Here is a 55,956-nt window from a genome sequence, read left to right on the forward strand (position 1 = left end):
TGACCCAATTTTGACCCACTAAAGTTTCGGTGGTATTTCTGAAACTTAGGGCTTAGAAAAAACCTTTCAATGAATGTATAAAAGTATAGCACATTTAAATCTGGATAAAATTTGTAATGTTATATCATTTCATATATTGCAAATTATTTTTAATGTATTATTGCTTATAAATGAGAACTCTAGGACAGAGGTAATGTTTGAAATTATTGATGATTTGAAAGCTAAATTAGATCAGCATCGCCCTCTTTCCACTTCTATTGTCAAAAACTTACAAGAGGATCTTATTGTTCGATGGACTTACCATTCCAATGCTATTGAAGGTAATACGCTCACTCTATTAGAAACCAAAGTAGTCTTAGAAGGAATTACTGTTGGTGGAAAAGCATTAAGAGAACACTTCGAAGCCATTAATCATAGAAATGCTATTTTTTATGTTGAAGACATCATTCGAAAAGAAGAACCATTTTCTGAATGGCAAATTAGAAATATTCATCAGCTCATTTTAAAAAATATTGACGATGACAATGCTGGTCGATATCGCCAACAGAATGTCTTAATCTCTGGTGCTACAACTATGCCACCTGATTACACTCTATTAAATGACAAGATGACTCATTTAGTTGATTGGTATAATAGTGCCGCCCATACATTTCATCCCATTGAACGTGCAGCCAAAGTTCATGCTGATTTCGTTGGTATTCATCCCTTTATTGATGGTAATGGCCGTACATCACGTCTACTCATGAACTTGGAACTAATGAAAGCTGGTTATCCACCATGCGTGATTACAGTAGAGAATCGTTTGGCTTACTATGAAGCATTGGATCAATGGATGGCTTATGAAAAGACAGAGCCTTTTATTCAGCTAGTTTCTGATGCAGTGCTAGAAGGATTTAAGCCTTATCAGATAGTTTTAGGAATTTAGAGTTACTCCAAATTTACATTTTTCTTGCCGCGGGTGACCGCATCGGGCTTCTGGCCGTCGCCCTCGATGCTGATGGCGTCCTCGGCGTAGAGCTCCTGTTGCGCCTGGTCGTACTGACCGGTGCGGCAGAGTTCGACGAGGCGTTGTGCGACCTGAGCGATGTCATTGGTCTTCGTGTCCATGCGTTGTTCCTTGTGTTGGGACCGCCAGCTTGGACCGCAGTGACTGACAGCGTGCTGTCAGCAGCGTGACCTAGCACCGATAGCGTAAGCTCGGCGGAGCCGCGGGGGCGGCATGCATGGGGATCCAATGGATGAGACGAATCCATACCGAAGCCCGGCCGTAGCGCCGCTCGACGCAGCGATTGCCGAACCGGGCGCCCGGCTGTACCGGGTCTCGGGTATCGTGCTCGGCACCTTCATGGGCACGCCGCTGGCCGCCGGCTGGCTGATGTCGCGCAACTACCGCGCGCTGGGCGACCACGCTCGTGCGCGGCAGGCGGTGGCCTCGGGTGCGCTTGCTACCGTGCTCGTCTTCGCGCTGGTGTTCACGCTGCCCGAGAGCGTGCCGGCAATCGCCTTCACGCTTCCGCAGCTCTTTGCTGCGTCGTACCTCGCCAAGCACCTGCAGGGCGAGCGCATCGACGAGTACTGCGCAAGCGGCCGCACCTACTCGAACTGGCGTGCCTTCGGCGTCGGGCTGCTTTGCTGCGTCGTCGCGTTCGTCGTGATGCTGCCGGTCGTCGTCGCTCTCGTGATGACCGGAGTGATCGCGTGAGTCACTCCCACGTCCGCCGCAGCGGATGCGCTTCCGTAGTCAGCACGACCTTTGCCGGGTCCAGCGTTGCGGTGGTGCGAACAGCAGGTAGAAGTACTTGAGCGTCTCGGCCAGCACGAAGCTTTCCATATCGTCGGCCTTCTCCTTGGTCACCACGTTCTTCAGCGTGGCGAAGCCGGAATCGGTGCGCGTGTAGCGAACGAAGTCGTCGAGCATCTGCTCACCCATCGCGCGGTACTGCGCATCGCCGGTCAGGCGGTGCAAGTACCACGCCGATTCGATGATCTCCGGCCGCAGCGGATAGCCGGGCGAGGTGACTTCACGCTTGCGGTAGTCGTAGGCCTCCGGCTCGAGGCCGTGCTGCTTCCACATGGCGTACGACGACTCCTGCAGGCGGCGCGCCTGCGCGATGTCGCCCGACAGCGCCAGCAGCCCGGGCCAGAACGCATGGAGTGCACCGTAGCGGCTGGCCAGGCGCTTGCCGGTGTGCATGTCCACGTGGCCGACCCACAACGCGCCGTCCACTTCCTCGGGGTAGTACCGGTTGGCCGCGGCGATGCTGTCCTGCCACATCGCGCGGCAGTCCTCGTCGCCGAACAGCGTCCAGCACTTCCACAGGTATTCGTAATACGAGTCGATGCGCGCGCCGACGTGGCTGCGTGTCTGCGTCCACTGGCCGGTGGTGACGTCGAAGCGCTCGCCGACCAGGCCGATCTTCGAGCGGCGCTTGTAGGTCTCGGTCAGCGCGCGCTTGGCCTCCTGGTAGAACACCGGGTTGCCGGTCAGCTTGCTCAGCGTGCCGTACTCGAGCAGCAACGTGCCGGCTTCGGCGGGATTGCTCTCGTTCCCGCGCGCCTTGCCGGTGCGCAGGTTCACGTACACGTATGGCAGGCCCGTGGGCGAATCGAACGCCGGCAGCAACCGCGTGCCCAGGTCCTTCGCCAGATCCAGCAGGCGCTGGTCGCCGGTGAGCTGGTAACCGGACAGCAATCCGCCGAGCAGGCGGATGACGATCTCGAAGTGCTTCACGTCGATGTCGCGATCGAACGACAGCTGCGTGGCGATCAACTCGCGTGCATCGCGTGCCTCCTCGTTCAGCCCCATCAGGATCAGCGTGTCGAGTGCATCGACCGGCGTCATCAGCAACGACTGGCCGTACCAATCGTGCGCGGTGTTGCTCAATGGCTTGAGTGCGTCGTGGCCCCACGCATGGCGACGGTAGCCGCGCCAGGCATGCAGGAATTCCGCCTTCACCCGTTCCGCAGCGCGTGCGGCCTGCGCATCGGTGTAGACGATCGACGTCGCGGCTTCTACTTCATGGGGAGGTTTGGCCGCGACGCCGATCGTGGGGACTAATAGCAGGCAGGCGAGCAAGGAGGAACGAAGAAGGTCCGATCGCATCTCAACGTTCTCCCTTCGCGCGCGTGCGCAACACGTGCAGGACGTCATGGCATGCGCCCATGGTGTGGTAGTCGGTCTTGCCGGCGGGGCTCTTCTCGTCGCCGTACTTGCGGTTGCGCCGGTCGAGAATGCGGTACCACGCGCCGTAGCGGTGGTCGACGAAGTGCCGCCATGCGTAGTCCCAAAGGCGGTCGTACCAGTCCCAGTACGCGTCGTCTCCGGTCGCTTCGGCCAGCCGAGCGGCGGCGGCGAGCGACTCCGCCTGCACCCAGAAGTATTTGTCGTCGTCGCAGACTGCGTAATCCGGCGCCGGTGCGAAGCCGTACTGGAGGCCGCCGAATTCGTCGTCCCACGCGCGCGCAACCGCGGTGTCGAACAGATGCCGCGCCGTGTCGCGCAGCCACGGCTGTGGCGTGCCGCAATCGCGGAGATGGCCATCGAGGATCAGCAACAGCTTCGCCCATTCGGTCTGGTGGCCCGGCTGGAAGCCCCATGGACGGAACAGGTGTTTGGGATCGTCGCGATGATAGTCCCAGTCGATGTTCCAGTCCTGGTCGTAGTGCTCCCACACCAGGCCGCCGGCCTGCGCTGCCTGGCGGCGTGTCATGTGGTCGGCCAGCGTGAGGGCACGCTCCAGGTAACGTGGCTGCGCGCTCGCCTCGTACGCGGCCAGCATCGCCTCGCACATGTGCATGTTGGCGTTCTGGCCGCGGTAACTGGAGAAGTTCCACTCCGCGTCGGCTTCGTCGCGATATAGGCCAGCGCCGGGGTCCCAGAAGCGCAGTTCCAGTAAGTCCCAGGTTTCGTCGAGCCAAGGCGCGGCCTCGTCGATGCCGGCCTTCATCGCCGTGGCGTACGCCAGCAGAACGAACGCCACGCCGTAGCAATGGTTGGTGCGGTCTTCCGCGACGCCGTCGCGAATCGTCCAGGCGTAACCGCCGCTTTGCGCATCGCGATGCACGTCGCGCAGGTAGCGCAGGCCGTGCCGCGCGAAGCCGACGTACTCGGCGTTGCCGAACTCGCGCGCCGCCATCGCGTAGTTGAAGACGAAGCGCGTGCTGCTCACCAGATGCCGGTGCGATGCGTCGTAAACGCTGCCGTCATCCAGGAAGTAGTGGAAGAAGCCACCCGCCGGGTCGATCGCCCGCGGATGGTAGAAGGCCATCGTGTCGGTGATGTGCGCGCGCAGGAACGCCTCGCTGCGGAAATCGGGATTGCCGGCCTGGCTCATGCTTGCGTGCTCAGCAGGGTGTGGATCTCGTCGCGCGTCGGCATCGCCGCGAACGCGCCATGACGCGTGGCAGCGAGCGCGCCGCCCGCCGCGGCATGGCGCACCGTATCGACGATCGCCGCCTCGTCCGACAGCCACGCAGGCAGCGTTCCGGCCGTGATGTCGCGCTCGACCAGGCGCGTGAGCAGCGCACCGACGAACGCATCGCCCGCCGCGGTGGTATCGATCGCATCGATGCGGAACGCGGGCACTTCGCCGCTTGCTTCGCGGGTGAACCAGCGGATCGGACTGCCGCCGTCGGTGATGAACACGCAGCGCACCTGGCCCTGCCAGAGCCGGCGCAGCATGGCGTCGTGCCCGCCCGCGCGGCGGATGAGGAAGTCGGCCTCGCTGCGGCACAGCTTCACCACGTCCGCGTGCGTCAGCGCATCCCACAGCCGTGGCGCCGGGTCGACGCCTTCGGGCCACAGCGATGGACGCAGGTTGAGGTCCATGCTCACCATCGCGCCGCGCTCGCGCGCCAGGCGCATGCCGGCCAACGTGGTATCGGCGATCTCCGTCTCGGTCAGGCTGTTGGAACACACGTGCAGCACGGCGGCGTCGTCGAAACACCGCGGGTCGAAGTGCTCCTCGCGGAACAGCAGGTCGGCCGCGGGTGGCCGGTAGAAGCTGAAGCTGCGCTCGCCGTCGTCCTCGAGCGAAACGAACGCCAGTGCCGTGCGCGCCTCGGAGGTATGCACCGTGTAGCGCGTATCGACGCCGAAGCTGCGCAGTTGCGACATCAGGAACTCGCCGAACATGTCACGGCCCAGCATGCCGACGAAGCGCGCTTGCCCGCCCAGTCGCGCGACCGCGGCACTCACGTTGGCCGGCGCGCCGCCGGCGAACTCGACGAAGTGGCGCGGCTGGCCCGGTTCCGGCGGCAACGCGAGGAAGTCGATCAATGCCTCGCCGAAACAGACGATGGCCGTGTGTGCGGAAGTGGCGGTCACGACTGCACCACCGACGGGACGGCGGCATCGGCCCGTTCGCGCCGCGCGCCGCGGAAGCCGTACCAGGCGATGTAGCCATAGCAGAGTAGGGGCAGCACGAAGGCCATCTGCACGCCGATGCGATCGGCCAGCAGTCCTTGCGCCAGCGGCACGACCGCGCCGCCGACGATGGCCATCACCAGCAGGCTCGAGGCCTTGCTGGTCAGCGGGCCCAGCCTGTCGATGCCCAGGGTGAAGATGGTCGGGAACATGATGGAGTTGAACAGGCCCACAGCAATCACGCTCCACATCGCGACCGGGCCGGCGCTGGACATCGTGATCGCCAGCAGCGCGATGGCGAAAAGTGCGAACGCACCCAGCAGCACGCGCGGCTCGATGCGGCGCAGCAGGAATGAACCGATGAAGCGACCGACCATCGCCGCGCCCCAGTAATACGAAACGTAGCGGGCGGCGTCGGCCTCGCTCATGGCGCCGATGCGCGCGTCGGCGATGTAGTTGATCAGGAAGCTGCCGATGGCCACTTCCGCGCCGACGTACAGGAAGATCGCCAGCACGCCCAGGCGCAGGCGGCGATGACGCAGCGCTTCGCCGAAGGTGTGGCGCTGCTGGTCGGCCTGTTCGGTCGCTTCGGTCAGCGCGGGCAGCCGGAACCTCACCACGAACATCGCCAGCACGAACAGTCCCAGCGCGATGCCGAGGTACGGCAGTTGCACCGACTCCGCCTGCGCGATGCGATACGCCACCTGCTGCGCCTGCGGCAGTTGGGCCAGCTCGGCGCTGCCGATTACCGCCACTGACAGGATCAGCGGACCGATCAGCGCCGGGGCGATGGTATGGCCGAAGGAGTTGAGCGCCTGCGCCAGCGTCAGCCGGCTCGACGCGCTCTGCGGATCGCCCAGCAACGCGATGTACGGATTGGCCGACACCTGCAGCAGCGTGATGCCGCTGGCCAGCACGTACAACGCGAACAGGAACAGCGGATACGAAGGAATGCGTGCGGCCGGAAAGAACAGCAGCGCGCCGATGCCGGCCACGCACAGGCCGATGACGATGCTGCGCTTGTAGCCGTGCCGCGCCACCACCTTGCCGGCCGGCAGCGACATCAGCAGGTAGGTGCTGAAGAAGGTGAACTGGATCAGCATCGTCTGCGCGTAGTTCATTTCGAACACGGCTTTCAGATGCGGGATCAGCACGTCGTTGAGGCTGGTCAGCGCGCCCCAGGTGAAGAAGATGGTCGTCAGCACCGCGATGGCCGCGGTGGTCGAAAGCGTGCTGCGACTCATGCGCTGGCTCCGTCGGGCACGACCTGGCTGCTGGCGCGCACCAGCAGGCGCGCGGGCGGAATGGTCAACATGGCAGGCGATTGCGGATCGCGCAGCCGCTGCAGGATCAGCTCCGCCGCCTGCCGGCCGCGGGCGCGCGGTTCCACCGCGACGGTGGTGAGCGGCGGCGCGCTGACGGCCGCTTCGGGAATGTCGTCGAAACCGGTGACGGCGAAGTCCTGGCCGGCGCGACGTCCGCGCGTGGCGAGCCCGGCCATCAGGCCCAGCGCGACCGCGTCGTTGTAACAGACCGCCGCGGTCGGCGCGGGATCGCGCACGAACAGCGCGCCCGTCTGCCGCGCCGCTTCCAGTCGCGTGGGCGCGCACTCCACCAGCCATTGCGGTTGCGGCGCGATGCTGGCGTCGTGCAGCGCTGCGCGATAACCTTCGCGTCGCTGCCGGCACGAGCTGGAATCCTGATGTCCACCGAAGAACGCGATGCGTCGGTGGCCCTGCGCGATCAGGTGTTCGGTTGCCAGCCGCGCCCCACGCACGTTGTCCAGCGCCAGGTAATCCCATTCGCCGCCGAGCTCGCGGTTGAACACCAGCATCGGCGTGCGCGTGCCGAGCAGGTTGCGCACGCGCGCGGCATCGCTGCCTTCCGCCGGCGAGAGGATGATGCCGGCCGGGTCGTGCTCCAGCAGCGAGGACAGCACCGCCTGCTGGCGCTCGGCCGACTCGCCCGTGCTGCCGAGCAGGGTCACGTAGCCCGCGTCCGCCAGCGCCTCGTCGACGCCGGCGGCGAACTCGGCGAAGAACGGATTGGACAGGTCATTGATGACCAGCGCCACGGCCGACGATACCTTGCGCCGCAGGTTGGCCGCGCCGCGGTGATAGACGTAGCCCTGCCGCTTGAGTTCGGCCTCCACGCGCGCGCGCGTTTCGGCATTCACCAGCGGGCTGCCCCGCAGCACCAGCGAGATCGTCGCGCGCGACAGGTCGCAGGCGCGTGCGATGTCGGTCAGCGTCACGCGGCCGCGGGAAGCCGGCATGGGAGCGCTCATGGCAGGAAGGCCGGGTTGGCGCGCATGGATTTGGATCGTTCTAAATTGCCGCATCCTGCGACTTCGCTGACGGGGTCGCAACCTTGCGCCGCAACATGAGACCCGCCGGACTGCGTGCTAGGGTGCGCCGTTTAGAACGATCTAAATTCCGGCCGGTGCGCCGCCAGGACCAGGAGCCTCCATGTCCCCTCATGCCTGTTCTTCTCCGTTGCGCCGGCTCGGCGCGGTCCTGTGCCTGTGGGCGGCCGCTGGCGTCGCGTCGGCAGCGACGGCGACGGCGACGGCGACGGCGACGGACGCCGGCAGCCGCGCCTACGCCGCGGTCGATCCCTTCATCGGCACGGGCGGCGAAGGGCACACCTTCCCGGGCGCGACGGTTCCCTTCGGCATGGTGCAGCTGAGCCCGGACACCCAGATCAAGTCGCGCAAGGAGGGCTACGACTGGGCCGCCGGCTACCGCTACGACGACCAGACCATCGTCGGCTTCTCGCATACCCATTTCTCCGGCACCGGACACTCGGATCTGGGGGACGTGCTGGTCATGCCGATCGCAGGCGAGGTGAAGCTGGAGCGCGGCGACGTATCGAAGCCCGGCAGCGGCTACACCTCCCGCTTCAGCCACGAGGGCGAGACCGCCGAACCGGGCTACTACGCCGTGACGCTGCAGGATTACGGCATCCGCGCCGAACTCACTGCCAGCGCGCGCGTCGGCGTGCACCGCTACCGCTTCCCCAAGGGCAAGCCCGCGCATGTGCTGGTGGACCTGCGCACCAGCATGTACGACTACCCTGGCAAGGTGCAGTGGTCGCGCCTGCGCCTTCGTCCCGACGGCACGGTCACCGGCTTCCGCGAAACGCGCGGCTGGGCACCCGGCCGGCAGTTGTATTTCGCGATGCGGTTCTCGCGACCGGTGAGTGGCCACCAGTTGCACGACACCGAGCAGGACGTGGTTTACAAGGGCTTTCCGCCTCCGGGCGAGAAGGACCCGCGCCAGCGTGCGCAGATCGAGGGACGGCAACTCGTCGGCGCGTTCGACTTCGCCGATGCCGCCGGGCAGACGATGATCGTCAAGGTCGCGATCTCGCCGGTGAGCGAAGACAACGCCATCGCCAACCTCGATGCCGAGATGCCGGGGTGGGATTTCGATACCGTGCGCCGCGACGCCAAGATGCAATGGACGCAGGCGCTGGCTGCGGTGGACATCGATGCGCCGGAAGCGATGAAGCGCAGCTTCTACACCGCGCTGTACCACACGCTGATGGGCCCCAGCCTCTTCATGGACAGCGACGGCCGCTATCGCGGGCCCGACAACGCGGTGCACCAGGCCGAGGGCTTCACCCATTACTCGACCTTCTCGCTGTGGGACACGTACCGCGCGCTGCATCCGCTGCTGACGCTGGTGCAGCCGGAGCAGCGCAATGCCGACTTCATCAACTCGCTGCTTGCCTCGCATCGCCACAGCCCGTACGGCGTGCTGCCCGTGTGGTCGTTCCATGGGCAGGAGACGTGGTGCATGATCGGCTACCACGCGGTGCCGGTGATCGCGGATGCCTACATGAAAGGCATCCGTGGCTTCGATGCGGACCATGCGCTGCAGGCGATGGTCGACAGCGCCAGTTACGGCCCCTACGACGGCATCGCGCAGTACATGCAGCTGGGCTACGTGCCCATCGACGAAGAAGGCGAGGCGGCGTCGAAGACGCTCGAATACGCGTTCGACGATTGGACCATCGCGCGCATGGCGCAGGCCATGGGTCGCAACGACGTCGCCGCGCAGTTCGAGAAGCGCGCGGCCAACTGGCGCAACGCGTTCGATCCGGGCACCGGCTTCATGCGTGCGCGCAAGCGCGACGGCAGTTTCCGCGAACCGTTCGATCCCACCGCCAGCGGCTACGGCACCGACTACACCGAAGGCAATGCGTGGCAGTACTCGTGGTACGTGCCGCACGACATCGCCGGTCTCGCCGCCGCACATGGCGGAGAAGCGCAGCTGCTCGCGCGCATCGACCAGGTGTTCGATGCCAAGGTCGATCCGAAGATCTTCGAACACATGGAAGACATCACCGGCCTGATTGGCTGGTACGCGCATGGCAACGAACCCAGCCACCATGTCGCCTACCTGTACGCGTATGCGGGCCAGCCGTGGCGTACGCAGGCGCGACTGGGCCACATCATGTCCACGCAGTACGCACCGCGCCCCGACGGGCTGGCAGGCAACGACGACCTCGGCCAGATGTCGGCTTGGTACGTGTTCACCGCGCTGGGCTTCTACCCGGTCGCGCCGGGCAGCAACCAGTACGTCATCGGCCGCCCATTCCTGCCGCGCGCCACGCTCAACCTGCCCAACGGCAAGCGCTTCACCGTCATCGCCGAAGGCCTGGACGAGGCGCACCACTACATCGGCAGCGCCACGCTCAACGGCAAACCGCTGGAGCGCGCGTACATCAGCCACGAGGAAATCCTGGCCGGCGGCGAACTGCGCTTCGTCATGCAGGCCCAGCCCAACAAGACTTGGGGCACCGCCACGGACCAGCGCCCATATTCCATGTCGGCCCGCTGAGCGGAGCCATGGAGAGCGCCCGCGTAACCCGCGGGCGCGCATCGGCACCCTGCTAAACTGCGCAGCCCACGGGCCTATAGCTCAACGGTTAGAGCAGGGGACTCATAATCCCTTGGTTGCAGGTTCGAATCCTGCTGGGCCCACCATGCTTGGGAACAAGTTGTTCGCTGCTGCTGCTCGCTCGTTCTTCTTCGCCTCCACTGGGTCGGTGGAGCACGACTGAAGTAGGGCGGCACGAGTTGAACGTGCTCGCGGAGACGTGTGGTGAGATCAATCAGTCGCAGACCACGGCGCAATACTGTTGCGCCCTACGTTCTGATCTCGATTCCGCTTGCTTGAGTTGAAAGAAGCGAAGGCAGCGAGGATGTCTGGGGGCGCTCTAACGGCAGCGCTCATATCGAACTGGCAATGTGTTCGCGCAACCATTGGTGCCCTGGATCGCGATGGACTCGCTCGGGCCAGAGCATGAACATCTCGAAACCCGGAACGTCGAGCGGCGGCTCGACCACCTGCAGCGCGGCATTGCCGCGCACCAACCGCGACGGCACCATCGCCACCAGATCGGTGCTCGCCAACACTGCGCCCAGAAACAGGAAGTGCGGCACGGACAGCGCGACCTGGCGTGTCATGCCCCGCTCCGCCAGCGCGGTATCCGTCACGCCATGGAATCCGCCACCGTCGGGCGACACGATCGCATGGCCGAGCTTGCAGAACTGCGCCAGGGTCGGACGGCGTTTCAGACCGGGATGCCCAGCGCGACCAGCCAACACATAGCGCTCGGTGAACATCAGTCGGCGGCGCAGGTCCGACGGCGCTTCGGCACCGGTGAGGAACGCCAGGTCGATGTCTCCTTGCTCCGCCTTCCTTGCCACTTGAGAGGGAGCGCTTTGTACGACGGCCACGCGTGTCGCCGGCGCAGCTGCGCGCAGTGCTGTCAGGGCGGGCAGCAGGATGGTGAACTCGCTGTAATCGAATGCACCAATGCGCCAGGTCTGCCTGGCCTGGGCGGGATCGAAAGGCTGCGACGGGGCCACCGCGTGCTCCAGGGCAGCCAGCGCTTGTCGCAGCGGTTCACGCAACTCGTCGGCACGCGCGGTCGGACGCATGCCGCGAGGACCGGGCAACAGCAACGGATCGCCGAAGAATTCCCGCAGCCTGGCGAGCTGCAAGCTTACGGTGGGCTGCGAAAGGTGCAGGCGCTCGGCCGCGCGGGTCACGTTGTGCTCGATCAGCAAGGCGTCGAGCGTGACCAGCAGATTCAGATCGACGCGCCTCAGGGAATTTGTCATTCCAATACCAGGAATCCGTCAAATTCATTTCTACTATAGCGAACACAGGCCTAACGTACCTCCATTCGCCGATGGAGCACCGTTGATGAAGGTTCTTCTTGTCCACGCCCACCCCGAACGGACGTCCGTGACGCATCAACTCGTCGAGACCGCCATCGAGGTGCTGAAGGCCCAAGGTCATGACGTCATGGAGTCAGACCTGTACGCCATGGGATGGAAGGCGGTGTTCGACGATCAGGATTTTCCAGAGCGCGCCAATCAGGATCGCCTGTCCTTCATCGAGGAATCGGGACACGCATTCGCCAACGGTTGCCAGACGCCCGATGTCGAGGAGGAACAGCGAAAGGTCCTGGCCGCCGATGCAGTGATCCTGCTGTTCCCTCTTTGGTGGTTCGGCATGCCGGCCATCATGAAGGGATGGGTGGACCGGGTATGGGCCTATGGCCTGGCCTATGGATATCGAGATGCAGGCAACACCTATCGCTACGGCCAAGGCGGCTTGGCGGGGAAACGTGCGCTGCTTGCCGTGTCCGTCGGCGGTCCGGCGATCGACTACTCGTCTCGTGGCATCAACGGACCGCTGGAACAACTGCTCTTTCCCATAACGCATGGCACGCTGTTCTTCCCCGGCATGCAGGTATTGCCCACCTTCGCGGTCTATGGAGCTGCAGGTCTCGATGCAAAGGGCATGGCCGAAGCCGCCGCTGCCTGGCGAGGTCGGGTGGAACGGCTGTTCGAGGAAGAACCCATTGCCTTCCGCCCCCAGAACGGCGGCGACTATCCGGACCGCCACGTACTGGCCGACCATGTCGCGCCGAATCAGGCCGGCTTGATGGTTCACATAGCCGATGGTTCCTGGTCTGCCGCCGGCGTGCAGAAGGATCGTTGCATTTCCTCCGCCAACCTGGAGGAGCGAGGTGACGATGTTCGTGATTGCGGCGTCGAGACAGGAAGTCTGGTTATGCCTTGAACCTCAAGCGGACTCGCCGGCCAAACGTCCGCCATCGCAAAAGAACGCAGATGCTTGCGGCAGGCCCAGCGTCAAACATGTTGACGCGCCGGCGCGGTCGCCCCGGGCCTGATCGTAATGCTGACCACCTGCACTTGGGCCACGCCGCAGAAAATGCGCTGGCAAATACGTCGTTGCCGAAAGTGCGATCCGCATGGTTCAGTCGGCTAGCGCCGCGACTAGCACATCGGTAAGCCCGCGGCCGGCGCTGCCATCCTCGTCGAGGGCGGGATTATAGATTGCCACTTCAAGTCCCGCTGCCTTGCCGCTCTCAAGCGCTACCTGCAGCACTATCCTTAGCTGATTCCAGGACAGCCCGCCGGGCACGCGGAAGTCGACCGCTGGCATGATGGCATCGTCGAGCACATCGGCATCGAGATGGACGAAGAAGCCGTCGAGCCCGGGGCGGGTCAGATGCTCGACGGCTACGCGCGCGGCCGCTTCGACGCCCATCGCGCGGATCGCGGGAAGGTCAAACGCCTTGAGTTCGGATGGCAGCATTTGGCTGCCGGCACTCTTCTGATCCTCATGGTCACGGTAGCCGAAGGCAACCGTATCCTCCGCCCGGACCAGAGGCGTGCGCCCCTCGATATTTGTTAGCAGGCCAGGCCCATGACCCGTCACCCACGCGAGGTCCATCGACGCGCCTTCGCCTTTGGGCTCCGCCTCGGGCTGAAAGAAATCGGCGTTCCCATCAATGAAAAGAAGGCCGTAGCGCCCGCGCCGGCGGAGAGCGAGCATAGGGCCTAGCAGGATCGTGCAGTCGCCGCCGAGCACCACTGGAAACTCATTCGCTTCCAACACCGCTTCCACGGCATTGGCAAGTTGCGGCGACCAGGCAGCAATGGCCGGAGCATTGAGCACACCAGTTTCCGGGTCGCGTTCAGCACTCGGTGCGGGGACGGAGAGTTGCCCGGCGAGACGTGCGCCGATGCGTTCGGCGAGACCGAGCTCCAGCAATCGGCCAGGCAGCCGCTCAACCCCTTCAGTGGCAAGGCCAAGCGAAGACGGCGCCTCGATGATCGCGTAGTTTCGCAGGAAGTTCGGCATGACGGGCCTTCCGGCAACGGTCGTTTTACCTTATCAGAGCCACTAGCCACGTCCTCACGCTATCGGCGAGCCGCCGACGTGGCGGGCCTGACGCTGAAGCGGATCATGTCCTGCGTTGCGGCGCGGACGCGGTCCATTCGAGGCGATTCGTCGAGGCGATCGTAGCGATGGTTGTAGACGGGAAATCCGCCGAAGGGCGAGAACAGCGTGATGCGGTCCGGTTCGTAGATGCCGACGTCGTTGTAGTCCACCACGACGAGGAAGTCGCGGCGGTCCTGCGTCTGCCGCAGGGGCAGGCCGAGGCTGTAGGCCGACGCGGGCGTGGAGCATCCGAGTGCATCGGTGAGGATGGTGGGTGCCAGATCGTTGTGCGTGGTCATGTACGTCGCCGTGCCGCGCGGCCAGCCCGGTCCACGCACGAGCAGCGGCACACGTACCTGGTACGGGCTGAAATTGCCGTTGTGCCCCCAGTAGTTCTTGTCGGTGTCGTTGAACTCTTCGCCGTGGTCGCTGGTGACGATGAGCAGCGTGTCGTCGGCCAGGCCGCTTCGCTGCAGCGCGTCCAGCACCTTTCCGACTTCCGCGTCGGCAAAGTGCAGCGCGTTGCGATAGCGGTTGAGGAACGGAGTGGCGTCGAAGTCGGGACCCAGCGCCATGTGGTTGACCTCGTCCCACGATGGCTGGAAATGCAGCGGATATTCCGGCGGGATGGCATAGGAGTGCACCGAGTTCAGCCAGAGAAAGCCGAAGAATGGCTTCTGCGCACGCGCCGGCTCGGAGAGGAAGCCGACCATGTCGGCGACCACGCGCCGATCGCGCTCATAAGGGGTGCTCCCGGGCGTCTTCAGCCGCAGGCCTTCGATGCCGGAGAAGATGGTGCGATCGAACTCCGGATGCACCAGCGGCGAACTGGCGAGGATCTTGAGGTCGTAATCCTGTCGTTGCAGCTCCGTCATGAGCACTGGCGGCGTCTGGTGCGCCAGTACAGGCCACCAGTAGTTACCGGACAGACCGTAGAAGATCGAGAAGAGGCCGAACCGCGTGACGTTGCCGCCGCTCACATGGTGCTCGAATCGCAGCGATTCCGGCACCAGCGCGGAGATGTTGGGCGTGTACTGCGGCGCGAGGTGATCGGCGCGCCACGCGTCGATGACGATCAGCAGCACGTTCGGCCGGCGCTTTGGCGCGCACTCGAGCGGCTGCCGCGGATAGAACAGTGCGCCGCGATCGTGGACGGGCGATGCGCGCGGCTGCTCGACTTCGGTCACGCCCAGCCGGCGCAGCAGGCGCTTGCTGGTCAGCGGCCGGTAGAAAGGGAAGTGGCCGCTCTCCTGCGTGATGTTGACCTGGTAGTGCGCGTCGGCCCAGGCATACCAGAGGTTGGAACCTGCGAACAACGCGATCCAGGCGATCCACAACGGGCGCGCGAGTGGACGCAGGCGTCCCTCGGCGACGCGTACGCACAAGGCGAACAGCGCCCCTTCGGCAACGACGATCAGTGCAGCCGCGGCGCCGAGCAGCCATGGCAGTTTCCTGGAGAACACCAGGAAGGTCTCCTCCCCCGCGCCGCCCGCAAGCAGGCCCCAGACATATGGCCCCAGATGCATCCGGTAATGCGAGAACACCACGGCATCCACGATCATCACGCACGCGGCGATGCCACCGCTCAACCCCGCGACGATCGACGGCGCCCACATGAGCGATCGCCACCGCGGAAACAGCACGATGGCAAGTGCCGTCGGCAGGCCGATCATGAGCATCGCCAACAGCGGCCAGTGCACCAGGGTATTCAGTACGCGGTAGGCCGCTGCCGGCGCGTCCGCGGGCGATTCGACCACCGGCTGCCAGAACCACGCCGTGATCAGCGCGAAGCACAGGGCATTGGCCAGTACGAACCAGCCGAGCGCGCGGAAGAGGGAGGTTCGGGTATGCATCGCGCCGGAGCATACGGGGGCGGGTGCATGCGGGCTGCAAAGGGTTTGTCTAGTGACCGGACCTTTACGTGTTGCCCAATGTTGCCTGGCCGGAGTGTGTGCCGTCGCAGTGCATATCCGCGCCTACCCGACGGCGCAGCATCGATCATTGGGCATGTGCGGCGCCAGCACGACGGTCGAACAGGCGCGATCACCTTCATGTCGCGCACGCCGGATTCTTTGCCGAATCAGCTCGAATTGAAGCGCAAGAATGCGGACGATACGCTTCGCCCGGACGCATGAGCTTCTCACTGGGTGATATATGGATCGTACCGAAGGTGGTCGGACACAACGGGCCAACAGTCTGCTCTTTGCAGGCGTAAGCAGCGGAAAGGTGATTGGCGCGAGCTTCGCGCTGTATCCGGTGCTCACGCTGATCATGTGCGTGGCGATCGATGTGCTGGATCGCATCGGCGATCTGGGCTTCATGCTCGTCCTCATCGGTGTCGGTCTTCCACTCGCGGGCATCGTTGCCGCGGCAGCCACGGTGATGGGGCTCATCGCGGCCTGGCAGCGCAGCGTGTTCATGAGCGTGCTTGGCGGCTTTGTCGTGGGCGGTTTCGTGTCGGTGCCCATCGGCATGGCGATCCTGTTTCCGTCGTAGCACTTCGCATCGGCTGCTGCCGTGCGCACTCTTCAACGTACTCATCGGTCTGATGCAACTGCATGTCCCTACTGCACGCGGTTCTGTTCGTAATCACCTGGATCTTCGTACCGCTGCTCGCGGGTCTCGCGATGCATCAGTTCGGGCGGCTGATCAATCGCTTGCTGGGCACACGCCGCGAGCACAGGAACAATGCCCGCAGGTCGCGTCAAACTGCATCGGCCGAACCACACCGAGGCCGCACGTTCGCGTCCCTTTGGCGCTGGGTGACGATTGCGGCGATGGCCGCAACGACGGTGCTCGTGCCGCTGTCGTTTCCGGACGAATCGCACTTGCAGCGCCATCTGGCTTCCGTCTTCGGGTATCGGGCGACCCGGCTGTCCGTGCACCTCACGCGCGACACGCCCGCTGATCGTGCCGCCATGCTGTCGGCGTTGGCACCGGTGTTGCGCGACGGCGGGCGAACCTTCACTTACCGGTCGGGCAACCGGCGTGGAAACTCGCATTCGAACCACTCGGTGATGCCGGCACGATACCGGTTCGAAGGCCGGAGGCTGGACGTCGTGATGGGCGGGATCCTGCCCAACGACCATCTGGTTCCGATCCACGCCGCGCTTGTGGCCGCAACGAATCCCTTGCCCGATGGCATCGGTCAGAGCATTCCTGCGGTACTGGCGGTGCGCGAGCGGATGCTGCCCGTGAAGCTGCTGCCTCGCACGGCCCGCTTGCATGGGCTGGCCTGGTTCGACGCTGCACGGCAGGTCGGCCGAAACGACTGCCGCTTGCTCGTGGACGTCGAAGCACCGCGAACCGCGGTATCCGACCTGATGGTTGTCGACGCGTCTGGCCGCGCATCTCAACGCATCGGCTTGACGCTCGGCAGCAACACAGGTGCGAACTTCCAGGTAAAGCGCATCTCGCCCATGCGGGCAGTGAGCCGTTCGCCTGATGCGGTGTTGCTGGCGCTCGAGGCCGTGCCGGATTCATTCGAGGCGGATTCGGAATCCTGCGCGCTCGACTTCGTGCCGAACATCGACGCCCGGCTGGTCGCAGCGGCCGCCCTGAACGCCATGCCGGGTCTGCAAGGCCGCATCGCGTCCGTCGAAGTACTGCCAATCAGAACCTTCCGCCCATGGCTCGAACGCGGCTTCGAGCCGTACGACGACAGCGGGCGTGGCGCGTCTGTCCCGGCAATGTGCTCGTACGAAGACGGCGAATGGCAACAGGCCAATCTCGAGTTCGCAAGGAACGACTGCGCGCGGAACACGGCCGCGAAAGAGTGCGTTGCCGCCGCGGCGCGCCGATCGTCATGGGCTTCGCATCGCTCGCGATGCCTAAGCCAGTAAGGGAAGGCCGAACTCGTTCGCGGCGGGTACGTCGGAGGCTGCCTGGAGCAGTGCGTCCCCAGCTCCACGTCATTCAATCACCTGCGCATCAAGTCCGGCGATCGCCCGTTCCAATACCTGCGTTGGCGAACCACTGACGTCCACGGCCACGACGTCTCGTTCGGCGCAAGGCGGTTGCAACGCGTCTAACTGGGATGTGAGCAGCGTGGCCGGCATGAAGTGGTCGCCGCGCATCGCGAGTCGCGCGGCGATCACGTCCGGCGGCGCATGCAGGAACACGAAACGCATCGGCACGCCGCTGTCACGCAGGCGCTGCCGATGCGCCGCGCGCAGGCCCGAGAACGCCAGCACCGAAGAGTGTCCCTGCCGCGCAAGGCGCTGGAGTTCGCGCGCCAGCGCTTCGACCCATGGCTCGCGCAGTGCATCGTCGAGCGGCACGCCGGCGCCCATCAGCGCCTTGGCTTCAGGGGAGTGGAAGTCGTCGGCATCGAGGTATACATGGCCGTAGTGCGCGGCCAGCGCGCGCGCCAGCGTGGTCTTGCCGCTGCCGGAAACCCCGGTGACGATGATGGCGTGCGGTTGTGCCGGCATCTGGCTGTTGTGGACAGGGGAAGTACGACGACTCGGCAGCGTAGCGCGACACCCGCATGTCCCGGGTCGTGGCTTGAGAGGTATATATGAATCATATATGATTTGTATATACCTCCCTCAGGCCATTCCATGGGCATCGTCAACATCGATGAAGAACTGCACGACCAGTTGCGGCGCGCGTGCACCGTCTCGCACCGGTCCATCAACGCGCAGGCCAACTTCTGGATCAAGGTCGGCATGCTGTGCGAGATGAACCCGGAGCTCAGTTTCCAGGACATCGTCGCCAGTGAGTTGCGCGCAGCGGGCGTACAGCCGCAGCCGTTGCGATCCGGGCGCGCGTGATCAAGAGCGCCGCCGAGATCGAACTGATGGCGCAGTCCGGCTCGCTGCTGGCCGACGTGTTCGACGCGCTCGGCGGGCTGCGGCTGGAAGGAATGAGCACGCTGCAGGTCAACGACTTCGTCGAACGGGTGATCGTTGATGAACTGCAGGCGCGACCGGCCAGCAAGGGTCAGTACGGTTTTCCGCACGTACTCAACGCGTCCATCGACAACGTCGTCTGCCACGGCATGCCGACCGCCGACGACGTTCTGCGCAGCGGCCAGATCGTCAACCTCGACATCACGCTGGAGAAGAACGGCTACATCGCCGACTCCAGCACCACGTACCTGGTGGGCGAGGTGGCGTATCCGGCACGCCGGCTGGTATCAACCGCGTACGAGGCGATGTGGAAGGGCATCGCAGCGGTGCGCCCTGGCGCACGGCTGGGCGACATCGGCCATGCGATCGAGCGCCACGCGCGCGCCAACGGCTACAGCGTGGTGAAGGAATATTGCGGGCACGGCATCGGTCGGCAGATGCACGAGGAGCCGCAGGTCCTGCACTACGGTCGGCCCGGCACGGGACTCGAACTGAAGGAAGGCATGGTGTTCACCATCGAGCCCATGCTGAACGAGGGCAAGGCGGCCATCCGCTCGCATCCGGATGAGTGGCCGGTGTACACGCGCGACGGCAAGCTGTCGGCGCAGTTCGAACACACGGTCGCCGTCACACGGACGGGCGTGCGCGTGCTGACGTTGCGGCGCGGTGAGACGCCGCGGTGCAGAATCGGCTGACCCTCGCGCTCGTCGCGCGCTCTTCGAGGTCAACGCCATGACCGATCGCTTCGCTTCATGCAGTTGCGGGAAGCTCACCGTCACCACGCGTGGTGAGCCGGTCCGCATCTCCGTCTGCCATTGCCTGGCCTGCCAGAAGCGCACCGGCAGTGCGTTCGGCGTGCAGGCGCGGTTCCCGGCGAAGGACGTGGTCATCTCCGGCGAAAGCACGGAATACACCCGCGTCGGCGACGAGGGCACGTCGGCGCGGTTCCACTTCTGTCCGGAATGCGGCGCCATCGTCTTCTACTGGCTCGACGCCGTGCCGGGCATGCTCGCCATCCCGGTCGGAGCATTCGCCGACCCGCAGTTTCCTCCGCCGCGCGTGTCGGTCTACGAGGTGCGGCAGCATCCGTGGGTACGCCTTCCCGACGACATGGAGCATATGGATTGAGGCCCGGCGGCGCCTTGGTCAGAAATTAGTGTTGACTAATTCATCAGTGATGGCTAATGTGTATCCATGACCGAAGCTGCCGACATCACCGCCGTCATGCGTGCCCTGGCCGATCCGACACGTCGTGCCGTGTTCGAACGGGTCGTGGGAGCCGACGAGATCACTGTCGCCGACCTCACCCGCGGGAGCGGGGTGACGCAGGGCGCGATCTCGCAACACCTGAAGTCGCTGAAGCAGGCGGGTCTGGTCATCGAGCGTCCCGAAGGGCGCAACGTCTACTACCGGGCGCAACCCGACGGCCTCGCACCGCTGGTCGACTGGATGAGCCATTACGGCGTGTTCTGGCGCGAACGCTTCGCCGACCTGCACACGCTACTCAAGGACATCGACCCATGAACGATTCCGCGTTGCAGACCGGCTCCCAGGCCATCGTGGTCGACGAGGTCTTCCCGCATGCGCCTGCGACCGTGTGGAAGGCGCTGACTACGGGCAACCTGATCGCGCGCTGGATGATGGCGCCGCGCAGCTTCGAGCCGGTGCCTGGCAACCGCTTCACCTTCCAGACGACGCCCGCAGGCGAGTGGGACGGCGTCATCCATTGCCAGGTGCTGGAAGTGGTGCCGTGCGAACGCTTCGTCTACGGCTGGCGCGGTGGCCACGAAAGCAACGAAGGCTATGGTGCGCCGCTCGACACCGTGGTGACGTGGACGCTCACGCCGGCCGGGAATGGCACGCGCGTGCGACTGGTGCACTCGGGCTTCGTGCTGCCGAAGAACGGCACCGCCTACCGCAACATGAGCGAAGGCTGGAAGAAGGTGCTGCGGAACCTCGACGACGTATCCGCGGACATGGATGCGGCGTCCGCATCGTCACGAACGAACATCCACTGATCCTTCGCGTACGCATCGCTGCGCGCGACAACATTCCGGGTGAACACCATGAGGCAGGCCTATGCCGGCGGCTGCGCCTGCGGCGCGATCCGCTACACGATCGACGGCGAACCCGTCTTCATGAACGACTGCCAGTGCCGCGACTGCCAACGCAAAAGCGGCACCGGCCACGGTTCGTACCTGACGTTCCTGCGCGATGGCGTGACGCTGGAAGGCAAGGCAACGCACTGGGACATCGTCGCCGACAACGGCAACGTCAAGACGCGCGCCTTCTGCCCGACGTGCGGCTCGCCGGTGTACATGACCTTCGCCGCAAACCCCGGCGTGTTCACCGTCCACGCGGCAAGCCTGGACGACCCGTCACGCTATCGTCCGCAGGCCATCACGTATGCGATGCGCGGCCACGCCTGGGATCACCTGGACCCGTCAATCGCGCGGTTCCAGGGAATGCCGACGGGCTGAGTGTCGTCGCCACGCGGCGATCATCCTGTTCGCGCCGCGTACGCCGGCGGGTGCTTGAAGGCCGGTCGGATCTTCACGGACCAACCAGTCGCTTCTCCCACGACTCCACCGTTGCGGTTGCCAGGCGGTGGCCCAGGATCTTCTGCCACGACGGAGGCAGCGGCAACGCCGATGCTGCCTGCAACTGGTCGCGGTCCAGCGTGCGGTTGAAGAGCAGGTCGGCGAGGCGTCGCACCGTCCATGCGGGATGCGGACGTTCGACGATCTCCAGCGTGTCGCCGGCCTGCACGGCGCCCTCCTGCAGCACGCGGTAATACCAGCCGGTGCGGCCGCTATGCTGCATCGTCCGCGCGACGTGGGGCTGGCCGAAGCGGTCGTTGAGTTTCCAGCACGGCTGCCGGCCTTGCGACACCTGCAGCAGCGCGGTGCCGGCACGCACGACATCGCCCAGGCACACGTCGTCCTCGGTCCAGCCGCTTGAGCTGAAGTTCTCGCCGAAGGCGCCCGGTGATTGCAGCAGCGGGTGCTCGCCGAGTTCGTCGCGCCACCACGCGTAATGATCGAACGGGTAGTGATGCACGGCCTTGTCGGGGCCACCGTGTACGCGCGTGTCGCCCTGCTCGTCGCCTTCGATGCCGAGCGCGGCGACGCGCACGCTACCCGCGGTCGGCTGCTTGGCGATGGCGCTGAACGTCTCCGGTCGTGCGTACGGTACGGCACGAGCCGTCAGCACCGTATGCAACGTGGACGGCTGCGCGACGCTCATGCCGGCTGCGCGTCCACCGGACATCCATCCGGCGTACAGCCCTGCGTCGGGACCGTGTCATCGGCGGTCACGGCGGGCTCCGCCAGCAGTCCGGCGATCTGCGCGCCCAGCACCAGGTCGCTCACCTGTCCGAAGTGCTGGTGGCGGATGCGGCCGTTGCGGTCGATCAGCGTCAATGTCGGCGTGCCGCGCATTGCATAGGCCGCCATGGTCTGCGGTATGCGCCCGTCCGGCCCGGCGCGATCCACGCCGACGGGGAAGGGGATGCGGTACTCGTGGAGAAACGCCTGCAGCGCGGTCGGCATCATCGCTTCGTGATGTTCGAAGACGGTATGCAGGCCGATCACGGCGACCTGCTCGCGCGCGAACGTGGAGTGCACGCGCGCTGCCTGCGGGAGGCCATGGGATGCGCAGCCGGGACAGAGCATCTGGAAGGCTTCCAGCACGACCACCGTGCCGCGCAGCGATTCCAGCGTGATCGCGTCGTGGGTGTTGAACCAGCGGTCCACCTGCCAGGCGGGCGCCCGCGTGTGAGTGGTGACGTTCATGCGCATTCTCCGAAAGCCCGCACCGTCATGGTGCGGGCGCTTGCATCAGCGGTTGGGTTTGCCGGGCAGGCTGAGGTCGCCCGACGCCACCTTGAACACGTCGACCACGCACAGCAGCGGCGCGTGCACCGATGCGTTCACGCGCAGGCCGGACGTGACGCCGTCGAAGCTGCCGGCGGTGACGATGCCGATGTCGTCGAACGGCACCTTCACCTCCACCGTCTTCGCATCGAGCGTCGGGCTCCAGCCGGGGCTGTCCAGCAGCAGCGGCAGGCCCGGCCAGGTCTTCGGCAGGCGCGGCTTCTGTCCCGCCGGAATATCGACCACGCCCAGCGCGCCCGGTCCACAGGCTTCGTTGGGTTTGAGCACCACCCAATGGCTGTGCCACAGGTCGCCGTCGTTGTCGCGGCGACCGTCGCCGTTCTCGTCGTACAGCGGCGTGTCGTCGAAATCCGGATGCGCGGTGACCGCCATCGCGAGGATGCCGGCGCCGCGCTCGAATCCGACTTCGTACGGATCGATCGAGGTCGGCCACACGTACGAGAACACGTCGCTGCCGGCCAGCTTGCCCGTCGCGGCGGGCGTGGTGCGCCCGGCCTTGCCGGACACGGCCATGTGGAAGGTTGCGACGTTGCCGTCGGTGGTGATCCTGGTGTGCACGATGTCGAAGTCGGCACGCACCGCGGAGTTCGCTTTCGACTGGATGCCGCCCTTGTGCGGGGACGCATCGTGCGCGTGTGCGGAAGCGGCGCCCAAGGCCAGCGCCAGGGCGAGTGTCAGCGTTTTCATGGCGTTGACCTCAGCGCACGTCGGCGATGGAAGCGCCGAAGTTGATGTGCAAAGGCAACCCGCCGAGCACCAGCGCAGGCACGGACTTCACGCCAGCGGCCTCGGCTTCGGCGATGCGATCCTTGCGCTCCGCGAGATGAACGATTTCCACGTCGAAACGCGTGGGATCCAGCGACGCGGCGAGCTGGCGCTCGGCATCGACGCACACCGGGCAACCGGCGTGATAGAAAACGGCTTTCTGGCGCATACTTGAATCTCCTCTTGCTTGCTCTTGCAGGGTGGGTGGAGGAACCGGGCGGCGATCGATGGCAGTCGGTCGTCGCCCACTTTTTTCCGCCTAGGGCGGAGACCGGAGCCGGAACCGCTCGCGGTTCGCGGCCATGAGTTCATCGTCGGCCGGCAGTTGCTCGGCGCAGTCGGCACGCAGTTCCGCGTCGCCGAAAGGCGCGTTGACGAACGCGCAGAAGTGCGGCCGGTCGGCATCGGCGCTGGTGTAGGGCTGGAAGAAGCGGCAGCCCAGGCACGTGCGCAATCCCGTCGCCAGACCTTGCTGTTGCGCCTGGCCGACCAGCAGCTGGGTGACGCGCAGCAACGCGCCGACATCATCGGCATCCAGATCCTGCATCAGCGCGGCCATGCCGCGGTTGGGATGATTGAGCCGGGTCACCAGTGCGCGTCCCTGACGCGTCAACTGCACGATGGAAGCGCGGCGGTCGATCTCGTCCACGTCGCGCCGGATCCACTCCTTCGCTTCCATCGCCTTGAGCGAATCGCTGAGGCTGGCCGGCGAGACGCCGATGCGTTGGGCGATCTCGCGTGCGCGCAGTCCTTCCTTCGTGCCGGCCAGCATGCGCAGCACCGATGCCTGCGTGGGCGGAAGCGCGGGCACGCCGTCGCTGCGCCAGGCCTGGGCGCGGACCAGCGAGGCGAGTTGCTCCAACCCGGCGGCAGCCTGTTCGCGTTGGCGGTCCTGCTTCGTCATGGCGATAAAGTAGGAGTCCTAACTATATTCGTCAATGACCGTTCGTCGGCGGACCGGCGTCCTTCCGGGAAGCCATAGGCTCAGGCGATCAGCAGGCGATTGGACCGACGGCGCTGCGTGGCTTCCGGCGCATGTGCAGGCCAGGCCCGCGCGATCCGCGTCACCGCTTCGACCAGCTGGTCTTCCGGCTTGGCGTAGGGAATGCGGAGCCAGTTGTCGGCTCCGCCCTCGACGCTGAAGACCGGGCCCGGCGCGAGTTGGACGCCTGCCGGTTCCACGTCGGCTGCCAGTTGCGTCGCACTGCCGTGCGGCAGCTGCAACCACAACGTCAGGCCGCCCTGCGGGACGCGGAACCGCCAACCGGGGAGTCGCTCGCGGACCGCATCGGCGAGCGCATCGCGGCGACGGCGCAGCTGCTCCCTGCGCAGGTCGGCGATCGCGCTGTCCGCCATCAGCTCGGCGACCACCAGCTGGTCGAACAGTGATGTGCCCAGGTCCAGCTGCACGCGCGTGCCGACGATGCGGCGGACCAGATCGTGCGGTGCGCGGATCCATCCCACGCGCAGCCCGCCTCAGAACAGTTTCGATGCGCTACCGATGGTGATCGCATCGGTTGCGTGTGCGGCGAACGGGGCGGGCATGGCGGCGTCTGACAATGCGATTGATTGCAGCGCCTCGTCGACGATCGCGACGGCGCGCGTGGCGCGCAGCGCAGCGGCGTATCGCGCGCGGTCGGCGTCGCCCATCAGGAAGCCGGTCGGGTTCTGGAAGTCCGGAATCAGGTACGCCAGGTGCGGCGAGGTCTGGCGCAGCATCGCCTCGATGCCGTCCAGATCCCAGCCTTCCTCGCCCAGTGGATCGCCCAGGGGCGAGGCGACCAGACGCGCACCGCCCAGGCGCAGTGCCTCGATCGCGTTCGAATACACCGGCGTCTCGATCATCGTGCGGTCGGCCGGTCGCGAGAGCGCGCGCGCGACGATCGCGACGCCGGCGAGCGCGCCGGAGGTGATCACGATCTGCTCCGGCGTGGTCGGCAATCCGCGTCGCACGTAGGTCTCGGCGATCAGCGCCTGCAGCACCGGCAGGCCGGACGGCAGGTACCCGTCGGTGCCCAGGTACGAAGGCAGTTTCGCCAGCGCGCTCGTACGCGGCGGCAACGCCCGGCGTAGCCGCGCTTGCCGCGCAGTTGAGGTCGATCGTGCCCTCGGCGGACGCAGCGCCGGCGAGCGAGTGAAGCGCGTGGTCGTGCGCGCGGCGGCGCTCCACCGGAACCGCAGCGAAGGTGCCGGAGCCTTGGCGCGCGGTGGCGAATCCGGCCGCGATGAGGTCGGCATACGCGCGCGTGACGGTGTTGCGCGAGACGCCCAGCACCTGCGTGACGGCGCGCTCGCTGGGCAGGCGCGTGCCCAGCGGAATGCGACCGTCGCCGATCAGTTCCTGCAGGGCCACGCGCAGGCCGCGGTAGGCCGGGGCGCGGCTGAAATTGCCGACCAGGGCGGCCAGGCGATCCGGGGCCAGGGAGCGGTTCATGAGGCCACTATCGCACGATTGGCTCTATTCGAAAGAGCCAATTGCCGCGATGGTGGCTCCATGAAACCCGATCTCCCTTCTTTCGGCTTGGCCAATCTCGGGCCGATCGCCCAACTTCGCGCGGGCCGTTTGCCCGAGCGCCTGCTGCGCCTGATGCTCGGCTTGTGGCTGTATGGCGTCGCCATCGCGCTGATGATCGAAGGCGCGCTGGGCGCGTCGCCGTGGGATGTCTTCCACTTGGGCGTCTCGCTGCACGCGCCGATGTCGCTGGGCACGGTGATGGTCATTACGGCGATTGCGGTGCTGCTGGCGTGGATTCCGCTGCGGCAGATGCCGGGCGTGGGCACCATTGCGAACACGCTGTTGCTGGGACCGTTCGCCGACCTGAACCTGATGCTGTTCGACACGCCGCAGACGCTGCCGCTGCGCATCGCGTACATGCTGGGCGGCGTGGTCGCATGTGCGTTCGCCACGGCGCTGTACGTCGGCGCGCAACTCGGGCCCGGACCGCGCGACGGCCTGATGACCGGCCTTGCACGCCGCACCGGCTGGTCGATCCGCCGCGTGCGCACCGCCATCGAAATCACCGTGCTTGCGGTCGGCGTGATCCTCGGCGGGACCGTCGGTGTCGGCACGGTATTGTTCGCGCTGGGCGTGGGACCGCTGACGCAGTTCTTCCTGCGCTATCTGGTCGTGCGCCTGGACGCGCCCAACGCCGCACTGTCCGGAGAAACGACTTGAACGCTAACGTCCTGCGCTACAGCGCATTCACCAGCGATCCACAAGGCGGCAATCCCGCCGGCGTGGTGCTGGACGCGCGCGAGCTTCACGAGGCCGATATGCAGCGCATCGCGGCCGAGGTCGGATATTCCGAGACGGCCTTCCTGTCGCCGCGCGACGACGGTTCCTTCGACGTGCGCTACTTCAGCCCGAAGGCGGAAGTGAGCTTCTGCGGACACGCGACGATTGCGGCGACGGTCGCGCACGCGCAGCGCCACGGTCCGGGCGAACGCGTGCTGCATACGCGTGCCGGCCCGGTACGGGTAGACGTGGATGCGGATCTCACCGCGACATTGCGTAGCGTCGAGCCCCGCGTGGCGGCGCTGGAAGCGGACGATCTGGCCGCGATCCTCCACGCGCTGGACTGGCGTGCCGAAGAACTCGATCCCGCATTGCCGCCAGCGGTCGCGTATGCAGGCGCATGGCATCCGGTCATCGCGGTATCGACGCGCGAGCGCCTGTCGCGTCTGGATTACGACTTCGAGGCGCTGGCCGCGCTGATGGCGCGCCGCGACTGGACCACCATCAACCTCGTCTGGCGCGAGGACGTCGCGACCTTCCACGCACGCAATCCGTTTCCGCCGGGCGGCGTGGTCGAAGATCCCGCCACGGGCGCGGCCGCCGCGGCTCTCGGCGCGTACCTCGCCGTGCACGATGCGTTGCCGCCGCAGCGCACCTTCGTCATCCATCAGGGCAGGGAGGTGGGCCGCCCCAGCGTGCTTCGCGTGCGAGTGCCCGATGAACTGCGCGATGGCGTCCGGGTTAGTGGCGCGGCCGTGCGCATCGATGCAGGCGAAGTACAGCGCTAGGCGGATTCGGCGTCGAGGCCGTCGCCACCGCCGCTCTCCACGCGCCGTGACCTGCGCGCGACGTCGATGCCGCGCACGATGATTTCGTGCACCACCAGCGGCAGGACCCAGCTGAGCCATAGCAGCACCGGGATCATCACCGGCGGCGGCGCGAGCTCCATCACGCCGGGGATGCGGAGCATCGCGCGGAACGTGATCGGCGACAGCGTGATCAGGTAGTTGCGCACCATCCAGCGCTGATGCGTCTGCTGTCGCCGCGCGCGGATGGCCGTGAAGCCCACGAACGCCGTCGCCAGCCATGCCAGCGCCGTCGCGGCGAATGCAATGCGGAAGGCCAGGTCGGCAGGCGAGGTGGCGATCAGTCCGGCGGCGCCGGCACAGGCGACCAGCATCGCCAGCAGATACACGCGGCCAATACTGCGATGCACCTGCGGCCGCGTGCGACGCCATTGCGTGAGCCATTGCAGTGGTCCCAGCAGGATGCCGAGCGCGCCGCCGCCGATGTGCATCCACAGCCACTCGCGTCGCGACCAGAACATGCCGTACGCGCCGGCATCCAGATGACTGTACTTGCGCCACGTGATCAGCAGGAACTCGACGGTCACGACCGCCAGCACCAGCCAGGCGATGCGCGGAAATGCACGCTGCAATGGCGTGCGAGCAGAAACGGGCTCGTGCTGCGTCGGGACTTCCATGTCGGTGCCCTGCCAGGTGCGCTAAGCCCGAGCCTACGCCGGTGGCTGCTCGCGGACAACGCAGCCTCGCCGGCGTCCACTGCCCCTAGCTCGCCTCGTCGTGTGGCAAGTCATCGCGGAAGCGCTGCTCGAGCCACCTCCGGCCGTAGTCCACCAGCGAGGCGGCTTCGAACAGGCGGCAGTGCGCATGGCCGACGCGACCCTGCAGATGCGGTTGCTCGCGGATGTAATCGCGTGCGATGGATTCCACCGCATCCATGCATCCCTCAGCGGCGAAGCAGTCGAGTATTCCGTTGGAATCGAAGTCTTCCGCCCTGACCCACCGCACGCCTCCGTCTTCCGCGGGCATCGGCATCTCGTACGAGACCCGCCGTTTGCCCGGAATCTCCGCGATGGCCTCGGCGTAGTGCAGAACGGTGAGCGAATCCGGCGGCGCGCCGAGCAGCAGCACGCGGCCGTTGGCCTGTAGCAGCCGCTCGAGCGGCGAGCCGGGGCCGTAGGCGCATCCCAACGGGTGCTGCCTGACCATTGGTGCGGCGCTGCCCACGCCGATCATCGATGCGTCCGGATGCGGGCTGCGCTCCGCGCCCGGCAGCTTGCGCAGGAATTCGTTGAGCAGTCCGAAACCGCGATAGGTCGGTGCATGCGCGGGGTCGAACACAGGCCACTGCGCGCGAGCGTCATCGTCCAGCCGCGCGCCGTTGAGCGTTTCCATGTAGGGCGATGCGTCCCACGACCCAAACGCGAGTATGCCGCCGGCGGGCATCACCACATCGAGCAACGCCTGCGCGACCGTTGCGCCGCCACCTTCGACCGGTCCGACCGCCTTCAGCGATGCGTGCACCATCACGACGTCGCCTGCGCGCAGCCCGAGTGCCCGCAGTTCGCCGGTGAGTTGCGCGAGGGATGCCGCTGCACTGTCGTTGGGCATGTGCGATCGTCCGATGACGCGCGCCTGCGACTACTTCGGGCGCGCCTTCTTCAGGCGCTCGGCGAAGCTCTTCTTTTCCAGCGCCGCCAGCGCGCTGCGCAGCACCTGCTCGAGCGGCATGCCGATGTCCTCGTTCAGGCTTGCCGCGGCCCTGGCGGTCGCCGCCCACTGCTTCTTGAGCCTCGGCAATTGCGAGCGCGCGTAATCGGTCAGGTGGACGATTCGCTCACGGCTGTCCTGGCCGGTTTCCAGGCGTACCCAGTCGCGCTCGATGAGCGCGCTGATGGTCTGGCTCACGGCGGAATGGGTCAGACCCGTGCCGGCCGCGATGTCCTTGATGCGCGAAGGCCCTTCCTGCATCAGGGCGCGGATCACCGGCGTGAATCGTGGCCTGAAATCCAGGCCGAGATTGGCGTACTCGGCTTCCACCGCCGGATCGAGTTCGTCCAGTAGCGAGCGCAGCAGGGTGCCAAGCGTGGCGTTCGGCATTGTCATGGCTCGAAAATATATGTTAGTGCTTATACATCGTCAATACACCCCCGGAGAAAGGCCGTGTCGTACGCACTGTTACTCGCCACACTCGTCGCCGCATGCCCCGAGCAACAGGCCGTTCTGGACCACGCCGCACGGGCGATCGAAGCCAAGTACGTGGATCGCGAACAAGCGTCGCAGATCGCCCTGAGCGTGCGCGACTGGGCCCAGCGGAACCGCTACGCCGACAGCTGCAGCGACCCGTCCGCCTTCGTGTCGCGCCTGAATCGCGACCTGCACGCATACGACGGGCATTTCCATTTCGAACCCGTCGCGGACAAGGCCAGCGCGGGCGACGACTGGATGATGGCGTGGCGTGCGCAGGCGGGGCCGACCAACGCCGGCGTGCGCGAAGTGCGCGTGCTGGAAGGCAACATCGGCTATCTGCGCCTGGCGACGTTCTACTCGTGGGACATCGCCAGGCCAAAGCTGGTGGCTGCCTTCCAGCTGCTGGGCGACACGCAGGGCCTTGTGCTCGACCTGCGACAGAACGGGGGCGGCGAATCGGATACCGCCAACCAGCTGGTGCGCGCCCTCCTCGGCGGCGACGTCGAATCGGTCCAGCGCATCGAGAACCGTCGCGGCACGACGCTCGAAGAACTTCCCAAGCTCGACATGCCCGCCTATCCGCACGGCATCGTGGTGCTGGTGGATCGGCGGTCCGCGTCCGCGTCGGAGTTCGTCGCGTACTCGCTGCAGGCGGCCGGGCGCGCCACCGTCGTCGGGTCGCGCAGCGCGGGCGCGGCCAACATGCTGGGCGAGCCGGACGTGTTGCCGCATGGCTACCAGATCTCCATTCCCGACGCGCGACCGGTCAACCTGAAGACCGGCCGTAACTGGGAGGGCGCGGGCGTCACGCCGGACATGGGCGGCGGCGACGATCCGGTGTTCGTCGCACGACGCATCCTGGCGGGCGACGTGAAGGTCGGCGCGCGTTGAAGCGGCGTCGTGCGTTAGCAGTGTGCCGCCCTGCGACGATGGCGCACCGAGGCCGATGCCAGGCTGCCGCGCCTGGCGAAGAACTTCGATCAGCTTGATGCGGACAATGACGGCCGGCTGCCCAGGAACGAGATGCGCCACGCGGCCGAACTGCTCCGCCAGCGGCGCGGCGGCTGAAGGCGCCGCGCGTGGCGCTCCCCGGCTTCCTGCTCACGCGGCGGCCAGGCTTCGTGTTGATGGCGGGACGCGTCGCAGCCGGGGCTAGAATCGCTGCCACGACGACTAGGGATGGCGCGCCTCGATGAACCCGCGTATCACCGCCGCCACGCGCGCGACCATCATTACCGGCATCGGCGCACTGCTGATGCTGGTGCCGGTGGTGAACGCGCTGATCCTGATCGGCGTGATGCTGCCGCTGTGGGTGATGAACGATCTCGGCGTTCCCGGACTTGGCAGCGCGGTGAACGGCTTCTTCATGCCCAGCGTGATCGGCTGGTTGCTGGTGGGACTGAGCTTCTGGTCGTTCTGCTTCGTGCTTTCGCTCGGCGCCATCCGGGCCGCGGCGCGGCAGCGGCAGTAGCGCTCCACAGCGATTTCAACTGTCCGCGCGAAAGTGCTCGACCAGGAACTCCACCGTCGCGCGTACGCCGGGCAATTGACCGCGCCGGTGCGGCATGAGCAGCGTGGTGGTCACCGTGCCTGCGTGCCAGCCGGGCAGCACGCGCACGAGTTCGTTGCGTGCGATCGCGGCGCGGCACATGCGTTCGGGCAGGCAGGCGATGCCCAGTCCGGCGCTGGCAGCTGCAATCAGCACCACCGATTCGTTGGCGACGAACGCGGCGCGTGGCGCGACCTGCACGCGTTCGTCGGCCGTGTCCTGAAGCGTCCATGTAGTGGCGGTCGCACCGCTGAGCAGGCCGTCGTGATGTTCCAGCGCGGTCGGCGTCTGCAACGATTCGCGATCGGCGAGATATGAAGGCGAAGCCACCAGGATGATCGACTCGGTGGCCAGCGTGCGCTGCACCAGCGCCGAGTCGGGCAACGGCGCGAAGTGGCTGCGTATCGCGATGTCGATGCCTTCCTGCATCACGTCGACGAACCGGTCGGTGACATCCAGCTGCACGTTGAGCCGTGGATACGCGCGCGCCAGTCGCGGCAGGCAATCGGCGAGCTGTGCCTGGGCGACCGGAACGGAGGCCGTGATGCGCACCGTGCCGCTGGGTTCCATCTGCCGCCGGCGCACGACGGCTTCCGCCGCTTCGGCCTCTATCAGCGCGCCGCGCGCGTGCTGATAGAAGTCGCGTCCCACCTCGGTGAGCGTGAAGGTGCGCGAGGTGCGCTGGACCAGCCGCGCGTCGAGCGCCTGCTCCAGCATCGCCACGCGCTTGCTCAGGGTGGACTTGGGCAGCCCTAGCCGGCGCGATGCCGGGGCGAAACCGCCGGCATCGACGGCAGCGACGAAGAAGGCAAGATCGTTGAGATTGAGCACGCTATCGACCATGTATGTGGACGCTAAGTCCAATCGTGGCCGACTGTTCGACCATCGTCCACGATCATAGCCTTGTCGGGTCGCCGGACGAATCCGGCCTACCCAGGAGCGATCCCATGACCCCCATCCTTTTCTACGGCGTGCCCTCGGGCTGCTCGTTCGGTTCCATCGTGGCGCTGGAATGGCTCGGCCAGCCGTACCGGCTGTGCCGCATCGAGATGCCCGAAGTCGTCAGCGGCGAGGCCTACCGCCGCCTCAATCCGGTCGGCGAGACGCCGACGCTGCGCACGCAGGGCGGCCAGCTGATCAGCGAAAGCCTGGCCATCCTCAATCACCTCGGTGCGCGCGGCATCGACCGCAGGCTCGGCTTCGCGCAGGGCACGCCGGAGTTCGACCGCCTCAACCAGATTCTCGCCTTCCTCAACACCACGTTCTTCGGCGCGTACGTGCCGCTGTGGTTCGCACTGGAACATGGCGGCGACGCGGAGCAGCAGCGCGTGCTGCGCGAGTTCGGTACCGCGCAGGTGCGCAAGGCGCATGCGGCGCTGTCGGCGATGCTGGGCGACAAGCCCTGGCTGATGGGCGAGCAGCGCACGCTGGCCGATGCCTACTTCATCGGCATCGCGCGCTGGAACGACTACCATCAGGTCGTCGACCGCCGCGACTATCCCAACCTGCAGCGGTTGTTCGACCGCCTTGAGGCGGATCCCGCGGTGAAGTTCGCGCATGCGATCGAAGACCAGCGCAACGCGCAGAGCACCGGGCAGTTCATGGGCGAGGTCGCGCTGGAAACGGTGCTGGCCGAGGAGACAGTTGCGGCCTGAGCCACGATGACGCAGGTGGCGGCGCTGCCGCCACCTTGCGCGTCACCCCGGCGCGGGATCGCGCGTCATGTCAAAGGCCATTCGACATCTGTCGGCGGCACCGGGTGCGCGTCCTAGAATCGCGATCCTTCGAAGTAGCAATCGGATTGCGCGAATGATCCATCACATCTCGATCGGTGTACGCGACCTCGCGTTGGCGGGACGGTTCTACGACGCGGCGCTGGGTGCGCTCGGCTACCGGCGCGTGTTCGAGGACGACACCGCCATCGGCTACGGACTGGTCGACGACGAGGACCTGCTCTGCCTGAAACTGCGCCCGGACGCGATGCCGCCCGGTGCGGGCTTCCATCTCGCGTTCGCGGCGCCGTCGCGCGCGGCCGTGCACGACTTCCACCAGGCCGCGCTGCACATCGGCGGACAGGACAACGGCGCGCCGGGCCTGCGTCCGGAATACGGACCGCACTACTACGCGGCGTTCCTGATCGACCCGGATGGCCACCGCATCGAGGCGACGATCAACGGGCCTGCCGCCGTGGATGGATCGCCCTGATCGACACAGTTACGCGCGTCGCGCGCGGATCGGCCATGAGCGACTAAGCGCGCAGCCGGATCGAAGTGCAAGGCAGCCCTATCGTCTGAGCCGGTCAGCCCTTGGCCCCCGGTCACGCGGTGCCGTGCGTCGACCCGCCACGCCGTCTTCTGGCGGTGCCCCGGGAAACATGGTTTCATTGCGTCCCTCGAAAGTTTGAGGTTCGTCACAGATTCCTGTGGCGAGCGGGGGCTGCACCACAGGGGGATGCATGAAGCACCGGGGCGCGATCCAGCGATGGATCGGCGCGGGCAACGTCTTGTCGCGCGCGCAGTTGTTCGAAGGACTCAAGGGCAGGTCGCACCGCGTCGTCGACGCGGCATTGGCGATGTTGCTGGTGCTGTTCGCCGGGCCCGTCGCGGCACAAAGCACGACGGTGACGATCACCGGTGCGGACCGGCCATCGTTCTCGCGCGAGGGCCAGCCGCTCACCTTCCACGTGCGTCTGGACACCGGCAACACGCCGATCGACACGCTGACGTTCACCAGCGGCAGCCCTTCCGGCATGTCGGGCCTGTCGTGCCCCGGTCTCCCGGCGGACCTCATGACCAGCACGTACTGCACGTTCACCTACACCACCACCGCGATGGACGTCGCGATGGGCAAGGTGACCGCGCTGGGTCGCTGGCGTGTCACGCGTCCTACCGGCGCTGCCCGCAACGGCAGCACGAACACGCTGACGTTCCCCTACGCACCGCCGCGCGAACCCGATGCGCCGGATGACGTCACGGCCACCGCCGGCGACGGCCAGGCGACGGTGGCGTTCGATACGCCCTTCGACGGTGGCTATCCGATCGACAGCTACACCGTCACCTCCAGCCCGGGTGGCTACTCGGCCGCGGGCACGGGCAGCCCGATGGTGGTGGGCGGCCTGACCAACGGTGTCGCGTACCGCTTCACAGTGAGGGCGACGAGCAGCCGTGGCACGAGCACGCCGTCGGTCGCCTCGGCTGACGTCACGCCGAAGGCCGCACAGACGATCACGTTCGCCAATCCCGGCGTCCAGACCTTCGGCACGACGCCGACGCTGACGGCGAGCGCGAGTTCGTCCCTGCCGGTGGCGTTCACTTCCGGCACGACGGGCGTGTGCACGGTCGACGGCGCCGGCCAGCTGACGTTCGTCGCGGCCGGCACATGCACCATCCACGCGGACCAGGCGGGCGACGGCACGTACGCGGCCGCACCGCGCGTATCGCGGTCGTTCACCGTGGCACCGGTATTGCCGGGCGCGCCGACCATCGGCAGCGTCGCCGCGGGCGACGGCGAGGCGACGGTGAACTTCACGGCGCCCGCGTTCACCGGCGGCACGACGGTCACCGGATACACCGTCACCGCCACTCCGGATGGGATTACCGCGACCGGCGCTACCGCGCCGATCACGGTCACCGGCTTGAGCAACGGCACTGCCTACACGTTCACCGTGACGGCGACCAACAGCGCCGGCACCGGCGCGCCGTCGGACGCGTCCACCAGCGTAGTGCCGGACACAGCACCGGGCGTCACGAGCGTCACCGTGCCGGCCCCCGCCACCTACGCAACCGGCCAGAGCCTCGACTTCACCGTGCACTGGGATCAGTCCGTCACGATCACCGGTGCGCCCGGCATCGGCCTGACGATCGGCGCGACCAGCGTGCAGGCGAATTACCTGGCCGGCTCGGGCTCGACCGCGACGACGTTCCGCTACGTCGTCCAGGCCGGCCAGATCGATGCCGACGGCATCACGGTTGGCACGTTGTCGTTGAACGGAGGCAGCATCCGCAACAGCAATGGACAGGACGCGGTGCCGACGCTCAACTCGGTGGGCGACACGAGCAACGTGCTGGTCGGCGCGGTCAACCAGGCGCCCGTCAACACCGTGCCCGGTCCGCAGTCGACGCGGCAGGACGCGCCGCTGGTCTTCAGCGGCGGCAATGCGATTTCCGTCAGCGATCCCGACGCCGGAACCGGAATCGTCGAAGTCGCCCTGACCGTGAGCAACGGCGTGCTGTCGTTGCAGGGCACCGGCGGCCTCTCCTTCGCGACGGGCGATGGCGATGCCGACCCGGCCATGGCGTTTACCGGGCGCCTTGCCGACATCAATGCCGCACTGGCGGGACTCAGGTTCGTGCCGACCGCCGGCTATTCGGGCCCCGCGATCCTGTCGATCCACACCAGCGACCTGGGCAACACGGGCTCGGGCGGCATGAAGACCGATAGCGACACCGTCGCCATCACGGTGATGAGTTCCGACACCACGGCGCCGACCGTGGCCGCCATCGACCTGCTCGATGCCAGCCCGACCGGAGCATCGAGCGTGCGTTACCGGGTCAGGTTCTCCGAGCCGGTGACCGGCGTGGACCTCAGCGACTTTTCGCTGGTCGGAGTCGGCGACGTTATGGGCACCTTCGCCCAGCTGGCAACGCCCGACAACATCGAATACACGGTGACCGTCGACAACGTGACCGGCGATGGCGCGCTGCGGCTGGACCTCCTCGCCGGTAGCACGGGCATCATCGATCGCGCGGGCAATGGCGCACCGGGCTACACGGGCGGGCCGGTCTACGTGATCGACCGGACGTCGCCAACCGTGACGGGCGTGCTGGTGCCTGCGGCCGGCCAGTACATCGCCGGGCAGAGCCTGGTGTTCACGCTCACCTTCAGCGAAGCGGTCAACGTGACCGGGACGCCCGGGCTGCCGATCACCTTCGACGTCGGCGGCATGCGCGAGGCGGCGTACGTCAGCGGTTCGGGCACCGACGTGCTGGTCTTCAGCTACACCGTGGCCGCGGGCGACCAGGACCTGGACGGCCCCACGCTCGGCAGTGCCTTCGTGCTCAACGGCGGCGCCATTGCCGACCTCGCCGGCGCGCCGGCCGATGCGAATCTCCATGGCGTCGGCAGCATGACGGGCGTGGTGGTCGGGCTGCTGCCGCAGGCGATCACCGGCTTCGTCGCCAATCCCGTTGCGCCGATCTTCGTTCCCAACGGCACGTTCACCGTGTCCGCCACCGGCGGCGCATCGGGCCTGCCGGTGACGTATGCCTCGGCGACTCCATCGGTGTGTTCGATTTCGGGCGACACCGTGACGATGATCGCGGCCGGCACGTGTTCGCTCACCGCCGACCAGGCGGGCAACGCCAGCTATGCGGCGGCGCCGCAGGTGACGCTGGACGTGGCCATCGGCATCGCCGCGCAGGCCATCACCGGCTTCAGCGCGAATCCGGCCGAGCCGGTGTACTCGCGCGGCGGAACCTTCGTGCTGTCCGCGATTGGCGGCGCGTCCGGCCTGCCGGTGGTGTTCGCATCGAACACCACGTCGGTCTGCACGGTCAGTGGCAGCACGGTGACGATGCTGGCGGCCGGCACGTGTTCGCTCACGGCCGACCAGGCGGGCAACGCCAGCTTCTCCGCCGCACCGCAGATCGCGCTGCAGGTGGTGATCGGCCGCGCGCTGCCGACGCTTGCATGGGTGGCGGACATGAGCCGGACACTAGGCGAAGCCGCGTTCGAACTGCCCGATCCGACCAGCGACAGTGCAGGCGCCTTCACGTTCACCAGCAGCGATCCGCACGTGGCGACGATCAGCGGGCGCACGGTGACCCTGGTCGGTGCGGGCGTGACCACGCTGGTGGCGACGCAGGCGGCCGCGGGCAATTACGCGCAGGCGTCGGTCAGCATCGTGCTGGCGGTGGTCGACCGTCCGGATCCGACGCGCGACGCCAGCGTGGTGGGCGGACTGCAGGCGCAGGTGGACGCCAGCGTGCGCTTCGTCGCCGCGCAGCAGTCCAACATCCAGAACCGCATGCGGCAGTTGCGCTTCACCACCAGCACGTCGAACAACGCACTGACGCTGAGCATGGCCAGCCTTTCGGGCACCGGCCTGTCGATCAGCGCGGACGAGCTGGCCTCGTTCCAGGATGCGCGCCTGCCACAGGGCATGGCGATATGGACGGCCGGCACCATCACCAGTGGCGGGCGCGATGCGGACGGCGACGCAGACGCGTTCGATTTCCGCAGCGACGGCGTGACGCTCGGTGCGGACTGGCGCATCAGCGAGCGCTTCGTGTTCGGCGTGGCCGGCGGCTGGGGCTGGAACGACACCGATCTGGACGAGGCCAGGTCGAACCTCGACGCGCAGCAACGCGCACTGTCGCTGTATGGACTGTGGCGTCCGGGCGAACGCTGGTTCGTCGACGGCATCGTCGGCTGGGGCGATCTCGACTTCGACATCCGCCGCTACAGCGCGACGGCCGGCGCGATGGCGACCGCGCAGCGCAATGGCGACCAGTCGTTCGGTGCGCTGACCGGCGGCTATGAGCACGCGGCCGGCGACGGAATGACGCTGACCGGATATGGTCGTCTGGATGCGAGCCGCACGCGCCTGGATGCCTATCGCGAGCAGGGACTCGGCCTCTACGACCTCGCCTACGGTTCGCAGACGGTCGAGAGCAGCGGCGCGTCGCTGGGTGTGGAAGGGAGCTTCCCGATCCTCACCGCGCGCGGCGACGTGGTCCGTCCGTACTGGATGCTCGAATACCGCGAATCGCTCGACAACCGCAGCGATGTGGACCTGAACTACGTGATCCTGCCGGTGGACGACGGCTACGCGCTCGGCATGCGCAGCTTCGGCGACAACGCGCTGACCTACGGCGGCGGCATCGACCTGGACCTCGCCGCCGGCTGGAAGCTGTCGTTGCTGGCGCGTCGCCAGCATGGCGACGGCCAGCGGCCGAGCAGTACCTTCGGCCTGACGCTCACGTTCTCGCCGGCCACGCGCGACGTGGCGGCGGTGGCGACGGATGTCGAGGCAACGCAGGAAGTCGCTCCGACTTCGCCCTCATCGTCGCAGGCCGATCGCTGAAGGCGATTCGACCGGCACCGCTCTCGCGGTGCCGGTCGGTAGTCCTGCATTACGGCATCAGCCCGCGCATGCGAGCGGGCTGACCTCGGCGGAAGTGGCCTTCGTCATTTCTTCCACCAGTCGCGCGACCAGCGCATCCACCTGTGCCTCCGCCGCGGCGATGGAAGCCTGCAGCCGCTCGTCGCGGAATTCGTCGTACTCGATCGCGATGCAGTCCGCGCGGGCGATGCCGATGTAGCGCAGTGGCGTGATCACGCCGGCCTCGACGTGGTTGTCGGCGTGCAGGCGCTGGCCGGGGTCGTAGCCGTGGTCGCCGCGCGCGCCCAGCAGCACCAGCCGCTTGCGCTGGTCGGCAAGCAGCGGCCAGTACGGTTCGCCCGCGCGCTGGCGGTCGAAGCCGAACGTGCGACCCACGCGGACGATGTTGTCGATCCACGCCTTGAGCGTGGACGGCATGCCGAAGTTGTACATGGGCGCGCCGATCACGATGACGTCGGCGGCGATGAGTTCGTCGATGAGGGTGTCGCTCTCGGCCAGCACGTCGTGCATCCACGGTTCGCGCTGCGCCGGCGGGGTGAACGCGGCATGCACCCACTGCCCGGTCACCGGCGTCGGCGGCTGCAGCGCCAAGTCGCGATGGATCACGGTGTCCAGCGGCCGGTGCGACCGCCATTGCCTGATGAAGCGGGCCGACAGCCGGCGCGTGTGGGAGCCGTGCGGGTGTTCGTCGGAGCCGCCGGGGCGCGCGCTGGAGTCGATGTGCAGAAGCCTGATCATGGTTCACCTGTGGGTGGTGGGTGTGCACAGGTTTGCCCCTAAGATATCGGCCGTAAAACGATCATTGCGCATCCGTCGGATGCATTGGATTCAGGCATGAGCGCCCGTCATCTGCCGCCGCTGACCGCGTTGCGGGCCTTCGAGGCCGCCGCACGGCACCTGAGCTTCAAGCACGCCGCGACCGAGCTGTCGCTCACGCCCACGGCCATCAGCCATCAGATCCGCCAGCTGGAGGACCGCCTGGGCGTGCCGTTGTTCGTGCGCGGCACCCGGCGCGTGGACCTGACGCCGGCGGGACAGAGCCTGTTCCCCGCGCTGCGCGACGGGTTTGACGCGATGGAGCGGGCGGTGCGCAACGTGCGCCCGCAGGCGCGGCAACGCGCGCTGGTACTGAGCACGACCATGGCGTTCGCCTCGCGGTGGCTGCTGCCGCGGCTGGCGCGGGCGCACCCGGGCATCGCGCTTCACCTGCATACCAGCGACGAGCCGGTCGACCTGCACGGTGGCGCCGCGCAACTGGCGATCCGCTATGGCCCGGGGCGATATCCCGGGCTGGAATCGACGCCGCTGTTGCCGTCGCGTTTCGCTCCGGTGTGCGCGCCGGCATTGCGCGTGCAGGGCGCGGACGATCTGGCGCGCGTGCCGCTGATCGGCTTCGAATGGTTCCGGCGCGATGCGGTCACGCCGGACTGGCCGCTCTGGTTCGAGCGCGCCGGCGTGGCGCCGCGCCCGCGGCAACTGCACTTCTCCGACGAGGTCCACGCCATCCAGGCGGCGATCGCCGGGCAGGGCATCGCGCTGGTCAACCTGGCGCTGGTGGAAGACGAACTGCGCGGCGGCCTGCTGTGCCAGCCGTTCGGGCCGGAACTGGCCGGGCACGCCTTCCATCTGGTGTGGCCGCAGGCGCTCGACGCGGATGCGGACGTGGTGCAGGTGCGCGAATGGTTGCTGGCCGAAGGCGCCACGTCGGCCTGAGCAGCGTCTGGCCGGATTGATTGCGGCGGTGGATTCCATGAACCTGCGGCATCCCGCCGGGCGATGACGGATGCATGCCGGCCACGTCCACCACCCGTCGACACGCGCATGAAACCTTCGACCGCGAGAACAGCCGTCATCGCCATCACCGCGTTCAACCTGCTCATGGTGGGGCTGTCGTCGCTGCTGGCGGTGCATGGCGATGGCAGCCACGACAGCATGGTCCTGGTGCTGGCGCTGGGATCGTTGTGGGTCTTCGCGTTCGCCGCACGCGCTGGCGTGCTGGTCAGGCGGGGCGATCATGCCGAGGCGGTCGATTTCAACGCGAAGTGCCTGGTGTACGGGTTGCTGGTCGTCGCGGTGCTGGCGCCGCTTGCCGCCGTGGTCGTGGAGGGCCTGTCGTGAGAGGCAGGCAGCCCCGGCCTTCCGGCGCATGAAGGACCGCCGGCGCCACTGCAGAATGGATCGCGAACATGCACCGGAGTGCGCCCGCGGATGCGGACGCACCGGCAGTCCAGCCAAGGGGATCAGGTGACCGGTCGGAGCGACCAGCCAAACGGCCCCGGCGGCCGGACGACGGGACGGCGCGTGCGCGCCGTCGCGACGCTGCTCGCGTGCCTGCTGCTGTCGCTGGTCAACGTTGCGCACGCGCTGGACGCCACGCGCCGCATCGGCCAGTTCCACCACACCGCGTGGACGGTGAAGGAAGGCGCGCCGGGTCAGATCACCGCGCTGGCGCAGACGCGCGACGGTTACCTGTGGCTGGCCACGCAGATCGGCCTGTTCCGCTTCGACGGCGTGCAGTTCGAGCGCTTCGATCCGCCCGACTCCAACGCGTTTCCCGCGACCAGCATCTCCACGCTGTACGCACCCGACAGCGGTGGGCTGTGGATCGGATTCCGCTACGGCGCCGTGAGCTTCCTGCAGGGCGACACGCTGACGCATTACGGCGAGGCGCAGGGCCTGCCGACCAGCACCGTGTTCCGATTCGCACAGGACCAGGGCGGCACACTGTGGGCGGCCACGTTCACCGGCCTGGTGCGCCTGCAGGGCAGCCGCTGGGAGCGACTGGGCGCGCAGTGGCGCTTTCCCGGTCGCCAGGCGCGCACGGTGTTCGTCGATCGCGCGGGCACGCTGTGGGTGGCGACGGAGCAGGGCGTCGCCTTCCTGCGCAAGGGGCACACCGTCTTCGAAAGCGTCGATGCGCAGGTCGGACGCATCAGCCAGATCGCGCAGGCGCCCGACGGCGGCATCTGGATCGCCGAGTCCGACGGCGCCGTGCGCCAGCTCCCGCTGGATGGCCGCACGGCGACGACGCAGGCACTGGCGCAGCCCTCGGCCGGGCTGCTGTTCGATCGCGACGGTGCACTGTGGGCGACGACGCTGGGCGAAGGCCTGCATCGCCTGCAGTACCCGACGGTGCCGCGCACGGACGGCGCCGATGCGCAGGACGCCGCATTCGAAGCGTTCCGCCGCATCGACGGGCTCAGCTCGGACTACGTGCACCCGGTGCTGGAAGATCGCGAGGGCAACCTGTGGATCGGCAGCAGCCGCGGGCTCGACCGCTTCCGCCATTCCAACGTGATGCCGGCGCTGCTGCCGGACGGCGCGCAGGATTTCGCGATCGGGGCGGGCCGTGCCGGGTCGGTGCTGATCGGCAGTCGCAACAATCCGCTGATGCGGCTGAAGGGGCATCGCATCGAGTTCCTCGACCTGGCGCCTCCGATCACCGCGGTGCACCGCGACCACGATGGCGTCACGTGGCTGGGCGGGCCGAACGGCCTGTGGGCCCTGCAGGACGGACGGCTGCGCGAAGTCACTGCGTTGCCGATCGAGAACTACTCCGGCGTGCAGGCGATCGCGAAGGCCCGCGACGGCGCGCTGTGGGTGTCGCTGAACACGCCGGGCGTATGGCGGCTGCAGGACGGCCGGTGGCGGCACTTCCGCGATCTGGCGGGCATGCCCGATGGCGCATCGCCGCTCACGCTGCTGTGCGCCGCCGACGGCACGCTGTGGATGGGCTTCGCGCGCAACAGCATCAGTCTGATGAAGGACGGCGCGCTGCGCGAACTCGGGGCGGCGCAGGGCCTGTCGGTCGGCAACGTGACCGCGCTGACCGAAAGCGCGGGCGGCATCTGGATCGGCGGCGAGCGCGGCTTGGCGCGATTTGCCGGCGGAAGGCTGCGCAGCATGCAGACAGGCGAGGCCAGCGCCTTCCGCGGCATTACGGGCATTGTCCAGGGCCGCAATGGCGACCTGTGGTTGAACGGCGCGCGCGGAATCCTGCGCGTGCCGGCGAACGCCACCGCGCATTTGTTCGATGATGCGGGCCGGCAGCCGCGCTATGAGCGGTTCGACTTCCTCGATGGCGTGCCGGGCATTCCCGCGCAATTCCGGCCCATTCCGACGGCGGTGGAAACCGGCGATGGCTGGCTCTGGTTCGCGACCACCGGCGGCGTGGTGTCGATCGACCCCGCTTCGCTCCGTCGCAACACGATTCCGCCGCCGGTGCGGATCCGTTCGGTCAGTGCGGACCAGCAGGCGTTCCGTCCCGGCAAGGGCGTGGTGGAACTGCCCGCGGGCATCCGCAACCTGCAGATCGGCTATACCGCGTTGAGCCTGTCCATCCCTGAGCGCGTGCGCTTCCGCTACCGGCTGGAAGGCCACGACACCGCGTGGCAGGAGGCCGGCAACCGGCGCATGGCGTTCTACAGCGATCCGCCGCCGGGCACGTACACCTTCCGCGTGGTCGCGGCCAACAACGACGGCGTGTGGAACGAGGTCGGCGATTCGCTGACGCTGACCATCGCGCCTCTGTACTACCAGACGCTGTGGTTCCGCGTGCTGTGCGTGCTGCTGGTGCTGTCGATCGCGTGGATCGCGTACCTGCTGCGCCTGCGCCACCTGGCGCACCAGATCCGCCTGCGCCTGCGCGAACGCTACGGTGAGCGCGAACGCATCGCCCGCGAGCTGCACGACACGCTGCTGCAGGGCACGCAGGGCCTGATCCTGAGGTTGCACGCGGCCAGCCAGGGGCTGCGCGAGGACGACCCCGTGCGGCAGGACCTGGACAAGGCCATGGATCTGGCCGAACGCGCGCTGGCCGAGGGCCGCGATCGCGTGCGCGGCCTGCGCGGCGACGTGCAGTACTGGCACGACCTCGGCAATGCGCTGCTGCACGTGCGCGACGAGGTACAGGCCGAGCCGCTGCCGGACATGCGCCTGGTGGTGGAAGGAAAGCCCCGTCCGCTGCTGCCGGGCATCGCCGAAGAGCTGTACCTGATCGGCCGCGAGGCGGTGCTCAACGCACTGCATCACGCATCCGCTGCCACGGTGGAGATCGAACTGGGCTACCACCCGCGCGAGCTGCGCCTGCGTGTGCGCGACGACGGAGTCGGCATGCCGGAGCACGCGCCAAGCCGCCCCGGCCACTGGGGCCTGGACGGCATGTACGAACGGGCCGAACGCATCGGCGGGCACCTCGACATCCTGTCGCGCGTCGGCGCAGGCACCGACGTGAACCTGCGCGTGCCCGCCGCGGCGGCCTATCCGCGCCGCCGGCCACGCTGGCAGGCGTTCCTGCGTCGACCGGACGGAAGCTGACGCGCGACCGGGTAAAGATTTCGACAGCCGCTGCGACGACGATGGGTTCTACTGGGGCAACGCCGCCGAGCGACGCGGTCGCGCGCCCGATGTGCCATGCGATCGCGCCTGCCTGATCGCCTCGTCTCTCCGCCGCAAGCTCGACCGCCCGAGGTCCATGTCCGATTTCTCGATCAATCCGCTGCTCGACACCGGCACCGTGACGGTCAAGGACGTGCGCTGCCGCGGCACCTGCCGCCACCGCAGCGCGGAGGAGTGCGCGCGCGCCACGCACCTGGTGTTCCCGTATCGCGGGCTGTACACGCGCCACGTCGGCAGCGAGCAGTCCGTCGCCGATGCCAACCACGTGCTGTTCTTCAATGCGGGCGAAGGCTACAGCGTCAGCCATCCGGTCGATGGCGGCGACTCCAGCCTGGTACTGGCGGTGTCGCAGGAGCTGCTGCGCGAACTCGCGCCGGCCGAACTGCTCCACAGCCACGAGGATCCGGCGTTCCGCATGCAGTCGCTGCGCATCGATCCGCGCGCGCAGGTGCTGGTGGCGCTGCTGCGCCACAGCCTGGACCGCCGCAGCATCGAACCGCTGGAGGCCGAAAGCCTGGCGCTCACCCTGGTGTGCCGCAGCCTGGGTCCGCGCACCACGCACGAGACCCGCGCCACGCAGGGTCGCCGGCGCCTGGTGGATCGCGTGAAGGTGCTGCTGGCCAGCGATCTCTCCCGGCAATGGAAGCTCGCCGACATCGCCGCGGAGATCGGCGGCTCGCCCGTGTACCTCACGCAGGCGTTCCAGCAGGTCGAGGGCGTGCCGCTGCATCGCTATCACCTGCGCCTGCGGCTGGCGCGCGCGCTGGATGGGCTGGCGCATTGCGAGGACGTTTCGGCGCTGGCGATGGACCTGGGCTTTTCCAGCCACAGCCATTTCACCGCCGCGTTCAAGCAGGCCTATGGCCGCACGCCGTCCGAGTTCCGCGCCGCCGCGCTGGCGAAGAGCGGCTGACGTTCGCTAAAGATTCCGACAGCCGCGGCGTGGTCGCGATGGTCTTCTGTGCATGCCCGAACTGCAGGGCGTGAACCGGAGCGTGTCATGAGCGAGAAGACCTGTGCGGTGTGCGATTACCCGCTGGACGGCAATGCCGTGGAAGTGACCATCGGCGGCCGCACCGTCGAGGTGTGCTGCGAGGAATGCGCGCAGAAGTTGCGCGAAGCCGGAGCGGAAGCGTGATGGACGCGCGCGGATTCTTCGAAGCGCGCCGCACGGCGACCACGCCTTCGGGCGTGGTCGGCTATGTCGAGCGCGGAAGCGGCCCGGTCGCGCTGTTCGTCCACGGCGTGCTGCTCAACGGCTATCTGTGGCGCCACCAGTTGCGTGAACTGTCCGACGTGCGCCGCTGCATCGCCGTGGACCTGCTGGCGCACGGCCATACTGACGCCGCCGACGGACAGGACGTATCGGTAACGGCCAATGCGCACATGCTGGCGCAGTTCCTCGATGCGCTGGGCATCGATCGCGTGGACCTGGTCGGCAACGACAGCGGTGGCGGCATCTGCCAGATCTTCGCGGCGCTGTATCCGCAGCGCCTGCGCAGCCTGACGCTGACCAACTGCGACGCGCACGACAACTGGCCGCCGGAAGCGTTCCAGGGCTTCGTCTCGATGGTGGCGGCCGGCGGACTGCCGGACACGCTCAAAGCGATGTGGAACGACCACGACGTCTACCGACAGGCACTGGCGCCCGCCTACGAGCGTCCCGACGACGTAAGCGACGAAACCATCACGACCTACCTGCGTCCCTTCATCGATTCGCCCACGCGGTTGCGTGAACTCGAACGCTTCGTCAACGCGTTCGACTGCCGGCATACGCTGGACATCGAGGACGGCCTGCGCAGGCTGGCGACGCCGACGCTGATCGCATGGGGCACGGACGACGTGTATTTCCCCGTGGAATGGGCGCGCTGGCTGCAGCAGACCATTCCGGGCGCGGTGCGTCGCGTCGACTTCGACGGCGCGCGCATCTTCTTCCCGGAGGAGCGCTGGGCCGACTTCAACCGCGAGCTGCGCGCGCACTGGGCTGCAGTGGATGGCGCGCTCGCCGCGACGAAGGACGAGAAGGCGCACGCATGAATCACGCACAGCATGAGCACGGCCGTGGCGAGGTCGCGGTGTACGGCGCCTACGGCCACACGGGGCGTTTCATCATCGACGAACTGCGGCGGCGCGGCTGGACGCCGATCGCGTGCGGTCGCGACGCGGGGAAGCTGGCGTCGCTGCTCGCGCGGTATCCGGAGCTGGAGGGCCGCGTGGCGGCCATCGACGATCCGGATGTACTCGACCGCGCCTTCGCCGGCGCGGTCGCGGTGATCAACGCGGCCGGTCCGTTCCTCGACACGGCCGAGCCGGTGCTGGAGGCGGCCCTACGCGCCGGCATCCACTACTTCGACACCAGCGCCGAGCAGCGCGCCGCCTTCACGGTGTTCGAGGACTACGCCGAACGCGCGCGGGCCGCGGGCATCGTGGCGATGCCGTCGGTCGCGTTCTACGGTGCACTGGCCGATCTGCTGGCTACCGCCGCGCTCGCCGACTGGCCGGACGCCGACAGCATCGACATCGCGGTCGGTCTGGACAGCTGGCATCCCACCGCCGGGACGCGCATCACCGGCACGCGCAACCACTGGCGACGCTGGGTGGTGGAAGAAGGCGAGCTGCAGGTGATTCCGGATCCGGCAACGACCGGCCGCTGGACCTACCCGGAACCGATGGGCGAGCAGGATGTCGTGCTGCTCACGCTGTCGGAAGTCGTCGCCATCGCGCGGCATTTGCGAAGCAGGCACGTGCGCTCGTACATGAACCTGGCGCCGCTGCACGACCTGCGCGATCCGCAGACGCCTTCGCCCGTGGCCAGCGACGAACGTGGCCGCTCCGGACAGCAGTTCATCGTCGACGTGCACGTTCGTCGCGGTGGACAGCTGCGGCGTGCCGTCGCACAGGGCCGCGACATCTACGCGGTGAGTGCGCCGCTGATCGTGGAGGCGATGGAGCGCGTGATGGCCGGCGACGTCGCGCCGGGCGCGTGGGCCGCCGGCGAGGCTTTCGACGCGCGCGACTTCCTCACCGCGCTGACGCCGGATTCGTTGTCGCTACGGATCGAAACGGAACGGACGCGAAGTGCTGACGGCGAAAGCGTGGACGCACTGTCGCCGCTCGCTGCGGGATGACGTGCTCGCGGATCAGCGCTGCGCCGTGGCGTCCGGTCCCAGCACGTCCCGGAAGAACTGCACGGCGTCCGCGTTGATCTGCCGGTGCAGCGCTTCACGGTCGATGCCGGGCGGGTCCTTGCACAGGACCGGCACGTTCTCGGCCATCGCCGGTCCGCACGGCGCAAGGAACACGTAATGATCCGCGCCGACGATGGCGCGAAAGCCGTGCAGGTTCGGCAGTCCGTCGCGCACCGGCAGCGCGTTGTAGGCGGGCAGCAGCACGCCGTCGGACATGGCCGCGTACAGCTGCACCGGCGCGGCGACGTCCTGCAGCGCCGCGCGGTCGAAGAAGATGCCCAGCGGCGCCATCACGAGACCGGCACGGATGCGCGCGTCGGCGGTGGGCGGCCGCTGCGTCAGCGGCTCGGCCTTCGCCGCGGGCTGCTGGCAGATCTCGACGTCATCGGCTTGCTCGCCGCAGTACATCGCGTGGCGCGAGAAATCCGGTTTCGCGCCGAGCAGCAACAGGCTGGTGTACCCGCCGGCGGAGAAGCCGGCCACGCCGATGCGGGTGGCGTCGATGTGCGGCGCCAGGCGCGGATCGGCCAGCAGCGTGTCGATCAGGGCGGACACCTGCCAGGCGCGGCCCAGCAGCACGCGCTCGGTGCCGAAGCCGCTCTGGTCGCGGTAGCTGTCGCCGGCGTGCTCGATGCTGGCCACGATGAAGCCAGCATCGGCCAGCGTCGTCGCGAGGTCGTGATGCCCCAGCGCGCCACCGCCGTGGCCATGCGAGATGAGCACCAGCGGAAAGCGCCCTTCTGCCATCGCCGCACCGGGCATCGCCCGTACGCCATACGAACCGAACGGCGTCACCGTGTCGGCGGGAACGTCGCGTGCCGGATGGAACACCATTGCCGGCATCGTCGTGCCGGTGGTCTTCTCGTGCACGTCGAGGGTAAGGACGCCGTTGCCTGCCAGCGCAGGCAGGGCCGCCGCACCCAGCAGCGTGGCCAGCGCGGCATGAAGAATGGGGAATCGCATGGATCGTCTTCCGTGAGGGATGCGCGACACGACACCATGCGGGCGACGGTGGCACCTGCGCCAAAGGTCATGGCGCCGACGCAGGCGGCCCTCACGGTCGCATGCGGCAACGACTCCATTACTCCGCGCGCGGCGCGTCGCCGCCCTCTGGCACGTACACCATGCGCCCGTCGGCCAGGCGGTACGTCACGCCGGCGCGCACTCCGCCGCCTTCGCCGATCTCGCCGGTGGATTCGTAGCGGGTCAGCTCCTCGCCGTCCTTCACCAGGATGCGCATGTCGGCTTCGCCCGGGTTCTCGACCACCACCACCTTGTCCTGCGAGAACGGATTGAGCGGGTTGCGCACGATCACGATCATCAGGATGCCGATCACCACCAGGAACAGGTCGATCAGGTTGACCACCGACAGGATCGGGTCGTCAGCCTCGTCGTGTTCGAGAAAGCGCATCAGGCCGCCTCCTGCAGCGCAGTGCGATGGTCCGCGCTGGAATGCGGGCGCTTGCGTTCGATGTCGCGCAGTTCCTGCAGCAGCCAGCGGCGGCGCACGGTGAGCACCAGGAAGCACAGGCTGGCGGCGACCAGCGCCAGGATGACGGCGGAGAACGCGACCACGAGGTTCTCGCCGACGGTGGCGGCATCGCCGCGCGTCAGCGCCAGCAGCGCCGGGCCCATCGGGATCATGGTGGCGACCAGGCCGAGCATCGGCGCGGTGCGCGAGACGATCCGCAGCCATTCCAGGCGCTTCATGATCCACAGCTCCATGTCGTCGCTGCCCGCACCGCTGCGCGCCTGCCAGCCCGCGAGCACCGAGCGGTGCCGGCCGCGACTGCGCTGCCACGCCTCCATCAGAAAGGCGCCCAGCACCACGAACGCATAGCCCAGCGACAGCAGGATCAGCAGCAGCACCGGCGCCAGGAACAGGTGCGAGAGGTCGTACAGGGTGGTTTCCAGCAGGTTCATCGGGTTGGCTCCGGGTGGATCGAAACGTGGGTCATGCGGCGCTGCCGCCATGCGCCCAGTGCCAGGCACAGGGCGAGCAGGGCCAGGCCGAACTGCGTGTGCCAGGGGCTGGCGACCGCGGATTCGGGCTGCGCGACCTCCTGCAGCACGCGTCCGCGCACCTGCGGCGGTGCGGGCTTCGCGGGTGTGGCCGCAGCGGAACTGGCGGAGGCGGATGCCGGTGGGGGCGCCGCTGCGCTTGCCGCATCGGATTGCGCCAGCGAAGCATCTGCGCCTAGGCCGAACCCGGGGCCGGACGGCATGCCCACGGTCGACTCGCTGCGTGCGTTGGTCATGGCGGCCAGTTCGCGCTGGCGCTGTTCCAGTTCGGACCGCGTGCGCGCGTCGGCATTCCAGTGACCGCGTTCGATCGCCTCGCGCATGCGCGTGATCATCTGCCGCTGTGCAGTCGGATTGGCGCGTTCGAACCACTCGTCGATGCCCAGCTTGCGCACGTCGCGCACGTAGGTGTCGTGGATCGCCTGCCACTGCGCGTCGCGCACCATCGATGGGTCGGTGAGCTGCCAGCCGAACAGGTTGTTGACCGTGTCCAGTACCTGCAGCGTGCCGGCGTAGCCTTCCTGCTGCATCGCCCGGATCCACTGCGGATTGAGCTGCCGGCTGCGCAGTTCCGCGGCGAGGAAGTGCTTCGCGCTGCTGGTGCGCGGCCGCTGCCCGCGCAGGTCCGACACGTACAGCGCAGGACTGGCGCCGTCGAGATGACGTACCGCCAGCGACAGGCCGCCGAGGTACTCGAACGGGTGGTCGGTGGACAGCATGCCGTGCAGGTTGGACGAACGCGCCAGCACCGCCGCCTGCACGCCGCGCAGCTGCTCGGCGAACAGGTTGCCCTGGTCCGCGCCGAGCGTGGTGCCCCAGTCGCTCGCGCCGTAGCCGTACTGCAGGCGCTCAAGGAAACCCTGCGCCAGCGCCTCGTCGCGCTTGTCGCCGGATTCGGCCAGTACCGCGTCTGGCAGCCCGCTGCCGTACTCGCCCGGCGCATTGCCGAACACGCGAAGCCGGGCAAGCTGCCGCGCGAGCTCGGGCGCCACGCCGCGTTCGATCAGTGTCCGCTCGACGGCCTCGCTGTTGCGTGCCACCGGATTCGTCGCCGCATCGCCTTGCGCGACAAGCCGGTCGATGGCCTGCGCGAGCATCCGCATGAAGCCGTCGAACTGGTCGCGATACACGCTGGTGACCTGCACCACGGCATCGATGCGTGGATGCTTCAGTTCACTATCGGGCACGATCTCCAGCGCGGTGACACGACCGCCCTCGTTCCAGACCGGACGCAGCCCGAGCGCGTGCAACACCTGGCTCTCCAGGACGCCGAGATGGCGTATTGCCTCGGACGACCACAGGCTGAAAGCGAGCTTCTCCGGAGTGCGTCCGCCATGCTCGTCGCGATACGCGGCCAGCAGTTGCGCCAGCGCCTCGCCACCGGCCTCATACGCTGCGCGCGTCGGGATCTTGTCCGGCTCGAACGGAAACAGGTTGCGGCCGCTGCGCACGTCGGGATTACGCACCGGGTCGCCACCGGCGCCGGGCCGCACGAAGCCGCCCTCCAACGCGGTCAGCAGCGATTCGATTTCCTGTGTGTCGGCCAGCGCGGCGTCGAATTCCTTCGCGCGACGCAGCAGTTCGCGCAGCGTGTCGTCGCGCACCTCGTCCAGCGACACGCCCTCGCGCAGGTGCCGGTGCAGCAGGCGATACGGTGGCGAGGCCTGCAGTTGCGTGTAGTCCTCGGCGAAGACCTCGGCCGGATCCAGTCCGAGCGCGCGGTAGTACGGCTCGCCCAGCTGCTGCATGACGGTCGCCAGGCGGTGTCCGGGCGCGGCCGCTTCGCCGAAGGTGTGCAGGCCCAGCGGCGTGGAGCTGCGCGCGAGCTCGTGCAGGTGATCGTGCAGTGCGTTGAAGAAGCCGGTGAAGTCGTCGCGTGCCGCGTCGCGCTGCCAGCCCATGTCGCCGATGAGGCCGGCGCGCTCCGCGGCGGCGAGCAACGCCTGCTGAGTGCGCGTGCGGACGCCACCGTCTTCCAGTTGCTGGTATTCGTGTACGAGCGCGTGCAGGTCGCGCAGTTCGTCGTAGAGCCCGGCGGGCGCGAACGCCGGCGTCTGGTGGCTGATGGTCACCGCGCGTCCGCGCCGCTTGGCCTGGACCGCTTCGCCGACGTTGTCCTGGATGTAGGGATAGAAGACCGGCAGGTCGCCCAGCGTGAGGAACGGGAAGTCGTTGACCCACAGCCCGCGGTCCTTGCCCGGCGTCCATTCCTGCGTGCCGTGCGTTCCGAAATGGATCAGCGCGTCGGCGCGGAAGCCTTCGCGCACGAAGAGATAGGTGGCCAGGTACAGGTGGCCGGGCAGCGAAGCCTGGTCGTGCGTGGCCTGGCCGACGCGTTCGGCGCGCGGCGGCTGCGGCATCACGACGAGGCGGTCCAGTCGCAGTCGCGGGATCACGAACATCGGTTCGCCATCGATTTCGCGCACGGCGGGATGCGTTTCGGGCGCACTCCAGCGAGCCAGCAGCGCATCACGCCGCTCGGCGGGCAGCGTCTGCAGCCACTGGCGGTAGCGCGCCACGGGAAAGGTCGCGGCCAGATCGCGCCGCAGCAGCTCGTCGAGCGTGTCGGGCCGGTACAGTCCGCCGAGCATCGCCTGCGCATCGGCGATGAGTTGCGCTTCACCGGTCGGAGGCACGCGGTAACCCGCTTCCGCCAACCGTTGCGTGAGCCGCTCCAAGCTGCGCGGCACGTTGAGGTGCGAGGCGGACAGGTTCTTCTCGCCTGCGGGATAGTTCCAGAACATCAGCGCCAGCGACTTGTGCGCCGCGGGCTTGCGTCGCAGCGCGACCAGCCGCGCTAGCTTCGCTGCGAGCGCCTCGACCTGTTCGGCGATCGGCACTGGTTCGCCATGTTCCACCGCGCCGACTACCAGCGTATCGCTCATGCCCCAGCCTTCGGGCACCGCGAGGAACGTCGCCACCAGCGGCATCGCCACGCCCTGCGATGCGGCGCGCCAGGCCTGCGGCGTTCCCTGCCGATGGTTGAGCGTCTGCAACACCGGCACGCCGAGACGTTCGAACTCCTGACGCCGTGCTTCGCCGTTCTGCAGGTGGGTGAAATTGACGATGGCGTCGACACTGAGGCCCTGCAGCGCCTTGCCGAGCGCGTCCGCAGAGCCGGCGTCGAACCACACCGCGACCCCATTGACGCCGTGCGCCTGGCTGCGTTCGATCGCGGCATCCACGATCGCGGTCTGCATGGACGTTACCATGCCGGGTGCGATCAGCATCGCCACGGTCGGCGCATCTGCGGGCGTGCCGCGTTCGCCGCGCCATGCCAGATAGGCCGCTGCGTCGGCGAACACGCGCGGCGCCCACGGATGATGGAAGCCCGTCTGTGGAAGCGCCTGCGGCGGCGGAATCGTGGACGTGTCCGCGCCCTCGCGCTGTGCGGCGAGGTAATCGATCAACGCACGGAAGTTGGCCTCACCGCCGGCGCCGTAGTAGCCGATCACGCGGCGTGCCTGATCGGCAGGCAGCGCACCGAAGCTGGGCGCGCCGCCACCGACCTGCACCCACGGAACCTCCGCGCGTTCCAGCGCATCGCCGAGCGCCTCGCGTACCTGCGCGGCGTCGGAAGGGCGCGGCGTGTCCAGAATGGCCACGTCGGTGTCGCGCAGCCATTGCGACGGGTCGCCATCGGCGCGTTCCGCCGCGACGTGGCGGAACACGACGCCCTTGTCGCGGCCCCATGCGGACAGACGTGCCGTCTTGCCGGGAAGCACGAAATCGTTGGCGACGACAGTGACGCGCACCGGGACCGCGGCCGCGCGTTCCTGTGTCGCCGCCGACAGCGGCAGGAGCGACGCCAGCGCCAGCCCCAGCCACCACCACGCTGAACTGAGCCGGCGCATCAGAAGCTCAGTGTCAGGCCGACGTTGTAGTAGCGGCCGGTTTCCGGATACGGATACAGCGCCGAACTCTCGTCGAGGCGCTCATCGGCCAGGTTCTCGATGCTGGCGCGCAGGCTCAGCGTTTCACTGATGCGATAGCCGACGTCGAGCGACCACAACGTGTACGCAGGCAGCCGCAACCGCTGCGTGCCCGACAACTGCCACTGCGTGCCCACATATTCCGAGCGCAAGCCCGCACGCAGCGCCTGCGTGGGCGTCCAGGCCAGCGTCGCCGCGCCGCTGTGTTGCGGGCGTTCGTTGAGCGGCAGGCCGGTGGTGCGGTCGCGTGTCTCGAGCCAGGTGGCGTTGGCATCCAGTCGAAGCTGCGCGGGCAGGTCGACTCCGCCGCTCAGCTCCACACCGCGCAGGCGCGCTTCGGCGACGTTGACGTAGTTGCGTACCTCGCGACCGCGCACGCCGCACGCCGACACGCAGATCGTCTGGATCAGGTCTTCCAGTTCGTTGTGGAAGGCCGTTGCACCCAGCGACCAGCCATCGCCGTGGCGCGTTGCGGCCAGCTCGTACGAGGTCGCGGTTTCCGGCTTGAGGTCCGGGTTGCCGAAGATGGTGAAGCGGCCGCCGCCGCCCACCGCCGAATACTGCGGCGAGAGTTGCTTCAGCGTCGGTGCCTTGAAGCCGCTGCCCATGCCGCCCTTCAGCGTCCACGCCGCGCTTGGATGCCACACCGCATAGGCGCGCGGGCTGTGGTGCCAGCCGAACTGCGGGTGATGGTCGGCGCGGTCGCCCAGCACCAGCGACGCATCCGGTGTCAGCGTGATTTCGTCCTGCACGAACAGCGCGCGCTGCACCGAGTCCGCATGTGCGAGTGCATTGACGGTGGCGTCGGTGAGTTCCTCTCGGCGCCATTCGCCGCCTAGGCTGAGCCGGTGGTGCTGCCACAGTTGCGCGCTCACATGTCCATCGACGATGTCCTCGCGCAGGCGCTGCGGCCGCGTCGGCTCGCCGCGCGACCGCGTGTTGTCGCGGTCCAGCGTGGAGCGATATGCGCGCAACGCGCTGTCGCCCCAGGTCCAGTTGCCGCGATGGGTCAGCGAGGTCTGGCTTCGCTCGATGTGGTCGCGGGTTTCGTAAACATAGGCGGGCGTGCCCGACTGCATCGCATCGCGCCAGCGTTCCTCGCGTCCTTCCAGATGGGTCAGGTCGATGCGCTGCGCGTCGTCCGGCGTCCAGCTGACCGTCAGGCTGCCGTTGTCGGCATCGCGTCCTTCCTGTTCGGTGAGGCGCGCGTCGGAGGGATCGACGGTGGTCTCCTTGCGCCGGGACTCGGCCTGGAAACTCATGCCCAGCACGCCGTCGACCAGCGGGCCGCCGGCATACACGCCGGCCTGCCACGCGTCGCCGCCGAGGTCGCCATCGACGCGGCCACCGTTGAACGTCGCGCTGCCCAGCCAGGTGTCGGTCGCGCTGCGGGTGATGACGTTGACCACGCCGCCCAGCGCCTCGGAGCCGTAGAGCGACGACATCGGACCGCGCACCACTTCGATGCGTTCGATCGCCTCGGCCGGCATCCAGCCCAAGTCGAAATCGGCGTGGGCGATCGCGTCGCTGGCGGCGTTGATGCGGCGCCCGTCGACCAGCACCAGCGTGTACTCGCTGTCCATGCCGCGGATGCGGATCCCGCGGCGGCCCAGCCCGATGCCGCCCACGGTCACGCCGGTGCTGCCGCGGACCGCGTCGGCCAGGTCCATCACCGGCCGCTGCTGCAACTGTTCGCGGGTGATGACCGAGATGGAGGCGGGTGCGTCGTCGAGCAGCCGCTCGGTGGCCGTGGCGGTCACCACGACCGCCGGAAGTTCGGACGCGACGCCGTTGGCGGCGGCAACGCCGGGCACGGCCAGCGCGACGGTCAGCGCGCGACCGGAGAGAAGCAATGCAGACATCGGAGTTCCCCTATTTCGATATGTTATAACATATCAATTTACACAAGGATCCAGCCGATGAAACCCTCCGACGCACGTGTCTTCGATGCTTCGGCGATCGGTCTGTCGGGCCTGTGCCTGCTGCACTGCCTGGCCTTGCCAGTGCTCGGCGCGCTGTTGCCCGCGCTTGCGGCGTGGTCGCATGCGGAGTGGGTGCACGCCGCGTTCGTGCTGCTGGCCTTCCCACTGGCGGGACTCGCGCTGTGGCGTTCGCATCGCGTGCGCCCGTTGCCGGCGTGGCTGTGGGCGCTGAGTGCCTGCGGGCTGATTGCCCTGACGCTGGGCGCACTCGGATGGCCCGCCAAAACGTGGGAAACGCCGATCACCGTGGCCGGCAGCGCCATGCTGGCCGCTGCACACGTATGGAACTGGCGTCGGCGCCACGCACGCGAGCGCTCGTGCGCCTAGCCGCTTCCGCGGCGCGCCGGCAACACCTCACTTCTGATCGGACAACGCGTGACTTCCACCGCGACCCAACCCAATGGCGGACGCCTCGCCTCCATCGATCTGCTGCGCGGCGTCGTGATGCTGGTGATGCTGCTCGACCACGTCCGCGAGACGTTCTACCTGCACCGCCAGGTGGGCGACCCGATGGACGTGACGCAGGTCGAGCCGGCGCTGTTCGTCTCGCGCGTGCTCGCGCACCTGTGCGCACCGGTGTTCGTGTTCCTCACCGGGCTTTCGGCGTGGCTGTACGGCAGCCGCCAGCCACGACCGCGCGAAGCCGCCAGCGCGTTCCTGTTCAAGCGCGGCCTGTTCCTGATCGTGCTCGAACTGACGCTGGTGAACTTCGCCTGGACCGGGCGCTTTCCGCCGGACGTGATCTACCTGCAGGTCATCTGGGCGATCGGGCTGAGCATGGTCGCGCTCTCCGCATTGCTCTGGCTGCCGAGGGCGGCGCTGGTGACGTTCGGAATCCTCGTCATCGCCGCACACAACCTGCTCGATGGCGTGCAGGCCACACCCGGCACGGCATGGGACGCGCTGTGGTCGGTCCTGCACGAGCGAAACTGGATCGAACTGGGCGATCTGCGGCTGCGCACGTCGTATCCGGTGCTGCCGTGGATCGGCGTGATCGCGCTCGGTTATGCGGCGGGACCGTGGTATGGCGCGAACATGAGTACCGCTGCACGGCAAACGCGCCTGCTGATCGCGGGCGTCCTCGCGCTGTCGGCCTTCGTCGTGCTGCGCTGGATCGACGTGTATGGCGACGCGCCGCGACTCAGCGGTGGTGGTGCGCTGATGGATGCGATGAGCTTCTTCAACGTGACCAAGTACCCGCCGTCATTGCTGTTCTTGCTGCTGACCGTAGGCGTGGGCCTTTGGCTGTTGCGGCTGTTCGAAAATCCACGCCTGGCTCAGGCGCTCGCGCCGCTGGTCACCTTCGGTGCGGCGCCGATGTTCTTCTATCTGCTGCACCTGTACGTCCTGAAGCTGCTGTACGTGCTTGCGGAGCGCCTC

At 67.3% G+C, this 55,956-nt stretch carries 53 protein-coding genes, 1 tRNA gene and 2 pseudogenes (1 of these 56 only partly in view); 29 read left to right on the top strand and 27 right to left on the bottom strand.

The features are described from left to right. Window positions 1-193: 193 nt before the first annotated feature. The gene (locus VFE83_RS00005; RefSeq protein ID WP_324902809.1) at window positions 194-925 is read left to right on the top strand and encodes a Fic family protein; all 732 of its coding nucleotides are present in this window, start codon (window positions 194-196) and stop codon (window positions 923-925) included. A gap of 2 nt (window positions 926-927) precedes the next feature. Here the strand turns inward: VFE83_RS00005 and VFE83_RS00010 are convergent, their stop codons facing one another. Next, window positions 928-1,107, bottom strand: coding sequence for a SnoaL-like domain-containing protein (locus VFE83_RS00010; protein ID WP_324902810.1), 180 nt, complete (start codon window positions 1,105-1,107; stop codon window positions 928-930). Between the two features lie 127 nt (window positions 1,108-1,234). Between VFE83_RS00010 and VFE83_RS00015 the strand changes: the two genes are divergently transcribed. Beyond that, on the top strand, window positions 1,235-1,702 hold the full coding sequence (locus tag VFE83_RS00015) for a hypothetical protein (protein ID WP_324902811.1): 468 nt from the start codon (window positions 1,235-1,237) through the stop codon (window positions 1,700-1,702). Window positions 1,703-1,741: 39 nt separating this feature from the next. Here VFE83_RS00015 and VFE83_RS00020 read toward each other — a convergent pair whose 3' ends face one another. From VFE83_RS00020 to VFE83_RS00040, 5 genes are read right to left on the bottom strand one after another with little or no spacing between them, the layout of a single operon-like run. Next, window positions 1,742-3,103 (bottom strand): glycoside hydrolase family 47 protein, encoded by a 1,362-nt coding sequence (locus tag VFE83_RS00020; protein WP_324902812.1) that lies wholly within the window; start codon window positions 3,101-3,103, stop codon window positions 1,742-1,744. Between the two features lies 1 nt (window position 3,104). Then, window positions 3,105-4,334 carry an AGE family epimerase/isomerase gene (locus tag VFE83_RS00025; protein WP_324902813.1) on the bottom strand — a complete coding sequence of 410 codons (1,230 nt, stop codon included), beginning with the start codon at window positions 4,332-4,334 and terminating at the stop codon, window positions 3,105-3,107. Continuing rightward, window positions 4,331-5,326 carry a carbohydrate kinase gene (locus VFE83_RS00030; RefSeq protein WP_324902814.1) on the bottom strand — a complete coding sequence of 332 codons (996 nt, stop codon included), beginning with the start codon at window positions 5,324-5,326 and terminating at the stop codon, window positions 4,331-4,333. The genes VFE83_RS00025 and VFE83_RS00030 overlap by 4 nt, the downstream gene beginning before the upstream one ends. Continuing rightward, window positions 5,323-6,609: a sugar MFS transporter gene (locus tag VFE83_RS00035; protein WP_324902815.1), complete on the bottom strand. Its 1,287-nt coding sequence runs from the start codon at window positions 6,607-6,609 to the stop codon at window positions 5,323-5,325. The genes VFE83_RS00030 and VFE83_RS00035 overlap by 4 nt, the downstream gene beginning before the upstream one ends. Then, the gene (locus VFE83_RS00040; protein ID WP_324902816.1) at window positions 6,606-7,640 is read right to left on the bottom strand and encodes a LacI family DNA-binding transcriptional regulator; all 1,035 of its coding nucleotides are present in this window, start codon (window positions 7,638-7,640) and stop codon (window positions 6,606-6,608) included. Before VFE83_RS00040 ends, VFE83_RS00035 begins: the two co-directional genes overlap by 4 nt. 193 nt (window positions 7,641-7,833) lie before the next feature. Here VFE83_RS00040 and VFE83_RS00045 point away from each other — a divergent pair, with 193 nt between their 5' ends. Next, on the top strand, window positions 7,834-10,212 hold the full coding sequence (locus VFE83_RS00045; RefSeq protein WP_324902817.1) for a GH92 family glycosyl hydrolase: 2,379 nt from the start codon (window positions 7,834-7,836) through the stop codon (window positions 10,210-10,212). A 70-nt stretch (window positions 10,213-10,282) separates the two neighbouring features. Further along, a tRNA-Ile gene (locus tag VFE83_RS00050) sits at window positions 10,283-10,358 on the top strand. Window positions 10,359-10,604: 246 nt separating this feature from the next. Here the strand turns inward: VFE83_RS00050 and VFE83_RS00055 are convergent. Beyond that, window positions 10,605-11,501, bottom strand: coding sequence for a LysR family transcriptional regulator (locus tag VFE83_RS00055; protein WP_324902818.1), 897 nt, complete (start codon window positions 11,499-11,501; stop codon window positions 10,605-10,607). Window positions 11,502-11,586: 85 nt separating this feature from the next. Between VFE83_RS00055 and VFE83_RS00060 the strand changes: the two genes are divergently transcribed. Continuing rightward, window positions 11,587-12,471 carry an NAD(P)H-dependent oxidoreductase gene (locus VFE83_RS00060; RefSeq protein ID WP_324902819.1) on the top strand — a complete coding sequence of 295 codons (885 nt, stop codon included), beginning with the start codon at window positions 11,587-11,589 and terminating at the stop codon, window positions 12,469-12,471. Window positions 12,472-12,669: 198 nt separating this feature from the next. Here VFE83_RS00060 and VFE83_RS00065 read toward each other — a convergent pair whose 3' ends face one another. Further along, window positions 12,670-13,560: an arginase family protein gene (locus VFE83_RS00065; protein WP_324902820.1), complete on the bottom strand. Its 891-nt coding sequence runs from the start codon at window positions 13,558-13,560 to the stop codon at window positions 12,670-12,672. Window positions 13,561-13,619: 59 nt separating this feature from the next. Further along, entirely contained in the window at window positions 13,620-15,494 is a 1,875-nt protein-coding gene (locus VFE83_RS00070) for a sulfatase-like hydrolase/transferase (protein WP_324902821.1), read from the bottom strand. Window positions 15,495-15,795: 301 nt separating this feature from the next. Here VFE83_RS00070 and VFE83_RS00075 point away from each other — a divergent pair, with 301 nt between their 5' ends. Beyond that, window positions 15,796-16,137, top strand: coding sequence for a hypothetical protein (locus tag VFE83_RS00075; protein ID WP_324902822.1), 342 nt, complete (start codon window positions 15,796-15,798; stop codon window positions 16,135-16,137). A 62-nt stretch (window positions 16,138-16,199) separates the two neighbouring features. Further along, window positions 16,200-17,483 (top strand): hypothetical protein, encoded by a 1,284-nt coding sequence (locus tag VFE83_RS00080; protein WP_324902823.1) that lies wholly within the window; start codon window positions 16,200-16,202, stop codon window positions 17,481-17,483. Between the two features lie 69 nt (window positions 17,484-17,552). On the opposite strand, the gene VFE83_RS00085 is transcribed toward VFE83_RS00080, so the two are convergent. Further along, on the bottom strand, window positions 17,553-18,074 hold the full coding sequence (locus tag VFE83_RS00085; RefSeq protein ID WP_324902824.1) for a gluconokinase, GntK/IdnK-type: 522 nt from the start codon (window positions 18,072-18,074) through the stop codon (window positions 17,553-17,555). Between the two features lie 129 nt (window positions 18,075-18,203). Here VFE83_RS00085 and VFE83_RS00090 point away from each other — a divergent pair, with 129 nt between their 5' ends. The 6 genes from VFE83_RS00090 to VFE83_RS00115 all read left to right on the top strand — a co-directional run bounded on the left by VFE83_RS00090 (window position 18,204) and on the right by VFE83_RS00115 (window position 20,974). Continuing rightward, the gene (locus VFE83_RS00090) at window positions 18,204-18,416 is read left to right on the top strand and encodes a ParD-like family protein (RefSeq protein ID WP_324902825.1); all 213 of its coding nucleotides are present in this window, start codon (window positions 18,204-18,206) and stop codon (window positions 18,414-18,416) included. Further along, entirely contained in the window at window positions 18,413-19,189 is a 777-nt protein-coding gene (map, locus tag VFE83_RS00095) for a type I methionyl aminopeptidase (protein ID WP_324902826.1), read from the top strand. Before VFE83_RS00090 ends, map begins: the two co-directional genes overlap by 4 nt. Window positions 19,190-19,226: 37 nt before the next feature. Further along, window positions 19,227-19,622 (top strand): GFA family protein, encoded by a 396-nt coding sequence (locus VFE83_RS00100; protein ID WP_324902827.1) that lies wholly within the window; start codon window positions 19,227-19,229, stop codon window positions 19,620-19,622. Between the two features lie 66 nt (window positions 19,623-19,688). Continuing rightward, entirely contained in the window at window positions 19,689-20,018 is a 330-nt protein-coding gene (locus tag VFE83_RS00105; protein WP_324902828.1) for a metalloregulator ArsR/SmtB family transcription factor, read from the top strand. Continuing rightward, complete coding sequence (locus tag VFE83_RS00110; protein WP_324902829.1) at window positions 20,015-20,512, top strand: SRPBCC domain-containing protein; 498 nt, start codon at window positions 20,015-20,017, stop codon at window positions 20,510-20,512. The genes VFE83_RS00105 and VFE83_RS00110 overlap by 4 nt, the downstream gene beginning before the upstream one ends. 48 nt (window positions 20,513-20,560) lie before the next feature. Then, window positions 20,561-20,974: a GFA family protein gene (locus VFE83_RS00115; RefSeq protein WP_324902830.1), complete on the top strand. Its 414-nt coding sequence runs from the start codon at window positions 20,561-20,563 to the stop codon at window positions 20,972-20,974. Between the two features lie 73 nt (window positions 20,975-21,047). On the opposite strand, the gene VFE83_RS00120 is transcribed toward VFE83_RS00115, so the two are convergent. The 7 genes and pseudogenes from VFE83_RS00120 to VFE83_RS19475 all read right to left on the bottom strand — a co-directional run. Continuing rightward, window positions 21,048-21,764 (bottom strand): MOSC domain-containing protein, encoded by a 717-nt coding sequence (locus VFE83_RS00120; protein WP_414674662.1) that lies wholly within the window; start codon window positions 21,762-21,764, stop codon window positions 21,048-21,050. Further along, window positions 21,737-22,288 carry a peroxiredoxin family protein gene (locus tag VFE83_RS00125; protein ID WP_324902832.1) on the bottom strand — a complete coding sequence of 184 codons (552 nt, stop codon included), beginning with the start codon at window positions 22,286-22,288 and terminating at the stop codon, window positions 21,737-21,739. Before VFE83_RS00125 ends, VFE83_RS00120 begins: the two co-directional genes overlap by 28 nt. Before the next feature lie 45 nt (window positions 22,289-22,333). After that, window positions 22,334-23,077 (bottom strand): hypothetical protein, encoded by a 744-nt coding sequence (locus VFE83_RS00130; protein ID WP_324902833.1) that lies wholly within the window; start codon window positions 23,075-23,077, stop codon window positions 22,334-22,336. Between the two features lie 10 nt (window positions 23,078-23,087). Continuing rightward, a complete protein-coding gene (locus VFE83_RS00135; protein WP_324902834.1) occupies window positions 23,088-23,324 on the bottom strand; it encodes a thioredoxin family protein in 237 nt (78 codons plus the stop codon). Window positions 23,325-23,414: 90 nt separating this feature from the next. Further along, a complete protein-coding gene (locus VFE83_RS00140) occupies window positions 23,415-24,059 on the bottom strand; it encodes a MarR family winged helix-turn-helix transcriptional regulator (RefSeq protein ID WP_324902835.1) in 645 nt (214 codons plus the stop codon). 80 nt (window positions 24,060-24,139) lie between these two features. Then, window positions 24,140-25,393 (bottom strand): annotated as a pseudogene (locus VFE83_RS00145) (PLP-dependent aminotransferase family protein). Next, a pseudogene (locus tag VFE83_RS19475) lies at window positions 25,350-25,589 on the bottom strand (GntR family transcriptional regulator); the annotation flags it as partial. The pseudogenes VFE83_RS00145 and VFE83_RS19475, both read right to left, overlap by 44 nt. A 60-nt stretch (window positions 25,590-25,649) precedes the next feature. On the opposite strand from VFE83_RS19475, the gene VFE83_RS00150 reads away from it, so the two are divergent. Together VFE83_RS00150 and VFE83_RS00155 are read left to right on the top strand one after the other, a co-directional pair. Beyond that, on the top strand, window positions 25,650-26,330 hold the full coding sequence (locus VFE83_RS00150) for a hypothetical protein (protein WP_324902836.1): 681 nt from the start codon (window positions 25,650-25,652) through the stop codon (window positions 26,328-26,330). After that, a complete protein-coding gene (locus VFE83_RS00155) occupies window positions 26,327-27,178 on the top strand; it encodes a PhzF family phenazine biosynthesis isomerase (protein ID WP_324902837.1) in 852 nt (283 codons plus the stop codon). Before VFE83_RS00150 ends, VFE83_RS00155 begins: the two co-directional genes overlap by 4 nt. On the opposite strand, the gene VFE83_RS00160 is transcribed toward VFE83_RS00155, so the two are convergent. From VFE83_RS00160 to VFE83_RS00170, 3 genes are all read right to left on the bottom strand, one after another. Beyond that, on the bottom strand, window positions 27,175-27,873 hold the full coding sequence (locus VFE83_RS00160) for a DUF2306 domain-containing protein (protein WP_324902838.1): 699 nt from the start codon (window positions 27,871-27,873) through the stop codon (window positions 27,175-27,177). The genes VFE83_RS00155 and VFE83_RS00160 overlap by 4 nt on opposite strands. 85 nt (window positions 27,874-27,958) lie before the next feature. Beyond that, the gene (gene aac(3), locus VFE83_RS00165; RefSeq protein WP_324902839.1) at window positions 27,959-28,804 is read right to left on the bottom strand and encodes an aminoglycoside 3-N-acetyltransferase; all 846 of its coding nucleotides are present in this window, start codon (window positions 28,802-28,804) and stop codon (window positions 27,959-27,961) included. A 30-nt stretch (window positions 28,805-28,834) separates the two neighbouring features. Further along, entirely contained in the window at window positions 28,835-29,299 is a 465-nt protein-coding gene (locus tag VFE83_RS00170; protein WP_324902840.1) for a MarR family winged helix-turn-helix transcriptional regulator, read from the bottom strand. Window positions 29,300-29,356: 57 nt separating this feature from the next. Here VFE83_RS00170 and VFE83_RS00175 point away from each other — a divergent pair, with 57 nt between their 5' ends. Together VFE83_RS00175 and VFE83_RS00180 are read left to right on the top strand one after the other, a co-directional pair. Then, window positions 29,357-30,274 carry a S41 family peptidase gene (locus tag VFE83_RS00175; protein WP_324902841.1) on the top strand — a complete coding sequence of 306 codons (918 nt, stop codon included), beginning with the start codon at window positions 29,357-29,359 and terminating at the stop codon, window positions 30,272-30,274. Window positions 30,275-30,575: 301 nt separating this feature from the next. Beyond that, window positions 30,576-30,854, top strand: a complete 279-nt coding sequence (locus tag VFE83_RS00180) for a hypothetical protein (RefSeq protein WP_324902842.1) — start codon at window positions 30,576-30,578, stop codon at window positions 30,852-30,854. A 15-nt stretch (window positions 30,855-30,869) separates the two neighbouring features. Here VFE83_RS00180 and VFE83_RS00185 read toward each other — a convergent pair whose 3' ends face one another. Beyond that, on the bottom strand, window positions 30,870-31,775 hold the full coding sequence (locus VFE83_RS00185; RefSeq protein ID WP_324902843.1) for a LysR substrate-binding domain-containing protein: 906 nt from the start codon (window positions 31,773-31,775) through the stop codon (window positions 30,870-30,872). A 104-nt stretch (window positions 31,776-31,879) separates the two neighbouring features. On the opposite strand from VFE83_RS00185, the gene VFE83_RS00190 reads away from it, so the two are divergent. The 3 genes from VFE83_RS00190 (at window position 31,880) to VFE83_RS00200 (ending at window position 38,016) form a co-directional block, all read left to right on the top strand. Beyond that, window positions 31,880-32,587 carry a glutathione S-transferase family protein gene (locus tag VFE83_RS00190; RefSeq protein ID WP_324902844.1) on the top strand — a complete coding sequence of 236 codons (708 nt, stop codon included), beginning with the start codon at window positions 31,880-31,882 and terminating at the stop codon, window positions 32,585-32,587. A 154-nt stretch (window positions 32,588-32,741) separates the two neighbouring features. Next, window positions 32,742-33,137 carry a VOC family protein gene (locus VFE83_RS00195; RefSeq protein ID WP_324902845.1) on the top strand — a complete coding sequence of 132 codons (396 nt, stop codon included), beginning with the start codon at window positions 32,742-32,744 and terminating at the stop codon, window positions 33,135-33,137. Window positions 33,138-33,387: 250 nt separating this feature from the next. Continuing rightward, window positions 33,388-38,016: an autotransporter domain-containing protein gene (locus VFE83_RS00200; protein WP_324902846.1), complete on the top strand. Its 4,629-nt coding sequence runs from the start codon at window positions 33,388-33,390 to the stop codon at window positions 38,014-38,016. 57 nt (window positions 38,017-38,073) lie between these two features. Here VFE83_RS00200 and VFE83_RS00205 read toward each other — a convergent pair whose 3' ends face one another. Then, on the bottom strand, window positions 38,074-38,793 hold the full coding sequence (locus tag VFE83_RS00205) for an FMN-dependent NADH-azoreductase (protein ID WP_324902847.1): 720 nt from the start codon (window positions 38,791-38,793) through the stop codon (window positions 38,074-38,076). Window positions 38,794-38,889: 96 nt separating this feature from the next. Here VFE83_RS00205 and VFE83_RS00210 point away from each other — a divergent pair, with 96 nt between their 5' ends. The 7 genes from VFE83_RS00210 (at window position 38,890) to VFE83_RS00240 (ending at window position 46,580) form a co-directional block, all read left to right on the top strand. Continuing rightward, window positions 38,890-39,768: a LysR substrate-binding domain-containing protein gene (locus VFE83_RS00210; protein WP_324902848.1), complete on the top strand. Its 879-nt coding sequence runs from the start codon at window positions 38,890-38,892 to the stop codon at window positions 39,766-39,768. Between the two features lie 108 nt (window positions 39,769-39,876). Then, window positions 39,877-40,173: a hypothetical protein gene (locus VFE83_RS00215; protein WP_324902849.1), complete on the top strand. Its 297-nt coding sequence runs from the start codon at window positions 39,877-39,879 to the stop codon at window positions 40,171-40,173. Between the two features lie 183 nt (window positions 40,174-40,356). Further along, window positions 40,357-43,371: a sensor histidine kinase gene (locus VFE83_RS00220; RefSeq protein ID WP_324902850.1), complete on the top strand. Its 3,015-nt coding sequence runs from the start codon at window positions 40,357-40,359 to the stop codon at window positions 43,369-43,371. 157 nt (window positions 43,372-43,528) lie between these two features. Then, window positions 43,529-44,365, top strand: coding sequence for an AraC family transcriptional regulator (locus tag VFE83_RS00225; RefSeq protein WP_324902851.1), 837 nt, complete (start codon window positions 43,529-43,531; stop codon window positions 44,363-44,365). An 87-nt stretch (window positions 44,366-44,452) separates the two neighbouring features. Beyond that, on the top strand, window positions 44,453-44,590 hold the full coding sequence (locus tag VFE83_RS00230) for a hypothetical protein (protein ID WP_324902852.1): 138 nt from the start codon (window positions 44,453-44,455) through the stop codon (window positions 44,588-44,590). Beyond that, window positions 44,590-45,489, top strand: coding sequence for an alpha/beta hydrolase (locus VFE83_RS00235; RefSeq protein ID WP_324902853.1), 900 nt, complete (start codon window positions 44,590-44,592; stop codon window positions 45,487-45,489). The genes VFE83_RS00230 and VFE83_RS00235 overlap by 1 nt, the downstream gene beginning before the upstream one ends. After that, a complete protein-coding gene (locus VFE83_RS00240; RefSeq protein WP_324902854.1) occupies window positions 45,486-46,580 on the top strand; it encodes a saccharopine dehydrogenase family protein in 1,095 nt (364 codons plus the stop codon). The genes VFE83_RS00235 and VFE83_RS00240 overlap by 4 nt, the downstream gene beginning before the upstream one ends. Window positions 46,581-46,592: 12 nt before the next feature. On the opposite strand, the gene VFE83_RS00245 is transcribed toward VFE83_RS00240, so the two are convergent. The 5 genes from VFE83_RS00245 to VFE83_RS00265 all read right to left on the bottom strand — a co-directional run bounded on the left by VFE83_RS00245 (window position 46,593) and on the right by VFE83_RS00265 (window position 54,456). Beyond that, complete coding sequence (locus VFE83_RS00245; RefSeq protein ID WP_324902855.1) at window positions 46,593-47,603, bottom strand: hypothetical protein; 1,011 nt, start codon at window positions 47,601-47,603, stop codon at window positions 46,593-46,595. Between the two features lie 118 nt (window positions 47,604-47,721). After that, window positions 47,722-48,051 carry a DUF2149 domain-containing protein gene (locus VFE83_RS00250; RefSeq protein WP_324902856.1) on the bottom strand — a complete coding sequence of 110 codons (330 nt, stop codon included), beginning with the start codon at window positions 48,049-48,051 and terminating at the stop codon, window positions 47,722-47,724. After that, the gene (locus VFE83_RS00255) at window positions 48,051-48,563 is read right to left on the bottom strand and encodes a MotA/TolQ/ExbB proton channel family protein (protein WP_324902857.1); all 513 of its coding nucleotides are present in this window, start codon (window positions 48,561-48,563) and stop codon (window positions 48,051-48,053) included. The genes VFE83_RS00250 and VFE83_RS00255 overlap by 1 nt, the downstream gene beginning before the upstream one ends. Further along, window positions 48,560-52,516, bottom strand: a complete 3,957-nt coding sequence (cobN, locus tag VFE83_RS00260; protein WP_324902858.1) for a cobaltochelatase subunit CobN — start codon at window positions 52,514-52,516, stop codon at window positions 48,560-48,562. Before cobN ends, VFE83_RS00255 begins: the two co-directional genes overlap by 4 nt. After that, window positions 52,516-54,456, bottom strand: a complete 1,941-nt coding sequence (locus tag VFE83_RS00265; RefSeq protein WP_324902859.1) for a TonB-dependent receptor domain-containing protein — start codon at window positions 54,454-54,456, stop codon at window positions 52,516-52,518. The genes cobN and VFE83_RS00265 overlap by 1 nt, the downstream gene beginning before the upstream one ends. A gap of 57 nt (window positions 54,457-54,513) precedes the next feature. Between VFE83_RS00265 and VFE83_RS00270 the strand changes: the two genes are divergently transcribed. Together VFE83_RS00270 and VFE83_RS00275 are read left to right on the top strand one after the other, a co-directional pair. Then, entirely contained in the window at window positions 54,514-54,903 is a 390-nt protein-coding gene (locus VFE83_RS00270; RefSeq protein WP_324902860.1) for a MerC domain-containing protein, read from the top strand. Window positions 54,904-54,951: 48 nt separating this feature from the next. Next, window positions 54,952-55,956, top strand: partial view of a DUF1624 domain-containing protein gene (locus tag VFE83_RS00275; RefSeq protein WP_414674663.1) — the 5' portion only. It continues 156 nt past the right edge of the window; the window shows 1,005 of its 1,161 coding nt (coding positions 1-1,005); it begins with the start codon at window positions 54,952-54,954; the stop codon falls past the right edge of the window.

The organism is Lysobacter sp. (assembly GCF_035655815.1).
GTDB lineage: Bacteria > Pseudomonadota > Gammaproteobacteria > Xanthomonadales > Xanthomonadaceae > Lysobacter_J.

Coding starts and splice junctions, on each gene's coding strand:
- VFE83_RS00005 (WP_324902809.1), top strand. CDS start 194: ATGTTTGAAATTATTGATGATTTGAAAGCTAAATTAGATCAGCATCGC.
- VFE83_RS00010 (WP_324902810.1), bottom strand. CDS start 1,107: ATGGACACGAAGACCAATGACATCGCTCAGGTCGCACAACGCCTCGTC.
- VFE83_RS00015 (WP_324902811.1), top strand. CDS start 1,235: ATGGATGAGACGAATCCATACCGAAGCCCGGCCGTAGCGCCGCTCGAC.
- VFE83_RS00020 (WP_324902812.1), bottom strand. CDS start 3,103: ATGCGATCGGACCTTCTTCGTTCCTCCTTGCTCGCCTGCCTGCTATTA.
- VFE83_RS00025 (WP_324902813.1), bottom strand. CDS start 4,334: ATGAGCCAGGCCGGCAATCCCGATTTCCGCAGCGAGGCGTTCCTGCGC.
- VFE83_RS00035 (WP_324902815.1), bottom strand. CDS start 6,609: ATGAGTCGCAGCACGCTTTCGACCACCGCGGCCATCGCGGTGCTGACG.
- VFE83_RS00040 (WP_324902816.1), bottom strand. CDS start 7,640: ATGCCGGCTTCCCGCGGCCGCGTGACGCTGACCGACATCGCACGCGCC.
- VFE83_RS00045 (WP_324902817.1), top strand. CDS start 7,834: ATGTCCCCTCATGCCTGTTCTTCTCCGTTGCGCCGGCTCGGCGCGGTC.
- VFE83_RS00055 (WP_324902818.1), bottom strand. CDS start 11,501: ATGACAAATTCCCTGAGGCGCGTCGATCTGAATCTGCTGGTCACGCTC.
- VFE83_RS00060 (WP_324902819.1), top strand. CDS start 11,587: ATGAAGGTTCTTCTTGTCCACGCCCACCCCGAACGGACGTCCGTGACG.
- VFE83_RS00065 (WP_324902820.1), bottom strand. CDS start 13,560: ATGCCGAACTTCCTGCGAAACTACGCGATCATCGAGGCGCCGTCTTCG.
- VFE83_RS00070 (WP_324902821.1), bottom strand. CDS start 15,494: ATGCATACCCGAACCTCCCTCTTCCGCGCGCTCGGCTGGTTCGTACTG.
- VFE83_RS00075 (WP_324902822.1), top strand. CDS start 15,796: ATGGATCGTACCGAAGGTGGTCGGACACAACGGGCCAACAGTCTGCTC.
- VFE83_RS00080 (WP_324902823.1), top strand. CDS start 16,200: ATGTCCCTACTGCACGCGGTTCTGTTCGTAATCACCTGGATCTTCGTA.
- VFE83_RS00085 (WP_324902824.1), bottom strand. CDS start 18,074: ATGCCGGCACAACCGCACGCCATCATCGTCACCGGGGTTTCCGGCAGC.
- VFE83_RS00090 (WP_324902825.1), top strand. CDS start 18,204: ATGGGCATCGTCAACATCGATGAAGAACTGCACGACCAGTTGCGGCGC.
- VFE83_RS00100 (WP_324902827.1), top strand. CDS start 19,227: ATGACCGATCGCTTCGCTTCATGCAGTTGCGGGAAGCTCACCGTCACC.
- VFE83_RS00105 (WP_324902828.1), top strand. CDS start 19,689: ATGACCGAAGCTGCCGACATCACCGCCGTCATGCGTGCCCTGGCCGAT.
- VFE83_RS00110 (WP_324902829.1), top strand. CDS start 20,015: ATGAACGATTCCGCGTTGCAGACCGGCTCCCAGGCCATCGTGGTCGAC.
- VFE83_RS00115 (WP_324902830.1), top strand. CDS start 20,561: ATGAGGCAGGCCTATGCCGGCGGCTGCGCCTGCGGCGCGATCCGCTAC.
- VFE83_RS00120 (WP_414674662.1), bottom strand. CDS start 21,764: ATGTCCGGTGGACGCGCAGCCGGCATGAGCGTCGCGCAGCCGTCCACG.
- VFE83_RS00125 (WP_324902832.1), bottom strand. CDS start 22,288: ATGAACGTCACCACTCACACGCGGGCGCCCGCCTGGCAGGTGGACCGC.
- VFE83_RS00130 (WP_324902833.1), bottom strand. CDS start 23,077: ATGAAAACGCTGACACTCGCCCTGGCGCTGGCCTTGGGCGCCGCTTCC.
- VFE83_RS00135 (WP_324902834.1), bottom strand. CDS start 23,324: ATGCGCCAGAAAGCCGTTTTCTATCACGCCGGTTGCCCGGTGTGCGTC.
- VFE83_RS00140 (WP_324902835.1), bottom strand. CDS start 24,059: ATGACGAAGCAGGACCGCCAACGCGAACAGGCTGCCGCCGGGTTGGAG.
- VFE83_RS00150 (WP_324902836.1), top strand. CDS start 25,650: ATGAAACCCGATCTCCCTTCTTTCGGCTTGGCCAATCTCGGGCCGATC.
- VFE83_RS00160 (WP_324902838.1), bottom strand. CDS start 27,873: ATGGAAGTCCCGACGCAGCACGAGCCCGTTTCTGCTCGCACGCCATTG.
- VFE83_RS00170 (WP_324902840.1), bottom strand. CDS start 29,299: ATGACAATGCCGAACGCCACGCTTGGCACCCTGCTGCGCTCGCTACTG.
- VFE83_RS00180 (WP_324902842.1), top strand. CDS start 30,576: ATGAACCCGCGTATCACCGCCGCCACGCGCGCGACCATCATTACCGGC.
- VFE83_RS00185 (WP_324902843.1), bottom strand. CDS start 31,775: ATGGTCGATAGCGTGCTCAATCTCAACGATCTTGCCTTCTTCGTCGCT.
- VFE83_RS00190 (WP_324902844.1), top strand. CDS start 31,880: ATGACCCCCATCCTTTTCTACGGCGTGCCCTCGGGCTGCTCGTTCGGT.
- VFE83_RS00195 (WP_324902845.1), top strand. CDS start 32,742: ATGATCCATCACATCTCGATCGGTGTACGCGACCTCGCGTTGGCGGGA.
- VFE83_RS00200 (WP_324902846.1), top strand. CDS start 33,388: ATGAAGCACCGGGGCGCGATCCAGCGATGGATCGGCGCGGGCAACGTC.
- VFE83_RS00205 (WP_324902847.1), bottom strand. CDS start 38,793: ATGATCAGGCTTCTGCACATCGACTCCAGCGCGCGCCCCGGCGGCTCC.
- VFE83_RS00210 (WP_324902848.1), top strand. CDS start 38,890: ATGAGCGCCCGTCATCTGCCGCCGCTGACCGCGTTGCGGGCCTTCGAG.
- VFE83_RS00215 (WP_324902849.1), top strand. CDS start 39,877: ATGAAACCTTCGACCGCGAGAACAGCCGTCATCGCCATCACCGCGTTC.
- VFE83_RS00225 (WP_324902851.1), top strand. CDS start 43,529: ATGTCCGATTTCTCGATCAATCCGCTGCTCGACACCGGCACCGTGACG.
- VFE83_RS00230 (WP_324902852.1), top strand. CDS start 44,453: ATGAGCGAGAAGACCTGTGCGGTGTGCGATTACCCGCTGGACGGCAAT.
- VFE83_RS00235 (WP_324902853.1), top strand. CDS start 44,590: ATGGACGCGCGCGGATTCTTCGAAGCGCGCCGCACGGCGACCACGCCT.
- VFE83_RS00240 (WP_324902854.1), top strand. CDS start 45,486: ATGAATCACGCACAGCATGAGCACGGCCGTGGCGAGGTCGCGGTGTAC.
- VFE83_RS00245 (WP_324902855.1), bottom strand. CDS start 47,603: ATGCGATTCCCCATTCTTCATGCCGCGCTGGCCACGCTGCTGGGTGCG.
- VFE83_RS00250 (WP_324902856.1), bottom strand. CDS start 48,051: ATGCGCTTTCTCGAACACGACGAGGCTGACGACCCGATCCTGTCGGTG.
- VFE83_RS00255 (WP_324902857.1), bottom strand. CDS start 48,563: ATGAACCTGCTGGAAACCACCCTGTACGACCTCTCGCACCTGTTCCTG.
- cobN (WP_324902858.1), bottom strand. CDS start 52,516: ATGCGCCGGCTCAGTTCAGCGTGGTGGTGGCTGGGGCTGGCGCTGGCG.
- VFE83_RS00265 (WP_324902859.1), bottom strand. CDS start 54,456: ATGTCTGCATTGCTTCTCTCCGGTCGCGCGCTGACCGTCGCGCTGGCC.
- VFE83_RS00270 (WP_324902860.1), top strand. CDS start 54,514: ATGAAACCCTCCGACGCACGTGTCTTCGATGCTTCGGCGATCGGTCTG.